We start from the raw sequence: 55,890 nt of genomic DNA on the forward strand, positions 1-55,890 counted from the left end.
TCGGGAACCAGAAGGCGAAGCCCGCTACGTAACCGAATACCGCGCCGCCGATGATCACGTTGTGGAAGTGCGCGATCACGAACAGGCTGTTGTGCAGCACGAAGTCAGCACCTGGAACGGCCAGCAGTACGCCGGTCATGCCACCGATGGAGAAGGTGACCATGAAGCCCAGGGTCCAGAGGACTGGCGCGGTGAAGCGCAGACGGCCCTGGTAGATGGTGAACAGCCAGTTGAACAGTTTGACGCCGGTCGGGATCGAAATCAGCATCGTCGCCAGACCGAAGAAGGTGTTGACGCTGGCGCCGGAGCCCATGGTGAAGAAGTGGTGCAGCCATACCGCGAAGCCCAGTACCGCGATCGCGCCCGATGCGTAGATCATCGAGTGGTGACCGAACAGGCGCTTGCCGGTGAAGGTCGAGGTGACTTCCGAGAACACACCGAAGGCCGGCAGGATCAGGATGTAAACCTCAGGGTGACCCCAGGCCCAGAACAGGTTGACGTACATCATCGGGTTCCCACCAAGCTCGTTGGTGAAGATGTGGAAGTCCAGATAACGGTCAACGGTCAGCAGAGCCAGTGCAGCAGTCAGGATCGGGAACGAAGCAACGATCAGCACGTTGGCCCAGGTGCAGGTCCAGGTGAAGATCGGCATGTCCATCAGCTTCATGCCAGGTGCGCGCATTTTCAGCACGGTCACCAGGAAGTTCACGCCGGTCAACGTTGTACCCAAACCGGACAGCTGTAGCGCCCAGATGTAGTAGTCAACGCCAACGCCAGGGCTGTACTGGATACCCGACAGTGGTGGGTAGGCAACCCAGCCGGTCTTGGCGAATTCGCCGACGCCCAGGGAGATGTTGACCAGCGCAACGCCGGACACCAGCAGCCAGAAGCTCAGGGAGTTCAGGAACGGGAAGGCCACGTCACGGGCGCCGATCTGCAGCGGCAGCGCCAGGTTCATCAGGCCGGTGAAGAATGGCATCGCCATGAAGATGATCATGATCACACCGTGGGCGGTGAAGATCTGGTCATAGTGTTCAGGCGGCAGGTAGCCCTCGGAACCGCCGGTGGCGGCCGCGAGCTGGGTACGCATCATGATCGCGTCGGCGAAGCCGCGGATCAGCATCAGCATGGCGACGATGATGTACATCACGCCGATCTTCTTGTGGTCGACCGAGGTCAGCCACTCGGACCAGAGGTAGGTCCACTTCTTGAAATAGGTGATTGCCGCGAACAACGCGATACCACCGAGCGCGATCATGGCGAGGGTCACCATGACGATCGGCTCGTGATACGGGATCGCGTCCAGACTTAATTTACCGAACATCTCTTACTCCTCTGCCCCGGCAGCTGAATGCATACTCACGTCCATCCCTTCGGTACCCTTGGTGGCCGCTGCTTCTTTGTGCTCGGCCTTCTCGTGTACCACCGGCTTGCCGCGGTTCATGCCTTCGTACTTGTCGACGATGGTCTGGAACTGGTCGGCCGGCGCCACGCTGTACAGCGCGACTGGATTGTTTTCGCTCGGTTTGGCCAAGGCTGCGTATTCAGCTTCGTCCAGCTGTTTTGGCGATTGCTTGACTTCGTTCACCCACGCCTCGAAATCGGCCTGGGAGGTGGCGACTGCCTTGAACTTCATGCCGGTGAAGCCAGCACCGCTGTAGTTCGCCGAGATACCGTCGAACTCGCCGTTTTCATTGGCGATCAGGTGCAGCTTGGTGGTCATGCCGGCCATCGCGTAGATCTGGCCGCCCAGCGCCGGGATGAAGAACGAGTTCATCACTGCATCGGAGGTCACGCGGAAGTTCACCGGGGTGTTGGCCGGGAAGACGATCTTGTTGACGGTGGCGATGCCTTGTTCCGGGTAGATGAACAGCCATTTCCAGTCCAGGGCGACCACGTCGATCTGCACCGGCTTCACGTCGGAAACCAGCGGACGATACGGGTCCAGCTCATGGGTGGTTTTGTAGGTGACGACGCCCAGGGCGATGATGATCAGGACCGGGATGGTCCAGACCGCCACTTCGATCTTGGTCGAGTGCGACCAGTCCGGGGTGTACTTGGCAGCCTTGTTGGAAGCACGGTACTTCCAGGCGAACGCCAGGGTCATGCAGATGACCGGGACGACCACCAGCAGCATGAGGCCGAAGGCGATCAGGATAAGGTTCTTTTGCTCAATGCCGACCTGGCCCTTCGGGTCGAGCAGGGTCCAGTTGCACCCACTGAGTAAAAGCATGCCTAAAAAGGGCAGAATGCCAAACAGTCTGGGGTAACGCTTTTTACTCATCTCACGACCTCTAGATCAGCTTGCTTCAATGCAATTTGTGTTTTGGTCGCCAACACCTCTTCCTGCCTGGTGTCAGCATTTACGGGCGAATAAGGTCATACCTTGAGGAGCGACGCTGCTCGGCATAAACCTTGGGTGGTACGTGGTTATTGTTCTGACTTCGTGGGCAACAGGCCTGTATTTCAGACCAAGTCCATTTGGTGCGGAAAATCACGGAGGGGAGTCAGCCCGGCATCGCCGCGGGCGATGCTCGTCGAAGTCAGCAAAAAAGGCCTCGGGGCCTTTGAAACTGCGACTTAGCAAGCAGTGCCGAACGGAAATTGGGGGCGATTGTAGATAGGTAGCCCCCCCTTGACTATGACTTATTGAGCAACAGTCTTTTACAGGAAGTGTAATAATCCAGGGCAAAAAATCAGTTTCGCGACAGTTTGTCGCACCCGCCCTAATAGCTCTGAAACGCCCGTCCCACAAGGGCTCGGGGTTGACGCAAGTCAATTGCCCTGTGGGCATTGTGGGAAATCTCGCCGCACAAGGGACTTGCGTCAAAACAGGACTTTTGTCTAACCCTGGCGACGGTTGCGCCAGATGCCCAGCGGCACCAGCACGACGGTCAGGACGAAGGCTACAAGTGCCCATTGTGCAAGGGAAAGTCCCAATACAGGTGGGTATGGGGTGGAGCAGAAACCGTCGACCTGGAACACCAGGGGCAGGACCGAGGCCAGCGGTAGTCCGTCGACGATCGGTTGCAGGGTATCGATGCCGCAACTGACAGAAGGATTGGCGAGGATGTAGACGTGGTTGCCCGCCGCAGCGACGCCACCCAGGGCACTGAGCACCACCAGCGCCTCGAAGATGGTCAGGCTGCGCTTGCCAGGCATGGCCGCTCCGATGAAGGCGAACAGGGCGATGAGCAGCAGGGCGTAGCGTTGCAGGATGCACAGCGGGCAAGGCGCCTCGCCGAGGACGATCTGCATGTACAACGCGCCGCCGATCAGCGCCAGGCAGATGACACCCAAAAGGACCAGGAAGCGCCGTTCGCGATTCAGGCGCTGCGATTGCTCGTTCATTGGCATTCCCTTCACTCAGTGGTTCGGCCGCGCGGAATTCGCGGGGCGCACAAGATGACCGCGCGCAGGCCGAAAGTCTACAGGCAGACCATGAAACAGAAGTGAAGTCCGCGTGAAAAGGGGCAGGCGCGGGAAGGAAGTGAAGCGGAGGGAGATTAAAGGGGGATTAATCGACTGATTCTGCGCGGATGTTGTAGCTGGCTTGCCTGCGAAGGACCGCAAAGCGGTCCTTCGCAGGCAAGCCAGCCCACGGTGGTGGTTACTCCAGAGCCGCAGCCGGCCCGAAGAACTCATAGCGACTCTGCCCTTCAGGCACCCGCAGCGCTTTGAGATGGCGCTTGATTGCCGCCATGAAGCCCTTGGGCCCGAGGAAGTAGGCGTCCAGGTCCCGCTCCTGCGGCAACCACTGCTCCAACTGCGCCTGGCTCAGTTGCCCCAGCGCATCCGCTGGCATACTCACGCCGTCATCCACCTCATAGCAATAGAAACGCTTCAGTTGCGGATGACGCGCCGCCAGGGCGTCCACATGCTCACGGAACGCATGTACCCCACCGTTGCGCGCACAGTGGATGAAGTGGATCTGCCGTCCGCTCTCCAGCGCGGCATCCAGCATCGCCAGGGTCGGAGTGATGCCGACGCCGCCACTGATCAGCACCAGCGGCTTGTCATTGGCGGCCAGGGTGAAGTCACCCGCCGGCGGGAACAGGTTGATGCTGTCGCCGACCTTGAACTGGTCGTGCAGGTAGTTGGACACCTTGCCTTCGGCCTCGCGCTTGACGCTAATGCGGTACAGGCGACCATCGCCCAGGGTCGACAGCGAATAGTTGCGACGCTGCTCGACGCCATCGATCACCAGTTGCAGGCCGATGTACTGACCCGGCTCGGCTACAAGCACCGGCTTGCCATCCACAGGGGCAAACCAGAAGGAGACGATCTCGGCACTCTCCTCCACTCGCTCCACCAGGGTGAAGACCCGCGCACCACGCCAACCGCCGTTGGCCTGCTCCTTGGCCTGGTACAGGCCTTCCTCGGCACCGATAAGGATATCGGCCAACTGTCCATAAGCCGCGCCCCAGGCCTTCAGCACCTCGGGGGTGGCGATCTCGCTGCCGAGCACTTCCTCGATGGCGCGCAGCAGGCAGCTACCGACGATCGGGTAATGTTCCGGCAGGATCTGCAAGGCCACATGCTTGTTGACGATCTGCCCGACCAGGCCTCCCAATTGCTCCAACTGGTCGATATGCCGGGCGTACATCAGCACGCCGTTAGCCAGGGCTCGCGGCTGGTCGCCGCTGGCCTGGTGGGCCTGGTTGAAGAGCGGACGCACCTCGGGGTACTCGCTGAGCATCATCTTGTAGAAATGAGTGGTCAGGGCTTCACCCCCGCTTTCCAGCAGCGGGACGGTGGCCTTGATGATTGCACGGTCTTCGGCGGTCAACATGAAACGACTCCTGAGCCTGTTGGCTTCTGTTTAAACACTGCTGTCGTCACTTCATGATCCGTGCCAATGTTTAAACCCAATAAAATCAGGCAGTTGAAACCATAAAGAGTCAATTTGACACATAAGCTGCTAGAGTCATAAAGACTCACAGGAGTCATTATGACCGCAAAACCCCTGCTTACCGCCCTGCTGCCCCTGGTCAGCGACCTGTCCCGCGAGTTGCCCGAGCACGAACGCTATCGCCGCCTGCTCGAAGCCATGCGCACCCTGCTGCCCTGCGATGCTGCCGCCTTGTTGCGCCTGGAGGGCGAGTGGCTGGTGCCGCTGGCGGTGGACGGACTCAGCGCCGACACCCTGGGCCGGCGCTTCCGGGTCAGCGAACACCCGCGCTTCGCCGCCCTGCTCAGCCGCAGCGAACCAACCCGCTTCGCCAGTGACAGCGAGCTGCCGGATCCCTACGACGGCCTGGTCGAGGGGCTGCACCAACACCTGGAAGTCCACGACTGCATGGGTTGCCCGCTATTCGTCGACGAGCGCCCGTGGGGGCTGATCACCCTCGACGCGCTGACCCCGGGCAGTTTCCAGCAGGTCGAGCTGGACTCCCTGCAAGCCTTCGCCAGCCTTGCCGCCGCCACAGTCAACGTGGCCCAGCGGATCGAGGGCCTGGCCTTGCGCGCCGAGGTCTATCGCCAAGCCAGCGACCAGCAGCACAAAGAACTGATCGGACAGAGCAAGGCGCACAAGCGTCTGCTGGAAGAAATCCGCCTGGTCGGCGGCAGCGACCTGACGGTACTGATCACCGGGGAAACCGGGGTCGGCAAGGAACTGGTGGCCCAGGCCATCCACCAGGCCTCGGCACGGGCCGACAAGCCGCTGATCAGCCTCAACTGCGCGGCCCTGCCCGACACCCTGGTGGAGAGCGAACTGTTCGGCCATGTACGCGGCGCCTTCACCGGCGCGGTGGGCGAACGCCGCGGCAAGTTCGAGCTGGCCAACGGCGGCACGCTGTTTCTCGACGAAGTCGGCGAGCTGTCCCTGATGGTCCAGGCCAAGCTGCTGCGGGTGCTGCAGAGCGGCCAGTTGCAACGCCTTGGCTCGGACCAGGAGCACCGCGTCGACGTGCGCCTGATCGCCGCGACCAACCGCGACCTGGCCGAGGAGGTCCGCGCCGGCCGCTACCGCGCCGACTTCTATCATCGTCTCAGCGTCTACCCGCTGCCAGTGCCGGCCCTGCGCGAGCGGGGCCGCGACGTATTGCTGCTGGCCGGCTACTTCCTCGAACAGAACCGCTCGCGCATGGGCCTCAACAGCCTGCGCCTGAGCCCCGAGGCCCAGGCCGCGCTGCTGGCGTACAACTGGCCGGGCAATGTCCGCGAACTGGAGCACCTGATCGGCCGCTCGGCGCTCAAGGCCCTCGGCCAACACCAGGACCGCCCGCGGATTCTCACCCTCGATGGCAGCGACCTCGACCTGCCCGGCGTCACCAGCCTGGCGCCCGCCACTACCGTCACGCCCTCCGCGACGCAAACCGGCGGCGACCTGCGCCAGGCCGTCGACCACTACCAACGCCAACTGATCGGCCAATGCCTGGAACGCCACCAGGGCAACTGGGCCAGCGCCGCCCGCGAACTGGGCCTGGACCGCGCCAACCTTGCGCGTCTGGCACGCCGACTTGGCCTGCGCTGATTTACGGATATGCTAAAGCGCTGAGCGGTCGGGTCGATAACCCGGCACCAGCCCCTGAAATTCATCATCACGAAGGTTTCTATGTTCTCGCAAAAAGCCCGCGCGGACTCGCTGTCGCTGCTGCTGTTCACCCTGCGCAGCGGCAAGCTGATGGCGATCAACCTGCTCAAGGTCAGCGAGATCATTGCCTGCCCGCCCCTGACCCGCCTGCCCGAGGCTCATCCCCACGTCAAAGGCGTGGCGACCCTGCGCGGCCAGTCACTGCCGGTGATCGACCTGTCCCGCGCGATCGGCGAGCGGCCGCTGGCCGATCCCAACGGCGGCTGCCTGATCGTCACCGATATCAGCCGCTCCAAGCAGGGCCTGCATGTCCAGGCAGTGAGCCGCATCGTCCACTGCCTGAGCACCGATATCCGTCCGCCACCCTATGGTTCGGGGGATAAATCCTTTATCACCGGCGTGACCCGTATCGATGACAACCTGGTGCAGGTACTGGATATCGAGAAGGTCATCCACACCATCGCCCCGGTCCATCACCACGATTCTCCGGCCCAGCTCAGTGACGAAGACGCTGCGATCCTGGCAGCGACCAACATACTGGTGGTGGATGACAGCCAGGTGGCATTGCAGCAGTCGATCTATACCCTGCGAAGCCTGGGCCTGGAGTGCCACACGGCGCGCAGTGCCAAGGACGCCATCGGCGTGCTGCTGGAGTTGCAGGGCACCGACCAGGAGATCGACGTGGTGGTCTCAGACATCGAGATGTCCGAGATGGATGGCTATGCCTTTACCCGGACCCTGCGCGAGACGCCGGACTTCCAGCATCTTTATGTGCTGCTGCACACCTCGCTGGACAGCGCGATGAACAGCGAGAAGGCCAAGGCGGCGGGGGCGAATGCGGTGCTGACCAAGTTTTCCTCGCCGGAGCTGACCGACTGTTTGATCGTCGCGGCACGAACGGTAGCCTTTACCGAGAGATAATGGATTGCTACTGAGGGCCTCATCGCTGCCAGCGATGAGGCCCGAAACAACACAAGGAAGATCAGGCATACTCCGGCACTCAGCCCCAGAGGAGCCACTTCCCTCATGAAAGCGCCCATCCTCAGCCTGCTTCTGCTCGCCCCCCTCGCCCACGCGTCCAGCGACCAGGCCTGGGCCGAGCACGACAAGCAGTTGCTCAAGGCCTGCACCGCCGCCAGCCAGCTCAAGGACATCCGCGCCCTGGGCAAGAGCGCCGAGTTCGACGACCGCAGCGGCTACTCCGCCCTGCTCCTGCAAGGCCGCTACCCGCAAAAGCACATGAACAACCGCAAGGGCAGCGAGCTGTGCCTCTACGACCGCCGCCACAAGACGGCCTACGTCACCGAATGGACCCCGGGCAAACCGTGAACGACACCGCCGAGACAATCCATTTCAACTGCACCGGCTGCGGCAAGTGCTGCACCGGCCACCATGTCCCGCTGACCCTGAGTGAGGCCCGCCAGTGGGTCGACGACGGCGGCCAGGTCATCGTCCTGGTCGAGGCCTTTCTCGGCAACGGCCTGGGCCTGCCCGTCGCCCAGCAGGAACACGCCCTCCGCCGCTCCTGCGCAGTCCCCTGCGGCAGTACCGAAGCCTTTGTCGCCATCACCTTCGCCGCCTTCAACCCGGGCCCGTGCCGCAACCTCGATGCCGAACTGCGCTGCATGATCTACGAGCGGCGCCCGCTGGTGTGCCGTATCTATCCGATGGAAATCAACCCGCATATCCCGCTGCGCCCGGAAACCAAGGACTGCCCGCCGGAAGCCTGGGACAGTGGTGACGCCCTGATCCATCGCGAGCACGTGGTAGATCCGCAACTGATGGAAATGATCGAGCGCTCACGCCAGGCCGACCGCGACGACATCCGCGACAAGGCCCTGATCTGCCAGCGCCTGGGCATCGACACCAGCGCCCTGAAGGGCAACGGCTTCACGGCGTACCTGCCGGACACGACGGCACTGCGGCAGGCCATGCTGGAAACGGCTGCCGATCCTTCGGCGAAGCTCGCCGCGTGGGTTCTTCATGTGGAGGATGGCGACCTTGCCGGAAAACTGGGCTCGGCAGGGGCCAGGGTCACCGGCACGAGCGCCGGGCACTACAGTTTCATCGGGTTCTGATCCGGCACGCTATTGGCGCCGGCACCAGAACTCTTCAGCCAGGCGGCGCAGGTCTTCGGCCAGGCCGGCCACGTCACTGGCCGTGGAGTGACCGCGCTGGCCGGCGCTGACGCTCTGCTCGCTGGCCTCGCGGATGCTGATGATGTTGCGGTTGATGTCCTCGCTGACCAGACTCTGCTGCTCCACAGCGGCGGCGATCTGCATGCTCATCTCGCTGATCTGGTTAACCCGCTGGCTGATGCCGTGCAACGCCTGGGTCGCGTGCTGGGCCTGCTCGACACTTTGCCCGGCGTGATCGCTGCTCTGCTGCATCGCCACCACCGCATCCCGCGCGCCGCTCTGCAACACCGTGATCATGCGCTGGATCTCACCGGTGGATTGCGCCGTGCGCTGGGCCAGGCCACGCACCTCGTCCGCCACCACCGCGAAGCCACGCCCATGATCCCCCGCCCGGGCCGCCTCGATCGCCGCGTTGAGGGCCAGCAGATTGGTCTGCTCGGCGATGCTGTGGATAACTTCCAGCACACCGGAGATTTCCTCGCTGTGGTTTTCCAGGGTATGCACGACCTCGGTGGCTTCGGCCAGGGCATTGGCCAGTTGCAGGATGGTGCTGCGGCTCTGATCCACCAGTTGATGCCCGACCTGGGTCTCGCCTTCGGCCTGATCTGCCGCCTTCGAAGCCTGCTGGGCGCTGCTGGCCACTTCAGCGACCCGCGCAGCCATGCGGTGGATGGCATCAGCGACCTGATCGGCATCGCCCTGCTGGCCCACCGTGGTGGTGTGGCTGTGCTGCAGGTGGCTGGCGAGGTCGGCGGTATGTCCGGCCAGGCGCTTGGACGTGTCGCCGATACGCCCGACCACTGCGCCGATCTGCGCTTCGAGCATCTGCAGAGCGAACTCGATCTGCCCCACGGTATCACCGCGACCGGTATATAGGCGCTGGCTCAGAGGGTTGTCGGCAATGTCGCGAGCGCGACGACCGAGCCGCTCTAGCGGACTCAGAGCATGGCGCACAAGCAACGTGCCGACTCCGGCGAACACCAGCCACTCAAGTGCGCCCTGGTACGGGATTTCCGGCAGGAGCAAGCGACTGCCACCCATCACCACGGCCAGCAAGCCACCCAGCCCCAGGCTCAAGCGCGCCCCCAGGCCCAGGCGTGGCAGGCGTTCACCCAGGGTTCGCTTGCCGCTGCGCATGTCGGCGTACAGGCGCTCGGCCGCCTCGACCTGCGCCCGCGTCGGCTTGGTCCGCACCGACTGGAACTCCACGGTCTGGCCCTGGCTGGTGATCGGCGAGACGAAGGCACTGACCCAGTAATGATCGCCGTTCTTGCAACGGTTCTTCACCAGCCCCATCCACGAACGCCCCTTTTTCAGGGTCTGCCACATGTGCTCGAAGGCCGCCGACGGCATGTCTGGATGACGCACGATATGGTGCGCGCTGCCGATCAGCTCATCACGGGAAAACCCGCTGATCTTGATGAACTCGTCGTTGGCGTAGGTGATGGCACTCGTCAGGTCCGTGGTGGAGAGGATGTTCGCATCCACGGGGTAATCCACATTTCGACCGGTAACAGGCAGATTGCTCTTCATCGAGAGGCGCTCGTCGTTCGGGGTGGGGGTAGAAAGCAGGGCGCAGATACTACGTTCGAGCCTTGGATCCAACCTTGACCCAGAGCAGCATAAAGGCCTATTGCCAGCACCGTTGATCGGTGCTAAAGCCACCTGACAGCCGTGACAGGTAGCCGTCACGTTCCTGACCGTGTCTGTCCTCTATAAGTGATAAAAGCCCTTCCTCCTTTCTGCCGGCACTCCTGACGCATGCGAATCTCCAGCCCCCGAACGCTGCTTGTCCTGCTCGCCCTTGTCCTCCTGGCCACAGCCGCCTGGTTCGTCGGCCAGCGCCCCCAGGCCGCCCGTCCTGTACAGTCGAATGCCGTGCCGGTCAGCGTGATCGCCGTGCAGCGCCAGGACGTGCCGCGCTTTCTCAGCGCCATCGGCACCGTGCAATCCCTGCACAGCGTGGTGATCCGCCCGCAAGTGGAAGGCGTGCTGACCCGCATCGCCGTGCAGGAAGGCCAGACCGTAAACAAGGGCGACCTGCTGGCAACCCTCGACGACCGTGCCATCCGCGCCAGCCTCGACCAGGCCCGCGCCCAGCTCGGGCAGAGCCAGGCGCAGTTGCAGGTGGCGCAGACCGACCTCAAGCGCTATCGCCTGCTCAGCGAAGACAACGGCATTTCGCGGCAGACCCTCGACCAGCAACAAGCGTTGGTCAACCAGTTGCAAGCGACGATGCTAGGCAACCAGGCGAACATCGCCGCCGCCGAGGTGCAGTTGTCCTATACCCGGATCCTCTCGCCGGTCAGCGGCCGGGTCGGCATCCGCAATGTCGACGAAGGCAACCTGGTGCGCACCACCGACACCCAGGGCCTGTTCAGCGTGACCCGCCTCGACCCGATCAACGTGGAATTCTCCGTGCCGCAGCAATGGCTGCCGACCCTGCAACAACTCACCGCCAGTACAGAACAGGCGCCCATCCAGGCTTACCTCGAAGGCGATGGCGATACCGGCGGCACGCTGCTCGGCGAAGGCCGCCTGAGCCTCATCGACAACCAGATCGCCGCCGGCACCGGTACCCTGCGGGCCAAGGCCACCTTCAACAACCCGGACGCACGCCTGTGGCCCGGGCAACTGGTGACCCTGCGCGTGCAGACCGGCATCGAGCGCAATGCCCTGGTGGTCCCGCCCGGCGTGGTGCGCCAGGGCGTCGACAAACACTTCGTCTACCGCATCGCCGGGGACAAGGCCGAGGCCGTGCCGGTCAAGGTGATCTACCAGGACAGCAAGGTGAACGTGATCACCGGTATCGAGGCCAACGACCGCCTGGTCGCCGATGGTCAATCACGCCTCAAGCCGGGCTCCAAGGTGGAGATCCTCGACTCCGCACCGGCCAGCGCTGAAGACGTCGCCGCGAGCGTGCAGCCATGAACGCCGCCCTGCCCGAGGGGCGCAAAGGCCTGTTCGGCTGGTGCATCGATCGTCCCGTCGCCACCCTGCTGCTGACCTTCGCCCTGGTCCTGCTCGGCGTGGTCGCCTTCCCGCGGTTGCCGGTGGCGCCGCTGCCAGAAGCCGACTTCCCCACCATCCAGGTCACCGCCAACCTGCCCGGGGCCAGCCCGGAAACCATGGCCTCGTCGGTGGCAACGCCCTTGGAAGTGCAGTTCAGCGCCATCCCTGGCATGACCCAGATGACCTCCAGCAGTGCCCTGGGCTCCACCAGCCTGATCCTGCAGTTCACCCTCGACAAGAACATCGACACCGCTGCCCAGGAAGTCCAGGCCGCGATCAACACCGCCACCGCGCGCCTGCCCCAGGACATGCCCAGCCCGCCGACCTGGCGCAAGGTCAACCCGGCCGACAGCCCGGTGCTGATCCTCACCGTCAGTTCCGAGCACATGCCGGCCAACGAACTCAGCGACTACGCGGAAACCCTGCTGGCCCGCCAACTGAGCCAGATCGACGGGGTCGGCCTGGTCAACATCACCGGCCAGCAGCGCCCGGCGATCCGCGTCCAGGCCCAGCCGGACAAGCTCGCCGCCATCGGCCTGACCCTGGCCGACCTGCGCGTGGCGATCCAGCAGACCAGCCTCAACCTGGCCAAGGGCGCGCTGTACGGCGACAGCAGCGTGTCGACCCTGGCCACCAACGACCAGCTTTTCCATCCCGAGCAGTACGCGCAACTGATCGTGTCCTACCGCGACGGTGCACCGGTGCAGCTCAAAGATGTGGCCAAGGTCATCAGCGGCTCGGAGAACGCCTACGTCAAGGCCTGGTCCGGTGACCAGCAAGGCCTCAACCTGGTGATCTTCCGCCAGCCGGGAGCGAACATCGTCGACACCGTGGACCGGGTCAATGCCGAGCTGCCGCGCCTGGAAGAGATGCTCCCGGCCACGGTCAACGTCTCGGTACTGCAGGACCGCACCCAGACCATCCGCGCCTCCCTGCACGAAGTGGAACTGACCCTGGCCATCGCCGTGCTGCTGGTGATCGCGGTGATGGCGCTGTTCCTGCGCCAGCTGTCGGCGACCCTGATCGTCTCGGCGGTGCTCGGCGTGTCGCTGGTTGCCAGCTTCGCCCTGATGTACGTGATGGGCTTCAGCCTGAACAACCTGACCCTGGTGGCCATCGTCATCGCCGTGGGCTTCGTGGTGGACGACGCCATCGTCGTAGTGGAGAACATCCACCGTCACCTGGAGGCAGGCGACAGCCGTCGCGAAGCCGCACTCAAGGGCGCGCGGGAGATCGGCTTCACCGTGGTCTCCATCAGCTTCTCGCTGGTAGCGGCCTTTATTCCGCTGCTGTTCATGGGCGGTGTGGTCGGTCGCCTGTTCAAGGAATTCGCCCTGACCGCCACCTCGACCATCCTGATTTCCGTTCTGGTGTCCCTGACCCTGGCGCCCACCCTCTGCGCCTTGTTCATGAACGCCCCAGCCCACGACAAGCAACGCAAGCCGGGCTTCGGCGAGCGTCTGCTCGGCTGGTATGAACGCGCCCTGGACAAGGCTCTGGCTCACCAGCGCCTTATGCTCGGGGTGTTCTTCCTCAGCACCGCCCTGGCGGTGGTCGGCTACGTGCTGATCCCCAAGGGCTTTTTCCCGGTGCAGGACACCGGTTTCGTGCTCGGCACCAGCGAGGCGGCGGCTGACGTGTCCTACCCGGACATGGTGGCCAAGCACCAGGCCCTGGCCGAGATCATCGGCGCCGATCCGGCAGTGCGCGCCTTCTCCCATGCGGTGGGGGTCACCGGCAGCAACCAGACCATCGCCAACGGCCGCTTCTGGATCTCGCTCAAGGACCGTGGTGACCGGGATGTCTCTGCCAGCGAGTTCATCGACCGCCTGCGGCCCAAGCTGGCCAAGGTCCCCGGCGTGGTCCTGTACCTGCGTGCCGGGCAGGACATCAACCTCAGTTCCGGACCGAGCCGCAGCCAGTATCAATATGTGCTCAAGAGCAACGACGGCCCGGCGCTGAACCTGTGGACCGAGCGCCTGACCGAACGGCTCAAGGCCAACCCGGCGTTCCGCGACCTGTCCAACGACCTGCAACTGGGTGCCAGCGTCACCCGCATCGAAATCGACCGCCAGGCCGCGGCACGCTTCGGCCTGACCACCACCGACGTCGACCAGGCCTTGTACGACGCCTTCGGCCAGCGCCAGATCAGCGAGTTCCAGACCGAGACCAACCAGTACAAGGTGATCCTCGAACTGGACGCCCGCCAACGCGGCCGCGCCGAAAGCCTCAACTACTTCTACCTGCGCTCGCCCCTGACCGGCGAGATGGTGCCGCTGGCCGCCGTGGCCAAGGTCGAGGCACCGAGCACCGGACCGCTCTCCATCGCCCACGACGGCCTGTTCCCTGCCGCCAACCTGTCGTTCAACCTCGCCCCCGGCGTGGCCCTCGGCGATGCTGTGAGCATCCTCGAACGGACCCAGCGCGAACTGGGCATGCCGGCGTCCATCAGCGGTACTTTCCAGGGCGCGGCCCAGGCCTTCCAGAGTTCGCTGTCGAGCCAGCCGTGGCTGATCCTCGCCGCGCTGGTGGCGGTGTACATCATTCTCGGCGTGCTCTACGAGAGCTTCGTCCACCCGCTGACCATCATCTCCACCCTGCCCCCGGCCGGTCTCGGCGCCTTGGCACTGCTCTGGCTGTGGGGCCAGGACTTCACCATCATGGGCCTGATCGGCGTGGTGCTGCTGATCGGCATCGTCAAGAAGAACGGCATCCTGCTCATCGACTTTGCCCTCGACGCCCAGCGCAACCAGGGCATGAGCCCCGAGGAAGCGATCCACAAGGCCTGCCTGACCCGCTTCCGGCCGATCATCATGACCACCCTGGCCGCTCTGCTCGGCGCCGTGCCACTGATGCTTGGCGCCGGGGCCGGTGCCGAGCTGCGCCAGCCGCTGGGCATCGCCGTGGTCGGCGGACTGCTGGTGAGCCAGGCCCTGACACTGTTCACCACCCCGGTCATATACTTGGCCCTGGAGCGCCTGTTCCACCGGCGCCAGCGCGCTGCCCAGGCGCCCCGGCCAATCGCGAACTGAGAGCCGACCATGCGCGTGCTGATTATCGAAGACGAAGAAAAAACCGCCGACTACCTGCACCGCGGCCTGACCGAACAGGGTTTCACCGTGGACCTGGCGCGGGACGGCATCGAGGGACTGCACCTGGGCCTTGAAGGCGATTACTCGGTGATCGTCCTCGACGTCATGCTCCCCGGCCTGGACGGCTACGGCGTGCTGCGGGCCCTGCGCGCGCGCAAGCAGACTCCGGTGATCATGCTCACCGCCCGCGAGCGCGTGGAAGACCGCATCCACGGCCTGCGCGAAGGCGCCGACGACTACCTCGGCAAGCCGTTCTCCTTCCTCGAACTGGTCGCCCGTCTGCAGGCCCTGACCCGCCGCAGCGGCGGCCACGAGCCGGTGCAGATCCAGGTCGCCGATCTCTGGGTCGACCTGATCAGCCGCAAGGCCAGCCGCAATGGCCAGCGCCTCGACCTGACCGCCAAGGAGTTCTCGCTGCTCAGCGTCCTGGCCCGGCGCCAGGGCGAAATCCTGTCCAAGACCGCCATCGCCGAACTGGTGTGGGACATCAACTTCGACAGCGACGCCAATGTCGTCGAAGTGGCGATCAAACGCCTGCGGGCCAAGCTCGACGGGCCGTTCGAAAGCAAGCTGCTGCACACCATTCGAGGCATGGGCTATGTCCTGGAAAACCGTGCGCACTAATTCCCTGGCCCTGCGCCTCAGCGCCCTGTTCACCCTGGTAGCGCTGGTGGTGTTCCTGCTGATCGGTTGGGCCCTGTACAAGCAGGTCGACCGCAGCCTCGACCTGTTGCCCTCGGCGGAACTGGATGCGCGCTACTCGGTGCTGGAGTCGTCGCTGATGCGCTTCGGCAACCAGGAACACTGGGGCAAGATCACCCGCAAGCTCGACCTGCTCGGCGAAGAAGACCGGCGCATCCGTTTCTGGGTGGTGAGCGGCGACAGCCGCTACGAATACGGCCATCCCGACGCAGTCATCCGCCACCTCGCCGAAGGCCGGCCAGGCATGCGCGACGTGTACCTGGCAGACAGTCCCTACCCGTTCAAGATCATGCTCAGCGAACTGCCGGCGCTGGAAGAGCGCCCGCCGCTACGCTTCCTTATCGGCATCGACACCGACAGTTTCTGGAATGCCCAGCGCACCTTGCTGATTGCCCTGGTCAGCCTGTCGGTGGTCGGCATCCTGCTGGCCTCGGTGCTCGGCTACTGGGTCGCGCGGATCGGCCTGAGGCCGCTGCACCAGCTCTCCGACGAAGCCCAGCAACTGGCGCCACCGCGCCTTAGCGGGCGCCTGCGGGTGTCGGCGCTGCCGCCGGAGCTGGAACAGTTCGCCCAAGCCTTCAATGCCACCCTGGAGCGGGTCGACCAGGCCTACTCGCGGCTGGAAGCCTTCAATGCCGACGTCGCCCACGAACTGCGCTCGCCGCTGACCAACCTGATCGGCCAGACCCAGGTCGCCCTGACCCGCGGGCGCAGCGCCGAACACTACTTCGAGGTGCTGCAGTCCAACCTGGAAGAGCTGGAGCGCCTGCGCAGCATCGTCAACGACATGCTCTTCCTCGCCAGCGCCGACCAGGGCAGCAAGGCCACGGCGCTGATCAGCAGCTCGCTGGCCGAGGAAGTGGCGACCACCCTCGACTACCTCGACTACATCCTCGAAGACGCCCAGGTGCGAGTCGAGGTCAGTGGTGACGCCCAGGCGCGGATCGAGAAGGCCCACCTGCGCCGCGCGCTGATCAACCTGATCAACAACGCCGTGCAGCACACCGGACCGCAACAGGTGATCCGGGTCAGCATCGAACGCCAGGACGGGCAGGTGCGCATCGCCGTGAGCAATCCCGGGCCGGCGATTGCCGACGAGCACCTGGCACGGTTGTTCGAGCGCTTCTACCGGGTCGATGCGGCGCGCAGCAATAGCGGCGGCAGCAACCATGGATTGGGGCTGGCGATCGTCAAGGCGATTGCGGTGATGCACGGTGGCAGCGTGTTCGTGCGTAGCCAGGCCGGCGCCAATACCTTCGGCATTCTCCTGCCCGCTTGAGGGCCTCATCGCTGGCAAGCCAGCGATAGGGCCCTCACTATCACCAAAACCCTCTAATCCGGCCCTTCCAGCTGACTATTACTTAATCAGCAACAGTCCATCTCCAAAACCGATCTTTTTCGTTCGCTTGCTAACCATTAATTTGGACACACCAAACAGATACCTGCCCCGCAGGAAGGTTGTTCCAAATGTCCAACAGCATGGGTATTGCCAGCGTTTTCGTTCTGTCCTCCGTACTGCTTTCGCCTCTGGCGATGGCCGAAGAGTCTCAGGCTTTCGTAGCCCAGACCGCCCGCCACCAGGCTGCCCTCGAGCAGTCCCGCGAGGCCTTCGCCAAGCAGCAGCAAGACGCCGTCAAAGGCTCGGAGCAGACCGCATCCAAGGCAAGCCTGAATGACGCCAGCGATAGCTGATCGTCAGCACCGCCCCTTTGTCTTTCCCTCGACTTTCGCCCTGGTGACTTTTGCCCCGGTGCGTCTGTCATTGAAGCCGCTGCCCGTCAGCGGCTTTTTTTTGCCTGGTGAAAAGTACCGGAATACGGCCGGACCCCGATAAGAAAAATACCTGCATCCAAAATAAAAACTGCCGCCAAAACCACCTAAAAGGAGTTCATCAAGGTGATCAAGACCCCACGTTTTACACCGCTATTTCTTGCACTCGCTGCAACGATGCCGCTGCATGCCCTGGCTGAGGAAGAGGCCGCCGAAGGTTTCGTCGAAGGTGCCCACCTCGATGTGCTCGCGCGCAACTACTACCTGAACCGCAACCAACTGCTGCCAGGCGTGCGTGACAACCGCGAATGGGGCCAGGGCTTCATCGGCAAGTTCGAATCGGGCTTCACCCAGGGCACCGTCGGCTTCGGTCTCGACGCCTACGCCATGCTTGGCCTGAAACTGGATGGCGGTGGCGGCACGGCCGGCTCCAGCATCCTGCCGATCAACAGCCCGAGCAAGGACGGCTACGACTACGGCAAGGCGCCGGATGACTTCTCCAGCGCCGGTGCCTCGATCAAGGTCCGCGCCTTCGACACTGTGCTGCGTGCCGGTGACCTGTTCCTCACCAACCCGGTGATCGCCGGCGGCGAAAGCCGCATGCTGCCGCAGACCTTCCGCGGCGTGAGCCTGACCAACACCAGCTTCGACCACCTGATGCTCGAAGGCGGCCAGGCCAGCTTCACCAAGCCGTACAACCAGAGCGGCCACCGGCGCATCGACACCTTCTACGGCAGCCTGCCGGACAACCGCGAAAGCCGTCACCTGAACTGGGCCGGCGCCGCCTGGACACCGATCGAGGGCCTGAGCAGCAACCTGTACGCCGCCGAGCTGAAGGACATCTGGAACCAGTACTACTTCGACCTCGACTACACCTGGCAGCTCAACGACCTGGTCAGCCTGAACCCGGGCCTGCACTACTACCACACCCAGGACACCGGCGATCGCCTGCTCGGGCATATCGACAACAACACCTACAGCCTGCACTTCGCGGTGAATGTCGGCTTCCACTCGATGACCGCGGTATACCAGCGGGTCAACGGCAACACGCCGTTCGACTACATCAACCAGGGCGACAGCATCTACCTGGACAACTCGCAGATCTACTCGGACTTCAACGGGCCCAACGAGCGCTCGTGGAAGCTCAAGTACGCCTATGACTTCGCCGGCGTCGGCGTGCCGGGGCTGACCACGGCGGTGTCGTACTCGCGCGGTGAGCTGGACCTGACCAAGGTCGATCCAGCCAGTACCGGCTATGGCCACTGGTACAGCGAGGACGGCAAGAACGCCCAACACTGGGAACGCGACTTCGACCTGGCCTACACCTTCCAGGAAAACCAGCTCAAGGACCTGACCGTGCGCCTGCGCTGGGCGGCGCATCGCGGCAGCCAGGGGTATTCGGCGGTGGACAACGATGTGGATGAGTACCGGGTGATCGTCGAGTATCCGGTGAACGTGTTCTGACCTGACGGTTTACACAATTTGGCGTGGGAGCGGATTCATCCGGGATTGGCCGCGATGCGGCCATAAAACCTGAGTCCCCGGTGTGTCAGAAAGCCTCGGGATTCCGGTTTTACGACGGCTTCGCCGCCGATCACGGATGAATCCGCTCCACACCGACGGTGGTGCCCGTTCGACCGCACATCCGCCCTTCTCAGACACATCTTGTCCTACAATCCACCCCCACCTAAAATATCCGCCGCCGCACGGGCCCCTTCGCGCGCGGCGTGACACTGGAATTCCACGACCCGCACCGCTCCCGGAACAGTCAAACCTGCCGCCGGCGGACGGTTTCATCCGTTTCCCGGCCCAGCCGACGCCCAGGCAAACCGCGACCATGAACGCGCCCACCCCGCCCCCGCGCTCCAGCCTGTACCGGAGACACCCGGAGCTGATCCTCAACCTGGGCAGTTGCCTGGCCGTGGCGGCGATCATTTCCATCGTCACCTTCCTGCTGATGCGCGAACGGATGAACGTGGAACAGACCGCGGTACGTTCGGCGAACAATATCGTCAAGCTCATCGAGACCGACATCATCCGCAATGTCGAACTCTACGATCTGTCCCTGCAGAGCCTGATCTGGGCGGTGCAACACCCGGAACTGCTGGGCATCCCCGCCCATATGCGCCAGCAGGTGCTGTTCAACCAGGCCTTCAGCAGCCCGGTGCGCGGCGACATTCTCTGGCTCGACCGCAACGGTGACGTGGTCGCCGACTCCGCCAGCACCACGCCGCGCACGGCCAACTTCGCCGACAGCAAGATCTTCCAGGAACACAAGCGCAACCCCGATCTGGGCATGGTCATCAGCCCGCCTTTCAAGGCGCGCCTGGGCGACCTGGACTGGTGCATCAGCTTCAGCCGGCGCATCGACGACGCCGACGGCAACTTCGCTGGGGTCGCCGGTGGCGCCCTGCGCCTGTCGCACTTCAACGACATGTTCAAACGCCTTGATGTCGGTCTCGACAGTGCCATCAACCTGATGAACACCGATGGCCAATTGCTCGCCCGCCATGCCACCGGCAGCAGCGTCAGACGCAACGAGCAGGTGGGGGACAGCTTTGCCAGTCGTCCCAACTTCCAGCGCCTGCTGACCGAGGGCGCTGGCAGTTTCACCAGCGAGTCCGGGGATGACGGTGAATTGCGCCTGTACACCTTCGCTCGCGTTGAAAAACTCCCGCTGGTGCTGGTGGTGACGCAATCGGTGAACGAGGTCTACGGCGCCTGGAAGCGCACCGCAATCCTGGTCAGTACAGCCACCGCCATACTGTGCGTCGGCATTCTGTGGCTGTCGCTGATGCTTGGCCGCGAACTGCAGCGCCGCCACAGCGCCGAGCGTAGCCTGGCGGAGCTTGCAGCCACCGACAGCCTCACCGGCCTGCCCAACCGGCGCCAGTTGGACCAGGTGCTGCGCCGCGAATGGGCGCGGGCCCAGCGCACCCAGCGGCCGATTGCCGTATTGATGATCGATGTGGATCACTTCCGCGGCTTCAACGAACGCCATGGCCATCAAGGGGGCGACGAAGCCTTGCGCCGGGTGGCCGACGCCATCGCCGACAGCCTGCTACGCCCCACCGATCTGGCGGCGCGTTATGGCGGCGAGGAGTTCGTCGCGGTGCTGCCGGACACCGACCTGGCCGGAGCGTTGACCCTGGCCGAGCGGGTCCGGCAAGGCGTCGAGGCGCTGCCGCCGTATGGCGGTGACGAGCGGTCGGTGAGTGTGAGCATCGGGATCGGGGTTTATGAGCCGGGGACTGCGCAGACCCTGGCGGACTTGATAGCGCGGGCCGACGAAGCGCTGTACCGGGCCAAACGCGATGGCCGCAACCGGGTCGAGGCACCGCAGCCCGCGTGAAGTAACACGCTAGCGCGCTCTTTATAGGAGATAGGAACTCACGCTCCTAGGGGAGAGAGGGCCGCAAGGCGGCCCTCATTGGATCAGGACTGAGCGCGAGCGCTGTTACGCAGCACCTTCACCTGGTCATGATTGCGCTGCACCCCATGGTACTGACGCTCCACCAGGGTGTAAGACGTCGAAGCCGGGGCGATCTTCGCCAGTTTCTCCAGCGCTTCCTTGTATGCCTTCAGGGCATGGTCCTCGCCGCGCTCGGCCTCGTTGAGCACCGCTTCGTCGTCCTTGCCGGTGACCATGGCCTTCAGGTCCACCCAGCGACGGTGCAGGTCGCCACTCAGGCTGGTGGAGGTTTCCGGATCGCCGCCCAGGCTGCGCACATGCTGCTGGAGCTCGGCAGCAGCAGCGGCGCAGTCGCCGGAGCGCTGCAGGAAATAGGATTTGAGGTCGGCACGCTTGACGTCTTCGGCGCAGGTGGCGAAGCCCTTTTCACCGTCCTTGCTGAATTCGATCAGGTCATTGAGTACGGAAATGACTTCTTTGTTGGTATCGGTCATGACACAGCTCCTTTTGCATGAGGGATGATGCATGACTTGTCGCAGGCTTCATGCCAGCTCGATCAAAATAAAAATATTCTTATTTATCAGTAAGTTATAAAAAATCCTGAAAACTGTATGCTCGCTTTCTGCATGAACTGTCCTTTGGCCTTCGTGCAGATTGCCTGTATCGTCCTTGCCAATCGTCAGTCTTTCCCACCGCGTACCCATGAATCCCGAAGCCCTCGAGCTGCTGGTCACCCGTGAAATGCCCTACGGCAAGTACAAGGGCCGCCTGATCGCCGACCTGCCCGGCCACTACCTCAACTGGTTCGCCCGCCAGGGCTTTCCCAAGGGCGAGCTGGGCGGGCTGCTGGCACTGATGCACGAGGTCGACCACAACGGCCTGTCGGACCTGCTCGAACCGCTGCGCAAGAAGCATCCCCGCCCCCGTCCCTGAAAAAGCGAGAACCCGCATGACTCAGTTGCCTTCGTCCCAGACCTCCCTCCTGGCCCGCGATGAGGGCTACTGGCAGCGCATCGCTGCGCAGTACGATGTCGAGCCCGGCCCGGTCAACCTGGAACACGGCTATTTCGGGCGCATGACCCGGGCCGTCACCCACGCCTACCACCAGCACATCGACACCATCAACCGCCTGAACTCGCTGCCGGTGCGCCAGCACTTCGAGCAGATCGGCAGCGTGGAAATCCGCGATGCCGTGGCCGGGCTGATCGGGGCGGCGCCGCAGTCCGTAGCCATCACCCACAGCGCCTCCGGCGCGCTGCAATCGATCCTGCGCAACTACAACCGTCTGCAGGCGGGCGACGAACTGCTGGTCAGCGACCTGGAATACGACAGCGTGCAGAACGCCATGGGCTGGCTGGCCCGTGACCGTGGCCTGGAGCTGATCACCCTGCGCCTGCCGCACCCGGCGACCTTCGAGAACATCGTGGACAGCTACCGCGACGCCTTCGTGCGCAACCCACGCATCCGCCTGATGGCACTGACCTGGGTGAACCACCGCACCGGGCTGGTGATGCCGGTGGAGGCCATCGCCCGCTGTGCGCGCGAACATGGCGTTGAGGTGGTGCTCGACGGCGCCCATGCACTGGGCCAGATCGAGGTCGACCTGGAACAGCTGGGTATCGAGCTGGCGGGCTTCAACCTGCAGAAATGGATCGGCGCGCCGTTGAGCCTGGGGGTCATCTACATTGCCCCGGGCAAGCTCGACGCGGTGGACGCGGACATGGGCGAGGTGCGTTATCCACAGGACGACATCCGCTCGCGGGCGCCCTATGGCACGCCAAACATCCCGGCGTGGATGACCTTGCCAACGGTGATCGAGGAGCACCGGGCCATGGGCGGGTCAGTGTTGAAGGGGGCGCGGCTGAATTATCTGCGCGATCTGTGGGTAAAGCCTGCGCGGGAGATCGCCGGCATCGAGGTGCTGACCCCGGATGATCCGCGGCTGTATTGCGGGATTACCTCGTTCCGCTTCACGCGGCATGCCGATCAGGTGGCGATGGCCAGGCGGTTGCTCGAGGAATTCAACCTGTTCACCGTGGCCCGGGATGGTTCGGCATGCGGGCCGTGCATTCGGGTGACGCCGGGGTTCGTGACGACGCCGGAAGAGGTCGGGTTGCTGGTGAAGGCTCTGGAGAAACTGGCCTGATTGTGTCGCTCTTCCGGGCCTCATCGCGGGCAACGCCCGCTCCCACAAGGACCGTGTACACCGCCGAAACCTGTGGGAGCGGGCGTTGCCCGCGATGAGGCCCCGGAGGTCTACCCCTTCACCGGCTGCACCACCAACTCCACCACCTCGCTCTTCTTGACCAGCGCATACACCACCCCGGTCAACAGGCTCCCGGCGACAATCGCCAGCAGATACAGCAAGGCATGGTTGATCGCATTCGGGATCAGCATGACGAACAGCCCGCCATGGGGCGCCATCAGCTTGCAGCCGAAGTACATCGACAGCGCCCCGGTCAGCGCGCCACCGGCAATGCTGGCCGGAATCACCCGCAGCGGGTCCTTGGCCGCGAACGGAATCGCGCCCTCGGAAATGAAGCACAACCCCAGCACCAACGCCGCCTTGCCCGCCTCACGCTCGCTCTGGGCGAACTTGCGCCGGGCCAGGAAGCTGGCGATGCCCAGGCCGATTGGCGGCACCATCCCGGCGGCCATGGTCGCGGCCATCGGCGCGTAGCTCTGCGAAGCCAGCAGGCCCACGGAAAACGCATAGGCCGCCTTGTTCACCGGCCCGCCAAGGTCGACGCACATCATCGCGCCAAGGACGATACCCAGCAGGATCGCGTTGGTGGTGCCCATGCTGTCGAGGAACTGGGTCAGCCCGGCCAGCAACCCCGCCACCGGCTTGCCCACCACGTAGATCATCACCAGTCCGGTGAACAGGCTGGCGAACAACGGAATCAGCAGGATCGGTTTCAGCGCCTCCAGGCTGGTCGGCAACTTCAGCCAGCGACTGATGGCCCTGGCGCTGTAGCCTGCGAGAAAGCCGGCGATGATGCCGCCGATGAAACCCGCGCCCAGGGTGCTGGCCAGCAAGCCGCCGATCATCCCCGGCGCCAACCCCGGCCGGTCAGCGATGGACCAGGCGATGTAACCCGCGAGCAACGGCACCATGAGCTTGAACGCCGCCTCGCCGCCGATCTGCATCAGCGCCGCAGGCAAGGTGCCCGGTTCCTTGAAGGCCTCGATACCGAAGACGAAGGACAAGGCGATCAGCAGACCGCCTGCCACCACCATCGGCAACATGAACGACACGCCGGTGAGCAGGTGCTTGTACACCCCGGTCTTCTCGCTGCGCGCCGCAGGCGCCTGGTCTGAGACGGACTGGCTTTCCTCGCGAGCCTCTGCAAGCGCCTTGGTCAGGGTCGCCTTGGCCTGCTTCAACGCCACGCCAGTGCCGCAGCGGTAGATGCGCTTGCCGGCGAAGCGCTCGGTGGGCACCTCGATATCGGCGGCCAACAACACCACGTCGGCCTCGGCGATGGCCGCGGTACTCAGCGGGTTGCGCGCGCCCACCGAACCCTGTGTTTCCACGCTGAGTTGCAGACCCATCTGCTGTGCTGCCACTTGCAAGGCTTCAGCAGCCATGAAGGTGTGGGCCACGCCGGTCGGGCAGGCGGTGACAGCGACGATCTTCTGCCCCACCGCCGCCACGCTGGGGGGGCGCGCCGCGTCCGGCTGGTACACCTCCGCGCACTTGGCCGCCTCCCGCAGGAAGTTATCCACATCCCCCAGCGCCTGGGCCGGGGTGCTCTGCAGCAGACGTTTGCCGGCAAAGCGCTGCAGGTCCAGCGGCACGCTACTGACCAGCAGTACCCAGTCCGCCTCGGCCAACGCCGCTGGCGACAACTGGCGCTCCGGGTGCGCCGGGTCATGCTGCTCGACGCAGGTGCTCCAGCCCAGGCGCTGCGCTGCGGCATCCAGCAGGCGCGCACTGATCACGCTGGACACCTGCCCGTTAGGGCAGGCGGTGATGATCGCGAGTTTCATTGGGCACCCTCTTGTTCTGCGTCGGGGTTGTGGATAAGTACGCCGGCTTCGAGCTGCGCCAGTTGCGCGCGGTCGTTGATACCGAAACCGATCTGGCTGACCGCCTGGGCGGCGATGGCTGTCGCGCGGCGCAGGGTCTGCGGCGCCGGCTCGGCGGCGAGCAGGCCGTGAAGCATGCCGGCCAACAACGAGTCGCCGGCGCCTACGGTGCTGGCGACGGTCACCTGCGGCGGCACACCTTGCAACAGGCCCGCGGCGCTGAACCAGTTGACGCCCTTCTCGCCCTGAGACACCACCACATGGGCAATGCCTTGGTCGAGCAGGCGTTGCGCCGCCTGACGCTGTTCGGCCAGGTCGAGCAGCGGCCGACCCACGGCTTCGCCCAGCTCCTCGGTGTTTGGCTTGATCAGCCACGGCGTGGCGCGCAAGCCGGCATCCAGGGCCGCGCCGCTGCTGTCGAAGGCGACCTTCAGGCCCAGTCCTTTCAGGCGTACAAGCAACTGTTCCAGCCATTCGGGCGTGATCCCGCGAGGCAGGCTGCCGGCCACCACCACCGCGTCATGTCCCGGCGCCAACTGGTCCAGGCGTTGCAGCAGCGCGTCGCGCGCCGCCTCGTCCACCTGCGGGCCCGGGCCATTGATATCGGTGACCTGGCCACCCGCCTCCACCAGCTTGATATTGCTGCGGGTCTCGCCGGGCACGCGGACAAAGCCGTCGACGAAGCCGCGCTGGCTGATCAACGCCTCGAACGGGCCGAGGTTATCCACACCCAGGAAACCGCTGACGCTAAGCTCGTGACCGAGATCGGCCAGCACCTGGGCCACGTTCAGGCCCTTGCCGGCAGCATGGCTGTGCTGCGCCGAAGCGCGGTTGACCGCGCCGGGACGCAGGGCGTCGAGGCTCACGGTGACGTCCAGCGCCGGGTTGAGGGTCAAGGTCAGGATCTTCGCCATCAGTGCATCTCCACCAGTGCCCGCACCTCGGCGGCACTGCCCAGGGCCAGCGCCTGTCGCGCCAGGCCACGGGCCTGTTCAATACTCAGCGCGCGCACCTGTGCCTTCACTTCGGCAATGCTGCGCGCCGCCACGCTCAACTCATCCACGTCCAGCCCGACCAGCAGCGGCACCGCCTGCGCATCCGCAGCCAGCTCGCCGCACACACCGACCCACTTGCCATGGGCATGGGCAGCACGCACGGTCATGTCGATCAGGCTTAGCACCGCCGGGTGCAGGCCGTCGGCCTGGGCCGAGAGGCTCGGGTGGCCACGGTCGATGGCCAGGGTGTACTGGGTCAGGTCGTTGGTGCCGACGCTGAAGAAGTCCACTTCCGCCGCCAATACCGGGGCCAGCAGGGCCGCCGAAGGGACTTCGATCATGATCCCCACCTGCAGATCGGCGACCGGGATTTCCTCCAGCAGCCGGTTGATCATGCGCCGCGCCTCGCGCCATTCCTCGACCTGGCCGACCATCGGGAACATGATCCGCAACGGCCTGTCCCCTGCCGCACGCAGCAAGGCGCGCAACTGGCTTTCCATGACCTTGGGCCGCTGCAGGGTCAGGCGGATGCCGCGCACGCCGAGGAAGGGGTTTTCTTCCTTGGCGATCGGCCAGTAAGGCAGGGGCTTGTCGCCGCCGACATCAAGAGTGCGCACCACCAGCGGCCGCCCGGCGAGCCCGTCGAGCACGCGGCGATACTCCGCTTCCTGGACGGCTTCGTCCGGCAATTGCGGGTGGGCCATGAAGATCAGTTCGGTGCGCAGCAGGCCGACGCCTTCGGCGCCCTGCGCCACCACCCTGTCGATCCCGGCGCTTTCGCCGATATTGGCGAACACTTCGACAGCGTGGCCATCGGTGGTGATGGCCGGTTCCAGGCGCCGGGCATCAGCGGCGCGCTGGCGTTCTACCCGCTGCTCGCGTTCGGCCAGGGCGTGGGCCAGGACCTCAATGGTCGGGTCGACGGTGATCCGGCCGCGCTGACCGTCGAGCAGCAGCGGCGTGCCAGAGGCGATCAGCAGCACGCCGTCGCCAGCACCGACTACGGCGGGAATGCCCAGCGCCCGCGCGACAATGGCACTGTGGGCGGTGGCGCCACCACGGGCGGTAAGAATGCCGGCCACTCGCGCCGGATCGAGGCGAGCCACGTCGGAGGGACCGACTTCAGCCATCACCAGTACGTAGGGTTGTGTCGGCTCAGGCGTCTCGCTGAGGCCACACAGTTGCATCAGCACGCGGCGACCGACATCCCTCAGGTCGGCGGCGCGCTCGGCGAGCAGGGTGTCTTGCAGCGATTCCTGCTGGCGCGCGGCGCTGTCGATCACCGCCAGCCAGGCCGCGGGAGCGCTTTCGCCCTGGCGCAGGCGCAACTCGACTTCCTCGGCCAGACCAGGGTCGGCGAGCATTTCCTGGTGGGTGATGAAGATCTCTCGGATCGCGCTGACGTCGCTACGCCGGATCAGTTCGTCGATATCGGCGCGGACCTGGTCCAGCGCCGTGCGCAGGCGCTGGCGCTCCACCGCGGGCGATTCACCGCGCAGCGGGTAGTCGAAGGTCTGCAGCAATTGCACATGGGCCGGGCCGCTGGCGATACCGGAAGCGGCCGCTACGCCCTGGATGATCGCGCCGGCCACCGGCTTCACCGGGATGATATCGGCCTCAGCCAGTTCCTCCGGCATCGGTGCCAATGGCGCGAGTGTCTCGACCTCCTCGCCGAGCCCGCCCTCCACCGCCCTGAGCAGCAGTGGCAGGGCTTCGGCGATCGCCGGCTCGACGCTGAATTCCAGCACCTGGCCGCGCCGCGCACCGAGGCTCAGCAGCTTGCTCAGGCTCTTCACCGAAACAGGCGTGCCGACGCTGTCGGCCAGACGCACACGCACCTCGCCGTCGAATTCCTTGGCCAGTTGCGCAAGGACCTTCGCCGGCCGCGCATGCAGGCCATGGGGGTTGCCCAGGGCGATGCGGGCGCTGGGCCAGTCGTCCGGCACCGCGCCGCCGAGCAGGGCGAGCACGCCATTCACCCCGGTGGCGCGCAGCAGTTCCTGGCCGCGACCTTCGATCAGCAGGGTGCACAGCCGATCCAGCAGAGCGTGCTGGGCATCGCCGTGGCTGGCCAGGCAGAACAGGCCGTTGAGCGGCTGACCGAGGTGGCGCAGCGGCTGCTGCGGGGTGACGAAGGCCAGGCCCGGCGCGCGGACCGACTGGTCGCAGGACAGCAGCCACAGGCCCTCGCCCAGCAGCAGCGGTTCGATCTGTTGCAGGCGTGCGCTGAAGCTGGCGTCCACGCATTCGGCACGGCGCAGCAGACGTGCGCCTTGCCAGAGCAGGTCGTCGTAATCGTCGGCGGAGACGCCCAGGCCGATGCTGCGCTCATCCAGCAGGATTTCCCGCGAGGCGCCTTGCAGCAGTTGCAACACCGCCTCGGCACTCTCGGCGCCACGCAGGGCGTCGGCCAGGTCCGCTTCGCCGAGGGCGCGGGTCAGTTGCTGGAGCAGGCGCAGGTGTTCGTCGGAGCGGGCGGCGATGGCAATCGCCAGGTAGACGATCTGTCCGTCACCCCAATCCACCCCGGCGGGGAACTGCATCAGGCGCACGCCGGTGGCGAACACCTGGTCGCGGGTCTGCGGCGTGCCATGGGGAATGGCGATGCCCTGGCCGAGGTAGGTCGAACCTTGGGCTTCCCGCGCCTGCAGGCCGGCCAGGTAACCCTCGGCCACCAGGCCATCCTCGACCAGCCGGGCTGCCAACAGGCCCAGGGCGGCGGTTTTATCCACAGCCACCTGACCCAGGGCAATTTGCGCCGTGGTGAATTCGAGCATCGTCCTCTCCTTTTGCAACGCCGGGGCGGCGCCGAGGTATTGTTGTGTGGTTACAAGCATAGGGCCAGTACTTGTCTGATCCTTTGGCACGCCCAAGCTGCGGCAGAAAAATAGCGTGCTGAAACGATTAATCTGAAAATGAAGAGCACGTTACTCGATAACCTGTGAACAAAGAAGTCCTTTCGTGTCGGACAATTGCGACAATGGTCGCCTGCGCCCCCGGCACAGGATCGGCGACAATGACCGGTCAGGCTTCGCGCCCGCCCTGGCATATAACAAGGAAAATCTGGTGAAACTCAGCGATATAGCCCGTCTGGCCGGTGTCTCCGTGACCACCGCCAGCTACGTCATCAACGGCAAGGCCGAGCAGCAACGCATCAGCAATGCGACTGTGGAGCGTGTCCGCGCTGTGGTCGAAGCCCATGGCTTCACCCCCAACCCGCAGGCAGCCGGCCTGCGCAGCCGGCACACCCGGACGCTCGGCTTCATTCTTCCCGACCTGGAAAACCCCAGCTACGCGCGCATCGCCAAGCAGCTCGAACAGGGTGCACGGGCTCGTGGCTACCAGTTGCTGATCGCCAGCAGCGACGACCAGCCGGACAGCGAGCGCCAGTTGCAGCAGCTGTTCCGCGCACGGCGCTGCGATGCGCTGTTCGTCGCCAGTTGTCTGCCTCCGAACGATGACAGCTACCGCGAGTTGCAAGCCAAGGGCCTGCCGATCATCGCCATCGACCGCACCATGGACTCGAAGGTGTTCTGCTCGGTGGTCAGCGATGACCAGCCGGCCAGCCTGGAGCTGACCCGCAGCCTGCTGGAACTGCAGCCGGCGAACATCGCCCTGATCGGCGCCCGTCCGGAACTGAGCGTCAGCCAGGCCCGTGCCAGCGGATTCGACCAAGCCCTGCATGCGTTCAACGGCAAGGTCAGCCAGTACCAGGGCGACGCCTTCAGCCGTGAATGCGGGCGCCAGTTGATGAGCGAGCTGCTGGCCGAGCAGGGACGCCTGCCGGATGCCCTGGTGACCACCTCCTATGTGCTGCTGCAAGGTGTGTTCGACGTACTCTCGACCCGTCCGGCGGACTCGCGCGCGCTGCACCTGGGCACCTTCGGTGATACCCAACTGCTCGACTTCCTGCCGCTGCCGGTCAACGCCATGGCCCAGCAACACGGCCTGATCGCCGAGACCGCGCTGGAACTCGCCCTCGCCGCCGTGGAACAAAAGCAGTACCAGCCGGGCATCCATGCCGTGGCGCGAACCTTCAAGCAGCGGATCTTCAAGGGCTGACATGCGCCTGATCGACACCCACACCCACCTCGACTTCCCCGACTTCGACGCCGACCGCCGCGAACTGCTGGCGGCGGCGCGGGCCGGTGGAGTGGAGAAGATGGTGGTGTTGGGGGTGTACGAGGCCAACTGGCAGCGGGTCTGGGATCTGGTCAAAGCCGAACCGGGGTTGTACGCGGCGTTCGGGCTGCATCCGGTGTATCTCGACGATCATCAGCCAAGGCATATTGATGCGCTGGGTGACTGGTTGTCGCGCTGCCACGGCGATCCGCAGTTGTGCGCGGTGGGTGAGTTCGGCCTGGATTACTATCTGGAAGCGCTCGATCGCGAACGGCAGCAGGCGCTGTTCGAGGCACAGTTGCGGTTGGCGAAGGACTTCGCCTTGCCGGCGCTGCTGCACGTGCGGCGCAGTCATGCGGCGGTGATCGCCACCCTGAAGCGCTTCAAGCTGGAGCGTGGCGGGATCATCCATGCCTTTGCCGGCAGCTACGAGGAAGCGCGGGAGTACATCAAGCTGGGCTTCCGCCTGGGGCTGGGCGGTGCCGCCACCTGGCCGCAGGCGCTGCGCCTGCACAAGGTGCTGCCGCGCTTGCCGCTGGACAGCGTGGTGCTGGAGACCGATGCGCCGGACATGGCACCGGCGATGTATCCGGGGGTGAGGAACAGCCCGGTGCATTTGCCGGAGATTGCCGGGGCGTTGGCGGGGATCATGGGGATCAGCGTTGAAACACTGACCGAAGCCAGTACCCGCAATGCCTGTGGATTGTTTGGTTGGAAGTAGCGAGACGAAACAAACCTTGTGGGAGCGAGCTGGCTCGCGAATGGGCGCGAAGCGGCCATAAAACCTGCGTCCTCGGTGTGCCAGTCAAACCCGGAACGCCCCGATCAACTGCTTCAGTTCCATCACCTGCGAACTCAGTTGCCGGCTGGCATCCTCGGTCTGGTGCGCTCCTTGGGTGGTGTGCTCCGCCGCGCGATTGATCTGCACGATGTTCTGATCGATGTCATGGGCCACCGCCGTCTGCTGTTCCACCGCCGCAGCGATCTGCTGGTTCTGGTCGACGATCATGCCGATGGCCCCGAGAATGTTTTCCAGCGCCTGCTGCACCTGCTGCGACTGGTTCACCGTGCCCGCCGCCATCTGGTGACTGCTGTCCATCGCCCGCACCGCCGCGCCAACCCCGTTCTGCAGGCGCGAGATCATCTCGTCGATTTCCCCGGTGGACTGCTGGGTGCGCTTGGCCAGGGTGCGCACTTCGTCCGCCACCACCGCGAAGCCGCGGCCCTGCTCGCCGGCCCGGGCCGCCTCGATGGCGGCGTTGAGTGCCAGCAGGTTGGTCTGCTCGGCGATGCTCTTGATCACTTCCAGCACCCGGCTGATGGCCTGGCTGTCACTGACCAGTTGGTTGATGACCGCCACCGACTGATCGATCTCCTTGGCCAGCCCGGCGATGCTGCCCTGTTGCGATTCCACCAGGCCACGCCCGGTAACCGTCTCCTGATTGACGCTATGAGCGCTGCTCACCGCCGCCGCCGCGCTGCGCGCCACTTCCTGGGCGGTGGCGGACATCTGATTCATCGCCGTAGCGACCTGCTCGATCTGCCCGCGCTGACCGCTCACGGCCTGGTTGCTGCGCGACGAGACCTGGTGCACCTGGTCGGCCTGGCGCTCCACTTCGCTGACGGTCTGGCCGACCTTCTCGATCAGGTCATGGATGCGCTGCACCGTACCATTGAACATCTGCCCCAGCTCGCCCAGTTCGTCGCGGCTCTGCACCTGGTAGCTGACGGTCATGTCCCCCCCCGCCACCTTGTCCATCACCTCGCCGAGGCTGTTGAGAGTGTTGCGGGTCGAAGCGTAGAAGCCGCTGTACAGGTAGACCACGAGGAAGAACACGCTGGCCAGCGCCACCACCAGCAGGATCATATGGCTGCGATATTCGCCGAGGCGCCCTTGCAGTTGCTGGTCGAGGAAGGCCACGGTGTCTTCGTTGAGGGTGTAGGTACGCGCCATCAGATCGCTGGTCTGCTTGTAGAAAGTCGCCCACGGCGCATCAAGGGTTTCCGCCACCACCACCTGGCTTTCGAACAGCTCGGCTGCCTGTTTCAGCGACGCCTGGCTGGCGGCAGCCTGGCTGCCCAAGCGGACTTCGGCCTGGCGATCACCGGCCAGGGCTTCCTGGATTTTCAAGGCATAGTCGGCGGAGAGCTTGTCCAGCTTCAGCAGCAGGTCTTCGAAACGGGTGCTGGCGGTGGAATTGATAAAGCCCTGGCCGAGGGAATAGGCGCCCATGGCGCGGCCTTCGCCGAGCGTCTGGGTGACTTGCGGGGTGACGGTGGTGACCAGGTCGGTCAGTTGGCGCATGGCACCGTCGACATCCTGGTTCAGGCCGGACTGACTGGCCACCAGCCGTGGCAGGTTCTGCGCCGGGGTTTGCAGCTTGTCGAACAGCGCCACCTGGGCCAGCAGCGACGATTCGCCCAGCGCCGCGCGCAGAGCGTTGAGCAGTTCATCGCGCTTGTCGGTGAAGGCCTTGGCCAGTGCCTCGTCGTCGTGCACCGGTTGCAGTGCGGAAAGTTTCGCCTGCACCTGCTGGCCGAGGCTGGCGATACGTGCCTCGACATCCTCGGCCTTGCCCGACTGACCGAGCACGGCGTTGATCTGCACCAGATTGCCGAGGGTTTCCAGATCGCCACGCACGCCCAAGGCACCGCGCAGCAGATCAAGGCTCTGCAGCTCGATGCGGGTGGCGTTGAACTTGGCGTAGGAATCACGGACCAGATAGAAGTTGGTCACCAGCATGGGCAGGAAGAACAGGACGCTGATCAGGCTGAACTTCATGCCGAAACTCAGGCGGTTCATCAGCGCAATGGCCGGACGCAACAGGCTCTTCACTGGTCGTCTCCTTCGATTTCTTATTGTTGTCCGGCGCAATGGCAGTTAGCCATTGGCGACGCTCCTGCACTTGTATAGCGCATATCGAAGGAGGGCTTTGTAACTTAAGGTAAATGACTTGGTGGTCATTTGTTGGGCCCTGTGAACCTGCTCCCACAGGGCCCTGCCAGGTCAATGATTCAACCCAACACGGTCCAAAGGGCAAAGAACGCATACCACAGCACCGCCGAGCGCAGCAGCAGTTCCCAGAGCTTGTCCAGCCCCGCCAAGCCTTCTTCACCCGCCGGCGCTGTCGCCGGCAACTCCGCCGCCGCATGCCCGGCAATATTGATCAGCCGCGGCGCCGCGATATGCCAGTTGAGCAGCTCATGCAGCATCACCCGGCTGACCGCGACAAAATTGCCGACCAACGCGAAACTCGCCGCCAGCACCCGCACCGGCGCCCAGTCGAAGGCATGCCGCAGTTGCCGGGCGCGTTCCTGCACCGCCGGGTTGCGCGCGTTGTCAGCAGCCAGCGCCAGCAGGCGATAGGCCAGCGCGGCCGCGGGCCCCAACAGCACATACCAGAAGATCACCACGAAGAAACTCTGGCACGCATCCCACAGCAGGTGACCCTGAACCTTGTGCAACAGGCTCTGCTCGTCATCGGCGATCACCTTCAGGTCGCGCTCGGCCACATGCACCGCGGCCTGCTCGTCGCCACGCCGCCAGGCATCGCGGAACGGCCCAAGGGTGGCTTTCACGTCGCCGCGACCGAGACTGTAGATCAGCACCAGCAAATGCACCGGCAAGGCCAGCAACCCGTAGGCCACCGGGTCCAGCACATGCAGGAGCAGGGCCAGTAGCGCCACCGGGGCCAGCACCACGACCGCCAGGACCCACCACGGCCCGGTCTTGCCCGTGCGCTCAAGGCGCGCCAGTTCAGCAAGGAAAAAACCATCACGCTGCAGGCGTACGCGCAGGGCAGAGAATTTCTCCACCCAGAGCACCAGCAGCAACACCAGAAAAGTCATCGATCAATTCTCCTTGTCCCGCAGGGTGGCGCGGTAACGGGCCCAGTCGAACGCGGGCCCTGGATCGGTCTTGCGCCCTGGGGCGATATCGCTGTGGCCGCAGATGCGCTCGCCCTCGAGGGCCGGCCACGCCGCGCGCAACTGCCGGGTCAGGCACTCCAGTGCCTGGTACTGGGCATCGCTGTAGGGCAGGTCGTCGGTGCCTTCCAGCTCGATCCCGAGGGAAAAATCGTTGCACGCCTCGCGCTCGCCAAAACGCGACACGCCGGCATGCCAGGCACGATCGAGGCAGGAGACGAACTGGGTGACCTTGCCGTCGCGCTCGATCAGGAAATGAGCGGACACCCGCAGGTCCTTGATGGTCTCGAAGAAGGGGTGTTCGGCCGGGTCGAGGCGGTTCTGGAAGAACGCCTGGACCTTGCCGGTGGCGAACTGCGCGGGCGGCAGGCTGATGTTATGGATCACCAGCAGGGCGATCGCTTCGCCTTCCGGGCGCGCGTTGAAATTGGGGGACGGGCAATGGGTGACGCCAGAAAACCAGCCAGTGGTGCGATCCAGCTGCATAGAAAGTCCTGAAACACGGGGGACACCGCACCAGTATGCCCCGAGCCGACCGGCGCTGTATCGTTAAAAAGTGTGAGATCAGCCGCGTTCACGGCGCAGTTGGCTGACCACGGAGTCAAGCGCACGGTCGAACAGCAGGCTGTCATCGAGCAGACTCACATCACCGCGCTGCAGCGCCACTGCCAGGCCCATGGCAGTCCATTCGCGCACTTTCATGCCGTTACGGTTGACGAAGACATAGCGATCGCTGTCGTCGAACAGGGCGATCAGCTTGCAGCGCAGCGGTTCATCGTCCTCGTGCAGCTCGATCCAGTTGCCGGCCTGGAGGCCTCGCACGCTGAGCAGTTCCGGGGCATCCTCGGCCAGGTGCCGGTCGCTGTCATTGGCGGGACAGTCTTCCGGGCCGCGCAGGATGATTTCATCACGCACCAACACCCGCTCGATGCCCGCCTGCACCTCACCCCGCGCCCCCGCTGGCTCGAAGGCACCAAGGTGCAACGCCTCCAGGGCGGAGAAGAACTCACTGGTAGCGAAGGGATCGAATACCGCACCGCCCAACCCGTCACGCAAGGCCTTGAGCAACGCCGGCACCTGCTCCAGCAGGCGCTGACGCTCCTCCGGCCGCTCCAGCGGACCGACGCTCCACAGCAGCTCATCCATCGTCAGCAGGGCGTCACGCCATGCCGTTGAGGTTTCACCGTGCTTGAGCCAGGCCAGCAACAGCACCTGGCTCCAGGCATCTTCCAGCACCCGCACGACGATACGCGGCAGTTGCTTGCCCTGCAGGCGCCGGTTGAGTTCGTGCTGGACCCGGCCCCGAGCGTGCTCGGTGCGGGCGCGGCCTTCCTCGGCGTCGCGGGTGCGCTGCTCGAGCAACTCGGCGCGGCGGCGCTCGTCGTTGTTGAAGGCAAGGAAGTCGTTGAGCAGTTCGCTGAAGATCGCCGGGTCGTCGCTGAAGTCGTCGAGCAGGCGTTGCACCAGGGTGTCGACATGCTGATAGAGGCTGTCGCGCTGCTGGTCATCGCGCTTGTCCCAGCCCATCGCAGCCGCAGCCACCTCGTTGAGCAGGCGTCGCGCCGGATGGGTGGCGCGGCTGAAGAAGCGCTTGTCCAGCAACGCCACCTTGAGCATGGGGATCTGCAGGCGACCAATCAGTACCCGCAGGGAATGGGGCAGGTTGCGGTCGTCGAGGATGAAATCGAAGAGCATGGTGATCAGGTTGATCACGTCCTCGTCGCTGGCATCGATGCGCCGGCCGCTGCCACTTTGCACACTGAGACGGGTCAGCAGTTGTTCGAGGTGGTGGCGCAGGTCGAAGTCTTCGTGCTCAAGCCCCGCAGGCACGTACTGTTGCAGGTGGGTCAGCAGGCGCAGCAGGTCGCGGCTGCTGATCGGCCGCAGCGGGGCGCTGCCAAGGCGCGGGTTGAGGCGCCCGCGCACCGGGCGCAGCAGCGATTGCAGGGAAGAGAACACCGCCTGTGTATTGGCATCCACTTCCGGGCTGGCGCTGCTGTCGTCGGTCTCGTTGGCGGGCACCCGGGTTTCCAGGACCGCACGGTCCTGGGACCGGCGCAGCGGCAAGGCCTTGAGCTCGGGGAGAATACCCGTGGCGGCCAACAACTGGTTGGCTTCGCCATACAGCTGGTCGGCCTCGCGCAGGACGTAGCGCTCGAACAGCTTGAGCAGGATCAGCTTGACCTTGATGCCCACACCCAGGCTGCGCCCGGCACGCAGGAAGTATTCGCAAAGCAGGGTCGGCCCCAGAGGGTTGTTCTGGTCGCTCAGATGCTGTTGCAGCAGGCTGTTCAAGCGCTGTGTCAGTTGGCCGAGGGCGAAACCGTCGCGAGCCAGGACCCGGGCGACCATGCCATCCACCGCCACGGTGCGCTCCAGCTCGTCGCTGGCCACCAGACTCAGGGTGTCATGGGCCGGGGTGCGGGCCGGCAGGGCGGCCAGCGGATCGCCGTGTCCAACTTCCATGAAGGCCGCGTAGAAACTGTCGAGAAAGCCACGCTCGATGCTCTTGCGCTTGTGCCGCAGGTCGCGCATGGCTTCGAACAGCAGGTTCTGTTCCTTGCTGGTGGCGGCCTTGTCGGCCATTTCGAAAAGGGTGTCGTCGGCGTTGTCGAACAGCACCTGGAGCGCCTGGCGCAACTGCAACGCGGCTTTGTCACGCACATGCAGCAAGGCGACCGGCAGACGAGCGAGGGGCGTCAACGACGCCTGGCTGGCGACGCTGCGAAAGGGCAGCACCTTCCCGTCGTTATGCATCCCGGTCTCCTTGCAGGGGGGTCATCTCAAACTCGTCAAAACCATGACGTCAAATAGTGGTCGCGCATTATCTTGAAATTATTTCCTGTTCGCCAGAGGGGCAATGCGCGGAACGCCAGCGCTGGGTAGACCCCGTTCCGAGCAAAACGCTCAACTTTCCCGACCAAAGGCGCGCAATAGACGCAGCGCCCGCCGGCTACTGCGCGCACGCCCCTGCCTGCCCTATAATCCCGGCCACTTAGCTTGTGGAGCTTGTCATGCCGAACCTACGCCTCGCCGATCTGACCGCCGAAATCGAAGCCAACGTGCGCCGTGCGTTGCTGGAAGATGTCGGCAGCGGCGACATCACCGCGCAACTGATCCCCGCCGAACGCCTGGCCAAGGCCACCATCATTACCCGCGAGGACTGCGTCATCGCCGGGACGGCGTGGGTCGACGCGGTCTTCCGCCAGCTCGATCCGCGGGTGGCGGTGCACTGGCAGGTCCAGGACGGCGACCGCGCCGTCGCCAACCAGGCGCTGTTCCACCTGGAAGGCCCGGCCCGTTCGCTGCTGACCGGCGAGCGCAGTGCGCTGAACTTCCTGCAACTGCTGTCCGGCGTGGCCACCCGCGCGCAATTCCTTGCCGATCAGGTCGCCGATACCCAGGTGCGCCTGCTCGACACCCGCAAGACCTTGCCCGGCCTGCGCCTGGCACAGAAATACGCGGTCACCTGCGGTAGCTGCCATAACCACCGCATCGGCCTGTTCGATGCTTTCCTGATCAAGGAAAACCATATAGCGGCCTGCGGCGGCATCGCCGAAGCCATCGCTGCCGCGCGGCGCATCGCCCCGGGCAAGCCGGTGGAGGTCGAGGTGGAAAGCCTGGACGAGCTGCAGCAGGCGCTCAATGGTGGGGCAGACATCATCATGCTCGACGAGTTGAGCCTGGATGAGATGCGTGAAGCGGTACGCCTGACCGCCGGCCGCGCCAAGCTGGAAGCCAGTGGCGGGATCAATGAAAGTACGCTGCGGGTGATCGCCGGGACCGGGGTGGACTACATCTCGATCGGGGCGATGACCAAGGATGTGAAGGCAGTGGACCTGTCGATGCGCCTGAGCCTCTGATAAATCTCAAAATCGACGCGAACCCTGTGGGAGCGGGTTCACCCGCGATTGCGATAGTGAATTCACCACCGTAATCGCGGGTGAGCCCGCTCCCACAAGGGCCGCGTTGCGCTTTGGAATGTCGTAATCCGACAGCCCCAAGCCGCAATCGCATCAATTCCCCCGCCTCCCCTCGCGTTAAGGTAGCCCCGCCGGCCCGCCTGAGCCGGCCCATGAGCACACGCGTAGAGGCACGTAACCTTGAAGCGGCCCTGATTTCCCCGTCGCTGCTTCGTCTCTGCCTTCAATGGACCGAACAACAAGAGCAGAGACATATGTCGAGCCTGAACGAACCCGGCAGCGGCCAGCTGTCCAACGGTTTCAAACCCCGTCACGTCACCATGCTGTCCATCGCCGGGATCATCGGCGCCGGACTCTTCGTCGGGAGCGGCCACGCCATCGCCGCCGCCGGCCCCGCCGTGATCCTCGCCTACCTCGTCGCCGGTACCCTGGTGGTGCTGGTGATGCGCATGCTCGGAGAAATGGCCGTAGCCAACCCCGACACCGGCTCCTTCTCCACCTATGCGGAGAAAGCCATCGGCCCCTGGGCCGGCTTCACCATCGGCTGGCTGTACTGGTGGTTCTGGGTGCTGGTGGTGCCCATCGAGGCGCTGGCGGCCGGGCATATCCTCAACCAGTGGTTTCCCTTGATCGACAGCTGGATCTTTGCCCTGGCCTCGGTCGTCCTGTTGAGCATCACCAACCTGTTTGGCGTGTCGAAGTATGGCGAGTTCGAGTTCTGGTTCGCCTTGCTCAAGGTAACCGCCATCATCCTGTTCATCGGCTTCGGCGCTGCCGCCCTCACCGGCTGGGTGCCGAACCACGAAGGCAGCGGCCTGTTCAACCTGATGGAGCAACACGGCGGCTTCGCCCCCAACGGCATGACCGCCGTGGTCGGCGCCTTTATCACCATCATGTTCAGCTTCATCGGCACCGAGTCGGTGACCATCGCCGCTGCCGAATCCGGCGAGCCCTCGCGCAACATTGCCAAGGCCACCCGCTCGGTGATCTGGCGCATCGGCGTGTTCTACCTGCTGTCGATCATGGTGGTGATTTCCGTGGTGCCGTGGAGCGACCCGCAACTGGCAACGGTCGGCTCCTACCAGCGCGCCCTGGAACTGCTGCAGGTGCCCCACGCCAAGCTGATCGTCGACCTGGTGGTGCTGGTGGCGGTGACCAGTTGCATGAACTCGTCGATCTACATCGCCTCGCGCATGCTCTACTCCCTGTCCCGTCGCGGCGATGCACCGACGGCGACCGCGCGCACCTCGGGTAACGGCGTGCCGCGCAATGCCGTGCTGGTCACGGCTTTCGTCGGTGCCTTCATTTCCGCCCTCAACCACTTCGCCCCGGCGAGCCTGTTCGACTTCCTGCTCTCCAGTTCCGGCGCCATCGCTCTTTTGGTGTACCTGGCCATCGCCATTTCCCAACTGCGCATGCGCCGCCGCCATGGCGAAGCCCTGGCCCTGAAGATGTGGCTGTTCCCGTGGCTGACCTACGGCGTGATCCTGTTCATTTCCGCAGCGTTGGCGGTACTGCTGTTCACCCCGGACCATCGCGCCGAGGCAACCAGCACGCTGATGCTGGCGATGGGCGTGTCGCTGGTAGGGATCGTGATCTGTCGCAAGCGCGGCAAGGAAGGACTGGCGGGGCTGAAACGCGCGTACTGAAGACCCGCGAGAAAAGAAAAACCGCGAAGAGCCAACAAGGCCCTTCGCGGTTTTTTCGGTCAGAACGAAGCGTTCGCCAGACCGTCGAGGTAACGCTCGGTGTCCAGTGCGGCCATGCAGCCGGCACCGGCCGAGGTGATCGCCTGGCGGTAGACGTGGTCGGCCACGTCGCCAGCGGCGAACACGCCTTCGATGTTGGTGGCGGTGGCGTTGCCTTCACGGCCGCCCGCTACAACCATGTAGCCGTCCTTCAACTCCAGTTGGCCTTCGAACAGCGAGGTGTTCGGGGTGTGCCCGATGGCGATGAACACGCCGTCGACCTTGATCTCGTCGAAGCTGCCGTCATTGTTCTTCAGGCGCGCACCGGTGACACCCATGTTGTCGCCCAGGACTTCATCCAGGGTGGCGTTGAGCTTGAGCTCGATCTTGCCTTCGGCAACCCGGGCATGCAGCTTGTCGATCAGGATCTTCTCGGCGCGGAAGGTATCGCGGCGGTGGATCAGGGTCACCTTGCTGGCGATGTTGGCCAGGTACAGCGCTTCTTCAACAGCAGTGTTGCCACCACCGACCACGGCGACCGGCTTGTTGCGATAGAAGAAACCGTCGCAGGTGGCGCAGGCGGACACGCCCTTGCCCATGAACGCTTCTTCCGAAGGCAGGCCCAGGTAACGGGCGCTGGCGCCGGTGGCGATGATCAATGCGTCGCAGGTGTAAGTGCCGCTGTCGCCCTTGAGGGTGAACGGCTTCTGCTGCAGCGCGACTTCATTGATGTGGTCGAAGACGATTTCGGTCTCGAAACGCTCGGCGTGTTCCTGCATGCGCTGCATCAGCGCCGGGCCGGTCAGGCCATGGGGATCGCCCGGCCAGTTGTCGACTTCGGTGGTGGTGGTCAGCTGGCCGCCAGCCTGCATGCCGGTGATCAGCAGCGGCTTGAGGTTGGCACGGGCAGCATAGACCGCTGCGCTGTAACCGGCAGGGCCGGAACCGAGGATGATGACGCGAGAATGACGTACTTCGGACATGACACGCTCCTGTCGGGCTGGCGCTTGCTGTCCAGCCCGGTGACACCGGGATCGCCGGTGAAATTAAAAAAGAACCCGCAAGGCCTTGGGGAAGGCCTGTGGCTGCGGGTTCTGAAAACCGTTGCAGCGAGGCCTTACAGGCGCTTGGCATTTTCCGCCAGGTAATCAGCGACGCCCTGAGCGTTCGCCTTCATGCTTTGCTGGCCTGGTCGCCAGCCGGCGCGGCAGACTTCGCCATGTTGCTCGTTAAATTGCAAGGCCGCATCGAACTCCAGGGCGGGCTCGCTGACCAGAATGCTCATGGGAACTCCTTGAGAACCGTGGATTCGAAGCCGTTGAAACAGGATGGGCGCACTTTAACCAGCGGCCAAAGATTAAGGAAATATCCTTAAACAATCTACCTTATAGACTGGCTCTATACAGGCCTACCTGGTGCCGGGGTTTTCCTATGAGCGTCCTGTTTCAAGATTTGTTACACCCCGTTTCGCCGCCCCCGCGCGGCTTTAATCGTGCCGGCAAACTCGGTAAGGTCGGCGCGTTTTCCCTCCCTCGGAGCCCTCTATGCAAGCCCCTGTTCTATCCGGCCCGCAATACCTGCGCGAAGGCCTGAAGCTGGTCCTCAGTCCCGGGCTGCGCCTGTTCGTGCTGTTACCCCTGGCAATCAACCTGCTGCTGTTCGTCGGCCTGGTGTACCTGGCCGGACATCAGTTCGCTCTATGGGTCGACGCGCTGATGCCGACCCTGCCCAGCTGGCTGAGCTTCCTCACCTGGATCCTCTGGCCGCTGTTCGTGGCGCTGGTGGCGCTGATGGTGTTCTTCACCTTCACCATGCTGGCAAACATCATCGCCGCGCCGTTCAACGGCTTCCTTTCGGAGAAGGTGGAAGTGGTGGTGCGCGGCAAGGACGACTTCCCGCCCTTCAGCTGGGGCGAACTGGTGGCGATGGTGCCGCGCACCTTCGGCCGCGAGATGCGCAAGCTCGGCTACTTCGCGCCGCGGGCGCTGGGGTTGTTCATCCTGTCGTTCGTCCCGGTGGTCAACGTCGTCGCCGCGCCGCTGTGGCTGCTGTTCGGTATCTGGATGATGGCGATCCAGTACATCGACTACCCGGCGGACAACAACAAGATGAGCTGGCAGGACATGCTCGCCTGGCTGCGCCAGAAGCGCTGGCAATCGCTGGGCTTTGGCGGCATCACCTACCTGGCGTTGCTGATTCCCTTCGTCAATATCCTGATGATGCCGGCGGCGGTGGCCGGGGCCACGTTGTTCTGGGTGCGAGAGCGCGACGGGCGCTGATCACCAGCGCAGCAGGCGCGGCCCCAGGGCCGCGCCGACCAGGGTCGGCACCAACATCCCCAGCAGGTACCAGATGCCCCAGAACGGCACGCCCATCTCCGGGCAGTGCAGGCAATAGGCGAGGGTCGCTGTCGCCCCTGCCAGCAAGCCGCCCGCTGCACCCGCCTGGCGCAGGCGGGTCGGTGCCAGGCCGCGCAGGGCCCAGAACACCGCAACGAACACCGGCAACGAGAGCAGCGCGATGTTGAACGCGCAGGTACGCCAGGTACGACCGAAGATCAGGTCCGCGCGAGCGTCCGGCGCGGCACCGGCCAGGCTCAGCAGCGCGCCCAGCCAGACCAGCAAAAGCGGCAGGCCCAGCAAGGCCCACGCCGCCCCGCCCTTCACCCCCGGCCGCGACAGGCGTCGATTCAACCAGATCGCCAGCAGCGCCAGACTCCCCGGCAAGGCCACCTTGGCCCAGAACAATGGCGTGCGCGACACTTCGGCGATATCGGGACGCACGCCGTAAAGCACCATGGTCAGTAGCAAGGCCGCGAGACCGCCGCCAAGCAAGGCGATGCCCATGCGCCGCAGCAGCACATGACGGTCCACCGGTCCTTCGCCGCTGGCCAGCAGGTCGATCAGTTCATCGGTCTTCATCGTTACCCTTACCTCGAATCAAGCCCGCCAGCGCCTTCAGCCCGCGGTGGATGCCAACCTTGACCGCCGAGCTGGACAGCCCGGTGAGCTGCGCCGTTTCCTCCACCGACAGGCCCTCGACCTTGACGTGGACGATGGGCAGGCGCTGCTTGTCGGGCAACTGCTGAAGCAGCTTGCCCAGATCACGACTGGCCGACATCGCTTCCTCGTCGCCCTCATCGAACAGTTCGCTGTCGTCGTCCAGCGGCTCGTGCAACGCGCCGCGGCGGGCATGCCCGCGGAAATGATCGGCCAGCTTGTAGCGGGCGATGGCCTGTACCCAGACGGTCAGAGGCTGTTCCGCATGGTAGGTGTGGCGGGCATTGTGCACCGCCAGCAGCACCTCCTGCAGCAGGTCCTCGATGGCGTCCGGGCGCTGCGCCAGACGACGGCGCAGAAAGCCGCGCAAGTGGTTCGTCAGCGCACCGAGGAATTCGCGGTAAGCCGCCGCGTCGCCGTCCATGCCGCGTAGCAGCAAGGCTTGCAGTTGCGCCTCGCGCTCGCTCAGTACGTCCTGTGAAGTAGTTCGCTGCATCGGCCGCCCGGGTTACACCCATGATGAAATTTCCTTCGCGGCATTACCTTAGGAGGCTGGCGAAAAAACCTCAAAAAATTTTCTCCGGGCTGTAACCGTTCGCCGCACGCCGGCGAACTACTCCACGAGCCACCGGTAAACCGCCATGGCCACCCCCTCTCGTGGAGACTGCATCATGAAAAACCTGACCCTCGCTACCGCCGCACTGGCTCTTGCCGCACTGGCTGGCCATGTCATGGCTGACGACATGAAAACCCCGGCAGACCAGGGCGCCGCCATGGAGAAATGCTACGGCGTGGCCATGGCCGGCAAGAACGACTGCAAGGCTGGCGCCGGTACCACCTGCGCCGGCACGGCGAAGAAGGACTATCAGGGCAATGCCTGGAAGAACGTACCCGCCGGTACCTGCACCTCGATCAAGACGCCCACCGGCATGGGCTCGCTGACCCCGCTGAAGTCCTGATCCGGAGCACCGGCCATGAACAGGTACGACCGATTGGGCGCCGGTCTCGGGTTGAAGGCGGAACACTACGCCGAGGCCTGGGATTGCAACGCCGAGGGCCTGTGGTTCGAGGTCCATCCGGAGAACTACATGGTCGGCGGCCCGCGGCGGGCCTGGCTGCAGCGGATCGGCGAACGCCATCCGCTGTCGCTGCACGGCGTTTCGCTGTCGCTGGCGGCGGATTCCAGGCCAGACCTCGAACACCTGCGCCGCCTGCGCGAGCTGGTGGACCTGGTCAACCCGGCGCTGGTGTCCGAGCACCTGGCCTGGTCGGCCTGGCGCGGCAGCTATCACCCGGACCTGCTGCCCTTTCCACGAACCGACGAGGCGCTGTCGCGCATCGTCGACAACATCCAGCGCACCCAGGAGGCTCTGGGTAGACGTATCGCCGTGGAAAACCCGAGCCACTACCTGCGTCTGGACGGGCATACCTGGGACGAGATCGATTTTCTCGTCGAACTCACCCGGCGTACCGGCTGCGCGCTGCTGCTGGACGTCAACAACGTACATGTCAGCGCCCACAACCTCGGCTATGACGCCAGCGAATGGCTGCGGCGGATGCCTGCCGCGACCATTGCCGAGATCCACCTGGCGGGCTTCAGTCCCGACGAGGCCGGCAGCCTGCTGATCGACTCCCATGCCGCGGCCGTCGCCGAGCCGGTGTGGGAGCTGTACCGGCAACTGATCGAGCGCATCGGTCCGCGTCCCACACTGATCGAGCGCGACGACGCCATTCCGGCGTTCGCCGAACTGCTGGCCGAACGCGATATCGCCCAGCACATCCTCGCGGAGAATCAGCCATGAACCTCGGTCAATTCCAGGACGCCTTCGTCGAAGCGCTCTATCAACGCCCTGCCCCGGCCCTGGCCGATCTGAGCGCGCAACCGGCCTTCGCCGTGTACCGCAACACCGTGCTCAAGGGCTGCGTTGACGCCCTGTGCGCCAACTTTCCCGCAGTCGAGCGGCTGGCCGGCACGCCCTGGCTGCGCGCGGCAGCCAGCGACTACGCACTGCGCTCGCCACCCGCCGACGCACGCCTAGTCCATTACGGCGCGGCCTTCCCGGCGTTCCTCGACGAGCTGGAGAACCTCGATGAATGGCCGTGGCTGGCGGACGTCGCGCGGCTGGATCACGACTGGCTGATGGCCTTCTGCGCGCCGGACGAAGCGGTCCTGACCCTGGCTGCATTGGCGGGCTCGACCGCCAGCGACCTGGGCAACCGCTGCCTTGTCCCACGGTGCGGCGCGCGCTGGCGCTGGTTCGAGACGCATCCGGTGTACAGCCTCTGGCAGCACGGCCGCGACAGTCTGGAGTGGAGCGACGACATCCCCTGGCACGGCGAAGGCGCGCTGCTGGTCGGCGGTCCCGCGGGTGTCAGTCACCAGCCGCTGGAACAAGGTGGTTGTGCGTTTCTCGAAGCCTGCGCCGGCGGTCACAACCTCGACCACGCCTCGAAACTGGCCCTGCAAGTGCAGGCCAATCTCGACTTCACCGACCTGCTCGGCCGCCTGTTGCGCGCCGGCGTCTTTCTCGCCCTCGAATGAAGGAGCCTGTCATGGATATCGCCCGTTCGCCGTCACGTTCGCTGTACAACCCACTGGTCGACGCCGTGCAGCGCCTGCTGGGCGAATCCCTGTTGTGCCTGGTGGCACGCCTGGGGATCGCCGCGGTGTTCTTCATGTCCGGGCGGACCAAGGTCGAAGGGTTCCTGACCCTGACACCAAGTACGTTCGAGCTGTTTCGCACCGAGTATGTGTTGCCGCTGATTCCACCGCACATCGCGGCCTACCTGGCGACCTATGCCGAGCATCTGTTTCCGCTGTTGCTGGTGCTCGGGCTGTTTACCCGGGGCGCGGCGCTGGCGCTGCTGGGGATGACCCTGGTGATCGAGATCTTCGTGTATCCGGATGCGTGGCCGACGCATCTGTCGTGGGCGGGGTTGCTGTTGCTGCTGGTGGCGCGGGGTGGCGGGGCATGGTCGCTGGATCGGGTGCTGGGGATCCGCTGAATCAAGGTTGCTCCGACTGACGCCATCGCGGGCAACGCCCGCTCCCACAAGGTTCGGCGGTGCACACGAGACCTGTGGGAGCGGACGTTGCCCGCGATGACGTCAGCAGGGGCAACCCTTCACTTCAGTTGGTTGGAAAACTGCCCAACCGCATTCACCACCTTCTGCGCCCCGTCCTGGATCTCGATGATCACCGTCCCGGTCTGCCCGGCCAGCGCCAGCCCTTGCTCGGCCTGGCGCTTGCTGCTGTCGATGATGTCCACCGCGGCCTTGGCCAGTTGCTCGTTCTGCTGCACCACCCGGGCAATTTCCTCGGTGGCGGTGCTGGTGCGCGAGGCCAGCTGGCGCACTTCGTCGGCGACCACGGCGAAACCACGGCCCTGCTCACCGGCACGGGCGGCCTCGATGGCGGCGTTGAGCGCCAGCAGGTTGGTCTGCCCGGCGATGTCGCTGATGGTCTTGATGATCGAGCCGATCACCTGGGACTGTTTGTCCAGCGCCTGGATGCCTTCCGCCGCATCCTGCATGTAGGTTTCCAGGCCGCGCATCACGTCCACGGTCTGGGTCACCACCTCGGTGGCGCGACGTGCACTGGTGTCGGTGGCCAGGGAGTTGCTGTAGGCGATATCGGCAGCCTGGGCGACAGCGTTCTCCTGGTTCACCTGGTCGGTGATCACGGTGGCGAACTTGACCACTTTGTAGAGCACGTCGTGGGCATCGATGATCGGGTTGTACGAGGCTTCCAGCCACACGGTCCGACCATGGGCGTCGACACGCTTGAAGCGCTCGGCGATGAACTCGCCACGCCGCAGCTTTTCCCAGAACGCCTGATAAACGGCGGAGTTGTATTCCTCCGGCTCGCAGAACATGCGGTGGTGTTTGCCACGAACCTGATCGAGGGTGTAGCCCATGGTGCGCAGGAAACGGTCGTTGGCGGTCAGCACTTCACCATTGAGGTTGAACTCGATCACCGCGGTGGAACGCATCAGCGCATTGATGAGGCTTTCGTTCTCGCGGGAAGTCTCGATGGTGCGGGTCAGGTCGCTGGAGTGCATCGTGAAGTACTTGATGCGCCCGTTGCCATCCTTGACCGGCTGCAGGATCGAGCGCAACCAGGCTTCCTCGCCGTTGCCGCGCAGCAGGCGGAAGGCGCCATTGAGGTGCTCGCCGCGAGCGATGGCCTGCTTCATGCGCTGGTAGAACTCCAGCGGCTTCACATGGGCGGGGACGATCTCTTCGATGTGCCGGCCATGGAGCTGGGAACTGCTGTAGAGCATTTCCTTTTCAAAATTGATATTCGCCGATTCGATGCGACCACTCGGGTCCAACTGCAGCACGAGCATCTCGCTGTCGAGGCTGTCCTTGACCTGCTCGAGACTCAGCAGTTTTTCACGCAACTCGTCGTTTTCTTTTTTCAGTTTGCTGTTGAACATCACCGCTCTCCTGGAGCGCTATCGTCATCGGGAATGCATCTGCATCGGCTGGCGGGGGGCCATTCTTGAGCTATAAAACGTGATTATTTGCGGGCGCAGAAATGCCAAGGATCGAGCGTCATGTATATGTCACATGAGCGTCATCCGAGCGCAAACAGGGCGCCGGAAACTGGCCATTATGACGACGCTCCCGCTGCACATCACGCTCATCAGTGAAACCTTCCCACCGGAAATCAACGGCGTGGCCAATACCCTTGGCCGCCTCAGCGACGGTCTGCGCCAGCGCGGCCACCGAGTGGAACTGGTGCGCCCGCGCCAGAGTGACGACCCGCCCGGCCAGACCGACGCAGACCAGTTGCTCTGCCGCGGCTGGCCGCTGCCCGGCTACCCGGGCCTGCAATGGGGCCAGGTGTCGATGCACAAGCTGCTGCGGCGCTGGCGACGTGACCGGCCGGACGTGCTCTATATCGCCACCGAAGGACCGCTCGGCCTCAGCGCCCTGCGCGCCGCCCGGCGTCTGGGCATCGCCGTGGTCAGCGGTTTCCACACCAATTTCCAGCAGTATTCCAACCAGTACGGCCTTGGCCTGCTGGCGCGGGCGCTGACCAACTACCTGCGCTGGTTCCACCACCGCACCCACAGCACCCTGGTGCCCAGCCCGAGCCAGCGCCTGTCCCTGGAGCGCCGTGGTTTCGAGCGCCTGGCCCTGCTCTCCCGCGGGGTCGATGGCAGCCTGTTCAGCCCGGCGCGACGCAATCCCGCGCTACGTGAACAGTGGGGCCTGGGCAACGATGACATCGCCCTGCTGTACGTCGGTCGCCTGGCTGCGGAGAAGAACCTGGGCATGCTCGCTCGCACCCTGGAAGAACTGCAGCGCCGGCACCCGAAGCGGCGTATTCGCCTGGTGATCGTCGGCGACGGTCCGCAATGGGCGGCATTGCAGGAACAACTGCCGGACGCCATCTTCTGCGGCCCGCAGCGCGGCGAGCAGCTGGCCGAGCACTACGCCAGTGGCGACATCTTCCTGTTTCCGAGCCTGACCGAGACCTTCGGTAACGTGGTCCTGGAAGCCCTGGCCTCGGGCCTGGGCGTGGTCGCCTATGACGAAGCCGCGGCGGCCCAACATATACGCCACGGCCACAACGGCGCGCTGGCCATGCCCGGCGATGCCCCGGCGTTCATCGATGCCGCCTGCTGGCTGCTGGAAGACAGCGAAACCCTGCGCCGGGTGCGCCTCAATGCGCGGCAGCACGCCAGTCGCCAGGGCTGGCCAGCGATCATCGAGCAGTTCGAGGCGCATCTGCGCAACGCCTGCGAACCCCTGCGAGAGGGCCAGGCACCGCACAGCGGGCCCGGCCTGCTGGTCAAACCAGGCTCGTCAGCGCCTCACGGCTGAACGGCAGGATCTCTTCCTCACGCCCATCGCGGACCTTGGCCGCCCACTGCGGATCGACCAGCAGCGCGCGCCCTACCGCCACCAGATCGAACTCCTCGGCGTTCAGGCGTTGCAGGAGGTTTTCCAGGCTAGCCGGCTGCGCCACCTTGTCGGTGTCCACCATGAACTGCAGGAATTCGCCGTCCAGGCCGACGCTGCCCACGGTAATGGTCGGCTTGCCGGTGAGCTGGCGGGTCCAGCCGGCGAGGTTGAGCGGCGAGCCATCGAACTCCGGCTCCCAGAAGCGTCGGGTCGAGCAGTGGAAGATATCCACGCCGGCGTCGGACAGCGGCTTGAGGAAATCACCCAGCGCTTCGGGCGTGGTGACCAGGCGCGCGGTGTAGTCCTGCTGCTTCCACTGCGAGAAGCGGAAGATGATCGGGAAGTCCGGACCGACCGCGGCGCGCACGGCCTGGATCAGCTCGATGGCGAAGCGCGAGCGGCCGGCCAGGTCGCCGCCGTACTCGTCATCGCGGCGGTTGCTCGTCTCCCAGAAGAACTGGTCGATCAGGTAGCCGTGGGCACCGTGGATTTCCACGCCGTCCATGCCGATGGCCTGGGCGTCCTTCGCGGCCTGGGCGAAGGCGGTGATGACGTCCTGGATGTCCTCGCGGGTCATGCCGTGGACCACCACCTGGCCGTCCTTGAGCTTCTCGCTCGGGCCGTAGCCGGGAACGCTGGCGTCCGGCTCGGTGCCCAGGCGACGTACCGCGCCGACGTGCCAGAGTTGCGGGACGATGCGTCCACCTTCGGCGTGCACCGCATCGACCACTGTCTTCCAGCCGGCCAGGGCGTCTTCACCGTGGAAGCGCGGCACGTTCGGGTAGCCGTTGGCCGCCACATGGCCGACCGTGGTGCCCTCGGTGATGATCAGGCCGACACCGGCGGCGGCGCGGCGGCGGTAGTACTCGACCACCTTGGCGTGGGGCACGCCGCCGGGGCAGAAGGTACGGGTCATCGGCGCCATGACCACGCGGGTTGGCAGCTTCAGGGCGCCCAGTTGGAAAGGGGTGAACAGTGCGGTGACGGACATGTGGCGCTCCTCGGGATGAAAGGCGCCTGAGCATAGGATGGGGGGTGTGGCGGAACGAGTACTATTGATCTGGGTGATTTGAGGGCATGGGCCTTGTGGTGTTCATTCGGGCCTCATCGCGGGCAACGCCCGCACCCACAGGTTCCGTGGTCGCCGCGTACCCTGTGGGAGCGAGCGTTGCCCGCGATGAGGCCCTCAAGGGCGACACATCAGGCCAGGGCCTTCTCGATCGCCTGCACCACCGTCGGATCATCCGGCGCCGTCCGCGGCGAGAACCGTGCCAGCACCCGCCCGTCCTTGCCGACGAGGAACTTCTCGAAGTTCCAGGTAATGTCCCCCGGAAACTCCGCGCCCTCGCCCGCCAGCAGGCGATACAGCGGATGCCGGTGCGCACCGTTGACCTCCAGCTTGCTCCCCAGCGGGAAGCTCACCCCGTAGTTGAGGCTGCAGAACTCGGCGATCTCCGCCTCGCTGCCCGGCTCCTGCCCGGCGAACTGGTTGCACGGCAGGCCCAGCACGCTGAAACCCTTGCCCTTGAACTGCTGATATAGATTTTCCAGCGCCGCGTACTGCGGCGTCAGGCCACATTTGGAGGCGACATTGACCACCAGCACCACCTGGCCCTTGAACGGCGCCAACGGCAGGTCCTGGCCGTCCAGCGCTTGCAACTTCAGGTCGTGAAATGCACTCATGACGTACTCCCCTCTACGACGGATCCCCGGTCATCCCGGTGGCCGGACAGAAACGCGGCCCACTAAAAAGGCGCCTGGCCTGCCGCATGCACCCTCGGGGGCTGCACAACGGAAGGACAAGGCGCCTTCGCGACTCTCTGAGCTTAGCGCAGAAAATCAGTGGTGATGGCCACCTTCGCCATGGACGTGACCATGAGCGATTTCTTCTTCGCTGGCGTCACGGATGTTGACGACCTTGACCTTGAAGTTCAGGCGCTGGCCAGCCAGCGGGTGGTTGCCGTCGACGGTGACGTCGTCGCCGTCCAGGTCGCGGATGGTGACGATCTGCATCTGGCCGTCCGGCGCCGAAGCGTGGAACTGCATGCCGACTTCCAGTTGGTCGACACCTTCGAACATGCTGCGGTTCAGGGTGCTGACCAGCTCGGCCAGGTATTCGCCGTAGGCGTCTTCCGGCTCGATGGTGACGTTCAGTTCTTCACCGGCGCCCTTGCCTTCCAGAGCCTTTTCCAGACCCGGGATGATGTTGCCGGCACCGTGCAGGTAGACCAGCGGTGCACCGCCGGCGGAGCTGTCGATGACCTCGCCAGCGTCGTTGGTCAGGGTATAGTCGATGGAGACAGCCTTGTTGGCGGCGATCAGCATGGGGGCAAGACCTTTTGCATAAGAAGTATGAAGGGCCAAGTGTAACCAACGCCTCGCCCGAAAGCGAACGCAACCCGGACAAACGGGTCAGCCATATCGAGGGTTTCCATCAGGACGAGAACGGCCATTGGGTAGTCGATCTGTCCTGCGGCCACACCCAGCACCTGCGCCACCAGCCACCTTGGCAATCAAGGGCCTGGGTGCTCGACGCCGGGGAGCGTCAGCGGCGCATCGGTGAGGCTTTTGCCTGTGGCTGGTGCGCGCAGGGGCGCGATAGCGATACCCTTGGCAATTGATTCTTTTGCACCGCTCATTTCGAGAAGCTCGCATGCAGACTTTTTTCATCGCGCCGACCGACTTCGGTGTCGGCCTGACCTCCATCAGCCTGGGCCTGGTCCGCACCCTGGAACGAGCCGGCCTGAAGGTCGGTTTCTTCAAGCCGATCGCCCAGCCGCACCCCGGTGACACCGGGCCGGAACGTTCCACCGAACTGGTCTCGCGCACCCACGGCCTGAAGCCGCCGAAACCGCTGAGCCTGGGCCATGTCGAGCGCATGCTCGGCGAAGGCCAGCTGGATGAACTGCTGGAAGAAATCATCACCCTGTACCAGCAGGCCTGCGTCGACAAGGACGTGCTGGTGGTCGAGGGCATGGTCCCGACCCGGCACGCCAGCTACGCCGCGCGGGTCAACCAGCACCTGGCCAAGAGCCTCGACGCCGAGGTGATCCTCGTTTCGGCACCGGAGAACGATGTGCTCGCCGAGCTTTCCGGCCGCGTCGAGCTGCAGGCGCAACTGTTCGGCGGCCCGAAGGACCCCAAGGTCCTCGGCGTGATCCTCAACAAGGTGCGCAGCGACGACGGCATGGCCGCGTTCGCCCAGCGCCTGCGCGACCATTCGCCGCTGCTGCGCAGTGGTGATTTCCGCCTGCTCGGCTGCATTCCGTTCCAGGCCGGACTCAACGACCCGCGCACTCGCGACGTCGCCGACCTGCTCGGCGCCCAGGTGCTCAACGCCGGTGACTACGAGACCCGGCGCATGAACAAGATCATCCTCTGCGCCCGCACCGTGGCCAATACCGTGCCGCTGCTCAAGCCGGGCACGCTGGTGGTGACCCCGGGCGACCGCGACGACATCATCCTCGCCGTGAGCCTGGCGGCTATCAACGGCGTCCCCCTGGCGGGCCTGCTGCTCACCAGCGACAGCAAGCCCGATCCGCGCATCCTCGAACTGTGCCAGGGCGCCCTGCTCGCCGGCCTGCCGATCCTCTCGGTGAGCACCGGCTCGTACGACACCGCCAACCAGCTCAACCAGTTGAACAAGGAAATCCCGGTGGACGACCGCGAGCGCGCGGAGATCATCACCGACTTCGTCGCCAGCCACCTCGACGCCGACTGGCTCAACCAGCGCTGCGGCACCCCGCGGGAGATGCGCCTGTCGCCGGCGGTGTTCCGCTACCGCCTGATCCAGCAGGCCCAGGCGGCGAACAAGCGCATCGTCCTGCCCGAAGGCGCCGAGCCGATGACCGTGCAGGCCGCGGCCATCTGCCAGGAACGCGGCATCGCCCGCTGCGTGCTGCTGGCCCGCCCGGACGACGTCCAGGCCGTGGCCCGCGCCCAGGGCATCAGCCTGCCGGAAGGCCTGGAGATCCTCGACCCGGACCTGATCCGCGAGCGCTATGTCGAGCCCATGGTCAGCCTGCGCAAGAGCAAGAGCCTCAACGCGCCAATGGCCGAGCAGCAGCTTGAAGACCCGGTGGTGATCGGCACCATGATGCTGGCCCTGGACGAGGTCGACGGCCTGGTCTCCGGCCTGGTCCACTCCACTGCCAACACCATCCGTCCTGCGCTGCAGTTGATCAAGACCGCGCCGGGCTGCAGCCTGGTGTCCTCGGTATTCTTCATGCTGTTCCCGGAGGAAGTGCTGGTGTACGGCGACTGCGTGATGAACCCGCACCCCAGCGCCGCGGAGCTGGCGGAAATCGCCCTGCAGAGCGCCGACTCGGCGCAGGCCTTCGGCATCGCCCCACGGGTGGCGATGCTCAGCTATTCCAGCGGCGACTCGGCCAGTGGCGAGGAAGTGGAAAAGGTCCGCGAAGCCACCCTGCTGGCCCAGGAGACGCAACGCAGCCTGCTGATCGACGGCCCGTTGCAGTACGACACCGCAGCCAACCAGGACATCGCCCGGCAACTGGCGCCGGACAGCCAGGTGGCCGGCCGCGCCACGGTGTTCGTCTTCCCCGACCTCAACACCGGCAACACAACGCATAAGGCGGTGCAGCGCAGCGCCGACTGCGTCAGCCTCGGGCCGATGCTGCAAGGTCTGCGCAAACCGGTGAACGACCTGCCGCGCGGGGCCCAGGTGGACGACATCGTCTACACCATCGCCCTGACCGCGATCCAGGCCAGCCGCGCAGCGGAATATTGAGCCATGGCCGAGAACCTGCGCGGCGCCCTCGCCGCCTTGCTGCTGGGGCTCAACACAGTGCTGTGTTGCACGCCCCTGTTCATCGTCAGCCTGGTCAAGCTGTGCCTGCCCTTCGCGGCAGCGCAGCGGGTCACCGACGAACTGATGCGCCATATCCACGAAGCCTGGATCAGCAACAACAAGGGCTGGATGAAACTGCTCGGGCGCACTCGCTGGCAGGTCTCGGGGCTGGAAGGCTTCGACTACCAGCACAGCTACCTGATCACCAGCAACCACCAGAGCTGGGTCGATATCCTGGTGCTGCAGTACGTGCTGAACCGGCGCATCCGCCCGCTGAAATTCTTCCTCAAGCAGGTGCTGATCTGGGTCCCGGTGATCGGCCTGGCCTGGTGGGCACTGGGTTTTCCGTTCATGAAGCGCTACAGCAAGGCGTACCTGGACAAGCACCCGGAAAAGCGCGGCAAGGACCTGGAAACCACCCGTCGCACCTGCGCGAAATTCCGCGGCAAGCCGACAGCGATCTTCAATTTCGCCGAAGGCACGCGCTTCACCGTGGCCAAGCATCGCCAGCAGAACTCGCCGTTCCGTCACCTGCTCAAGCCCAAGGCCGGCGGCATTGCCTTCGTGCTGGATGCGATGGGGGAGCAACTGGAGTCGATCATCGATGTGACCATCCACTATCCCGAAGGGGCGCCAGGGTTCTGGGACCTGCTGTGCGGGCGGGTACGGCGGATCGTCGTGCAGTTCGAGGAACTGGCGATTCCGGAGGCGTTTCTCGGGAAGAGTTATGACCAGGACGAGGAATACCGGGCGGCGTTCCAGCAGTGGATCAACCGGTTGTGGGAGCGGAAGGATCAGCGGTTGGAGCAGTTGAATCGTTGAAACCTTGAGGGCCCCATCGCTGGCAAGCCAGCGATGGGGCCCTCAAAGATTACTGCTGGTAGTTCTGCCCAGGAATCGGCTTCAGGTTCACCTCTACCCGACGGTTCTGCGCCCGCCCGTTGGCATCGGCGTTGCTCGCGATCGGCTGGTCCGGCCCCATGCCGCGCACGCTCACCCGCGAAGGATCGACACCCTGCGAGGTCAGGTAGGTGCTCACCGCCTGAGCACGACGCTGCGACAGGTCCATGTTGTGCTGGCGGCTGCCGGTACTGTCGGTGAAACCGACCACTTCGATGGTGTTCTGGTTGAACTGCTTGAACGAGCCCGCCAGGTTGTTCAGCGGCGCGTAGAAGCTCGGAGAGATGTTCGCCGAATCGGTGGCGAAGGTGATGTTGCCCGGCATGATCAGCTTGATCTGATCGCCTTCACGCTGCACTTCGACGCCAGTGTTGGCCATTTTCGCCCGCAGCTCGGCTTCTTGCTTGTCGGCGTAGTAGCCATAACCTGCGGCCGCGGCACCGACTGCTGCTGCGCCGATCAGCGCGCCCTTGCCACGGTTGTTGTGGTCGATGGCGGCACCGGCGATGGCGCCGGCCAGTGCGCCCAGGCCGCCGTACTTGGCGGTCTTGCTCATCCCTGAGGAGTCCTGTGCCTGGCCACCCTGGCTGTCATAGGGGTTCTGGTTGGCACAACCGGACATCAGGGCGGCGGCGGTAGCGACGATAATCAAACGACGCATGGTGAACATGGATAGCTCCTGCGGTAATTCGTGTAGATGGCAAACTGCTTTTGGTTTGCCACCAGCCTTGGATCACGGCGGCGCGGAAAAATTCCCTGCGGTCTGTTCACGCCCGTACGAACGGGTTCTCACGCATTTCCTCGCCCAAGCGGGTGTCGGGACCATGCCCGGCGACCACGGTGGCCTCCTCGTCGAGGCTGTAAAGCCGCTGCTTGATCGAACGAACGATAGTCGCCTGATCGCCACCCCACAAATCAGTGCGCCCCACACCGCGACGGAACAGGGTGTCACCGGCGATCAGCAGCTTGGCGTCGGCGAACCAGAAACTCATCGAACCCGGAGTGTGCCCGGGGGTGTGCAGGGCCACGCCACAACCGCAGGCCAGTTCTTCGTCGTCCTGCAGCCAGCGGTCCGGCGACGGCACCGGCACATAAGGCACGCCGAACATGCGGCACTGCATTTCCAGGTTATCCCAGAGGAACTGGTCGTCCTTGTGCAGGTGCAGGGTGGCTCCGGTCTTTTCCTTGAGCTGGCCGGAAGCGAGGAAGTGATCCAGATGGGCATGGGTATGGATGATGCTGACCACCTTCAGGCCGTGGGCATCGAGTTTCTGCATGATCAGGTCGGGGTTGCCGCCCGGGTCGACGACAATGGCCTTTTTCGTCAGCGGATCACCGATGATCGTGCAGTTGCACTGCAAAGGGCCGACGGGGAAGGTTTCGCGGATAAGGGTAGGAGCGGTGACGGTCATATAAGCCTTTTGAACTCGGGTCGTTACGTTCCGGGTGGAAAGCCATGATCTGGATGCGTTCGAAAAATTGGTCGAGGAATTCTTTGAGAAAATCCTCAAAGCGGAAATTATCACGCGAACGCATCGTGGCGCGGACAACCTTCTGGACCTGAAGGTCGGGCTGGACGGAAAAACCGCCCTCTTCAGTTGCAAGCATCAGGCACATACCGACTCCGCGGTGTCCCGAGAAACCAGTGCACTCGCAGCATTGATCACCAACGAGTGCGATCTGTTCATTGGTTTCTACTCCACGGCGCCCAGCGCGGGGCTCAATGTAGTCGGCTGGCTTTTTGCCTCGCACTACTTCCGATTTCGCTTCCCCGATATCCCTGTTTGTCTGAAAAGACTCATCCTGAGACGGGAAGCAGTATCGCCTGCTCAGAGCCACGGCAACAGACTGCTCACCGCCAACGGCAACGCCACCGCCGCCAGCAACGTCTGCCCGGCGATGATCCCCGCCATC

At 64.6% G+C, this 55,890-nt stretch carries 47 protein-coding genes and 7 pseudogenes (2 of these 54 only partly in view); 26 read left to right on the top strand and 28 right to left on the bottom strand.

The genetic code is table 11. The annotated features are described in order from the left end of the window. The 4 genes from cyoB to hmpA form a co-directional block, all read right to left on the bottom strand. Positions 1-1,324, bottom strand: partial view of a cytochrome o ubiquinol oxidase subunit I gene (gene cyoB / locus AC5QPF_RS27120; RefSeq protein WP_494960715.1) — the 5' portion only. 695 nt of this gene lie to the left of the window's left edge; 1,324 of the gene's 2,019 nt are visible here — the first part of the coding sequence; it begins with the start codon at positions 1,322-1,324; its stop codon lies beyond the left edge, outside the window. Positions 1,325-1,327: 3 nt separating this feature from the next. Beyond that, positions 1,328-2,284, bottom strand: coding sequence for a ubiquinol oxidase subunit II (cyoA, locus tag AC5QPF_RS27125; RefSeq protein ID WP_330077945.1), 957 nt, complete (start codon positions 2,282-2,284; stop codon positions 1,328-1,330). Positions 2,285-2,844: 560 nt separating this feature from the next. After that, positions 2,845-3,351: a disulfide bond formation protein B gene (locus tag AC5QPF_RS27130; protein ID WP_494960716.1), complete on the bottom strand. Its 507-nt coding sequence runs from the start codon at positions 3,349-3,351 to the stop codon at positions 2,845-2,847. 259 nt (positions 3,352-3,610) lie between these two features. Further along, positions 3,611-4,792: an NO-inducible flavohemoprotein gene (hmpA, locus tag AC5QPF_RS27135; protein WP_494960717.1), complete on the bottom strand. Its 1,182-nt coding sequence runs from the start codon at positions 4,790-4,792 to the stop codon at positions 3,611-3,613. A gap of 159 nt (positions 4,793-4,951) precedes the next feature. Here hmpA and norR point away from each other — a divergent pair, with 159 nt between their 5' ends. The 4 genes from norR to AC5QPF_RS27155 all read left to right on the top strand — a co-directional run bounded on the left by norR (position 4,952) and on the right by AC5QPF_RS27155 (position 8,616). After that, positions 4,952-6,478, top strand: coding sequence for a nitric oxide reductase transcriptional regulator NorR (norR, locus tag AC5QPF_RS27140; RefSeq protein WP_494960718.1), 1,527 nt, complete (start codon positions 4,952-4,954; stop codon positions 6,476-6,478). A gap of 81 nt (positions 6,479-6,559) precedes the next feature. Then, positions 6,560-7,459, top strand: coding sequence for a chemotaxis protein CheW (locus tag AC5QPF_RS27145; RefSeq protein ID WP_494960719.1), 900 nt, complete (start codon positions 6,560-6,562; stop codon positions 7,457-7,459). A gap of 105 nt (positions 7,460-7,564) precedes the next feature. Then, positions 7,565-7,867, top strand: coding sequence for a hypothetical protein (locus AC5QPF_RS27150; protein ID WP_494960720.1), 303 nt, complete (start codon positions 7,565-7,567; stop codon positions 7,865-7,867). Beyond that, positions 7,846-8,616: a YkgJ family cysteine cluster protein gene (locus tag AC5QPF_RS27155; RefSeq protein WP_494960721.1), complete on the top strand. Its 771-nt coding sequence runs from the start codon at positions 7,846-7,848 to the stop codon at positions 8,614-8,616. Before AC5QPF_RS27150 ends, AC5QPF_RS27155 begins: the two co-directional genes overlap by 22 nt. 9 nt (positions 8,617-8,625) lie before the next feature. On the opposite strand, the pseudogene AC5QPF_RS27160 reads toward AC5QPF_RS27155, so the two are convergent. Then, positions 8,626-9,618: pseudogene (locus AC5QPF_RS27160) on the bottom strand (methyl-accepting chemotaxis protein); the annotation flags it as partial. 309 nt (positions 9,619-9,927) lie between these two features. Then, positions 9,928-10,209: pseudogene (locus AC5QPF_RS27165) on the bottom strand (PAS domain-containing protein); the annotation flags it as partial. Between the two features lie 228 nt (positions 10,210-10,437). Between AC5QPF_RS27165 and AC5QPF_RS27170 the strand changes: the two are divergent. The 7 genes from AC5QPF_RS27170 to AC5QPF_RS27200 all read left to right on the top strand — a co-directional run bounded on the left by AC5QPF_RS27170 (position 10,438) and on the right by AC5QPF_RS27200 (position 20,604). Next, complete coding sequence (locus AC5QPF_RS27170) at positions 10,438-11,607, top strand: efflux RND transporter periplasmic adaptor subunit (RefSeq protein ID WP_494960722.1); 1,170 nt, start codon at positions 10,438-10,440, stop codon at positions 11,605-11,607. Beyond that, positions 11,604-14,720 carry a multidrug efflux RND transporter permease subunit gene (locus AC5QPF_RS27175; protein WP_494960723.1) on the top strand — a complete coding sequence of 1,039 codons (3,117 nt, stop codon included), beginning with the start codon at positions 11,604-11,606 and terminating at the stop codon, positions 14,718-14,720. The genes AC5QPF_RS27170 and AC5QPF_RS27175 overlap by 4 nt, the downstream gene beginning before the upstream one ends. Positions 14,721-14,729: 9 nt before the next feature. Next, positions 14,730-15,404 carry a heavy metal response regulator transcription factor gene (locus AC5QPF_RS27180; RefSeq protein WP_494960724.1) on the top strand — a complete coding sequence of 225 codons (675 nt, stop codon included), beginning with the start codon at positions 14,730-14,732 and terminating at the stop codon, positions 15,402-15,404. Further along, the gene (locus AC5QPF_RS27185) at positions 15,379-16,761 is read left to right on the top strand and encodes a heavy metal sensor histidine kinase (protein WP_494960725.1); all 1,383 of its coding nucleotides are present in this window, start codon (positions 15,379-15,381) and stop codon (positions 16,759-16,761) included. Before AC5QPF_RS27180 ends, AC5QPF_RS27185 begins: the two co-directional genes overlap by 26 nt. Before the next feature lie 188 nt (positions 16,762-16,949). Continuing rightward, a complete protein-coding gene (locus AC5QPF_RS27190) occupies positions 16,950-17,174 on the top strand; it encodes a hypothetical protein (RefSeq protein ID WP_494960726.1) in 225 nt (74 codons plus the stop codon). Positions 17,175-17,429: 255 nt separating this feature from the next. Beyond that, a complete protein-coding gene (locus AC5QPF_RS27195; protein WP_494964258.1) occupies positions 17,430-18,716 on the top strand; it encodes an OprD family outer membrane porin in 1,287 nt (428 codons plus the stop codon). Positions 18,717-19,089: 373 nt separating this feature from the next. Then, a complete protein-coding gene (locus tag AC5QPF_RS27200) occupies positions 19,090-20,604 on the top strand; it encodes a diguanylate cyclase (protein ID WP_494960727.1) in 1,515 nt (504 codons plus the stop codon). Positions 20,605-20,687: 83 nt separating this feature from the next. Here the strand turns inward: AC5QPF_RS27200 and AC5QPF_RS27205 are convergent, their stop codons facing one another. Then, complete coding sequence (locus AC5QPF_RS27205; protein ID WP_494960728.1) at positions 20,688-21,158, bottom strand: PA2169 family four-helix-bundle protein; 471 nt, start codon at positions 21,156-21,158, stop codon at positions 20,688-20,690. 208 nt (positions 21,159-21,366) lie between these two features. On the opposite strand from AC5QPF_RS27205, the gene AC5QPF_RS27210 reads away from it, so the two are divergent. Both AC5QPF_RS27210 and AC5QPF_RS27215 read left to right on the top strand, forming a co-directional pair. After that, positions 21,367-21,597, top strand: coding sequence for a DUF3820 family protein (locus AC5QPF_RS27210; protein ID WP_042120920.1), 231 nt, complete (start codon positions 21,367-21,369; stop codon positions 21,595-21,597). 16 nt (positions 21,598-21,613) lie between these two features. Next, the gene (locus AC5QPF_RS27215) at positions 21,614-22,810 is read left to right on the top strand and encodes an aminotransferase class V-fold PLP-dependent enzyme (RefSeq protein ID WP_494960729.1); all 1,197 of its coding nucleotides are present in this window, start codon (positions 21,614-21,616) and stop codon (positions 22,808-22,810) included. A 110-nt stretch (positions 22,811-22,920) separates the two neighbouring features. Here the strand turns inward: AC5QPF_RS27215 and AC5QPF_RS27220 are convergent, their stop codons facing one another. The 3 genes from AC5QPF_RS27220 to ptsP are packed head-to-tail and all read right to left on the bottom strand — an operon-like array spanning position 22,921 to position 28,468. Continuing rightward, positions 22,921-24,657 carry a PTS fructose-like transporter subunit IIB gene (locus AC5QPF_RS27220; protein WP_494960730.1) on the bottom strand — a complete coding sequence of 579 codons (1,737 nt, stop codon included), beginning with the start codon at positions 24,655-24,657 and terminating at the stop codon, positions 22,921-22,923. Continuing rightward, positions 24,654-25,610 (bottom strand): 1-phosphofructokinase, encoded by a 957-nt coding sequence (pfkB, locus tag AC5QPF_RS27225; protein WP_494960731.1) that lies wholly within the window; start codon positions 25,608-25,610, stop codon positions 24,654-24,656. The genes AC5QPF_RS27220 and pfkB overlap by 4 nt, the downstream gene beginning before the upstream one ends. Beyond that, entirely contained in the window at positions 25,610-28,468 is a 2,859-nt protein-coding gene (gene ptsP, locus AC5QPF_RS27230) for a phosphoenolpyruvate--protein phosphotransferase (protein ID WP_494960732.1), read from the bottom strand. Before ptsP ends, pfkB begins: the two co-directional genes overlap by 1 nt. A gap of 289 nt (positions 28,469-28,757) precedes the next feature. On the opposite strand from ptsP, the gene cra reads away from it, so the two are divergent. Next, positions 28,758-29,753, top strand: a complete 996-nt coding sequence (gene cra / locus AC5QPF_RS27235) for a catabolite repressor/activator (RefSeq protein WP_494960733.1) — start codon at positions 28,758-28,760, stop codon at positions 29,751-29,753. Position 29,754: 1 nt separating this feature from the next. Further along, the gene (locus AC5QPF_RS27240) at positions 29,755-30,534 is read left to right on the top strand and encodes a TatD family hydrolase (protein ID WP_494960734.1); all 780 of its coding nucleotides are present in this window, start codon (positions 29,755-29,757) and stop codon (positions 30,532-30,534) included. Positions 30,535-30,618: 84 nt separating this feature from the next. Here the strand turns inward: AC5QPF_RS27240 and AC5QPF_RS27245 are convergent, their stop codons facing one another. The 5 genes and pseudogenes from AC5QPF_RS27245 to AC5QPF_RS27265 all read right to left on the bottom strand — a co-directional run bounded on the left by AC5QPF_RS27245 (position 30,619) and on the right by AC5QPF_RS27265 (position 36,497). Further along, positions 30,619-31,548 (bottom strand): methyl-accepting chemotaxis protein, encoded by a 930-nt coding sequence (locus AC5QPF_RS27245; protein WP_494964259.1) that lies wholly within the window; start codon positions 31,546-31,548, stop codon positions 30,619-30,621. Next, positions 31,522-32,616, bottom strand: a pseudogene (locus tag AC5QPF_RS27250) (methyl-accepting chemotaxis protein); the annotation flags it as partial. The gene AC5QPF_RS27245 and the pseudogene AC5QPF_RS27250, both read right to left, overlap by 27 nt. 212 nt (positions 32,617-32,828) lie before the next feature. Further along, a complete protein-coding gene (gene ampE, locus AC5QPF_RS27255; RefSeq protein ID WP_494960735.1) occupies positions 32,829-33,662 on the bottom strand; it encodes a regulatory signaling modulator protein AmpE in 834 nt (277 codons plus the stop codon). Positions 33,663-33,665: 3 nt separating this feature from the next. Further along, positions 33,666-34,226 carry a 1,6-anhydro-N-acetylmuramyl-L-alanine amidase AmpD gene (gene ampD / locus AC5QPF_RS27260; RefSeq protein WP_494960736.1) on the bottom strand — a complete coding sequence of 187 codons (561 nt, stop codon included), beginning with the start codon at positions 34,224-34,226 and terminating at the stop codon, positions 33,666-33,668. A 78-nt stretch (positions 34,227-34,304) separates the two neighbouring features. Next, positions 34,305-36,497 (bottom strand): DUF1631 family protein, encoded by a 2,193-nt coding sequence (locus AC5QPF_RS27265; RefSeq protein ID WP_494960737.1) that lies wholly within the window; start codon positions 36,495-36,497, stop codon positions 34,305-34,307. Between the two features lie 257 nt (positions 36,498-36,754). Between AC5QPF_RS27265 and nadC the strand changes: the two genes are divergently transcribed. Together nadC and AC5QPF_RS27275 are read left to right on the top strand one after the other, a co-directional pair. Beyond that, positions 36,755-37,603 (top strand): carboxylating nicotinate-nucleotide diphosphorylase, encoded by an 849-nt coding sequence (gene nadC, locus AC5QPF_RS27270; RefSeq protein WP_494960738.1) that lies wholly within the window; start codon positions 36,755-36,757, stop codon positions 37,601-37,603. A 314-nt stretch (positions 37,604-37,917) separates the two neighbouring features. Beyond that, complete coding sequence (locus AC5QPF_RS27275) at positions 37,918-39,312, top strand: amino acid permease (protein WP_494960739.1); 1,395 nt, start codon at positions 37,918-37,920, stop codon at positions 39,310-39,312. 59 nt (positions 39,313-39,371) lie between these two features. On the opposite strand, the gene trxB is transcribed toward AC5QPF_RS27275, so the two are convergent. Together trxB and AC5QPF_RS27285 are read right to left on the bottom strand one after the other, a co-directional pair. Continuing rightward, positions 39,372-40,334, bottom strand: coding sequence for a thioredoxin-disulfide reductase (gene trxB / locus AC5QPF_RS27280; RefSeq protein WP_494960740.1), 963 nt, complete (start codon positions 40,332-40,334; stop codon positions 39,372-39,374). Between the two features lie 134 nt (positions 40,335-40,468). Next, a pseudogene (locus tag AC5QPF_RS27285) lies at positions 40,469-40,594 on the bottom strand (peroxiredoxin); the annotation flags it as partial. A gap of 301 nt (positions 40,595-40,895) precedes the next feature. Here AC5QPF_RS27285 and cysZ point away from each other — a divergent pair. Beyond that, positions 40,896-41,630: a sulfate transporter CysZ gene (gene cysZ, locus AC5QPF_RS27290; protein ID WP_494960741.1), complete on the top strand. Its 735-nt coding sequence runs from the start codon at positions 40,896-40,898 to the stop codon at positions 41,628-41,630. Here the strand turns inward: cysZ and AC5QPF_RS27295 are convergent, their stop codons facing one another. Together AC5QPF_RS27295 and AC5QPF_RS27300 are read right to left on the bottom strand one after the other, a co-directional pair. Further along, positions 41,631-42,272 carry an NrsF family protein gene (locus AC5QPF_RS27295; RefSeq protein WP_494960742.1) on the bottom strand — a complete coding sequence of 214 codons (642 nt, stop codon included), beginning with the start codon at positions 42,270-42,272 and terminating at the stop codon, positions 41,631-41,633. Next, positions 42,259-42,846: a sigma-70 family RNA polymerase sigma factor gene (locus tag AC5QPF_RS27300; RefSeq protein ID WP_494960743.1), complete on the bottom strand. Its 588-nt coding sequence runs from the start codon at positions 42,844-42,846 to the stop codon at positions 42,259-42,261. Before AC5QPF_RS27300 ends, AC5QPF_RS27295 begins: the two co-directional genes overlap by 14 nt. A 175-nt stretch (positions 42,847-43,021) precedes the next feature. On the opposite strand from AC5QPF_RS27300, the gene AC5QPF_RS27305 reads away from it, so the two are divergent. The 4 genes from AC5QPF_RS27305 to AC5QPF_RS27320 are packed head-to-tail and all read left to right on the top strand — an operon-like array spanning position 43,022 to position 45,356. Next, the gene (locus AC5QPF_RS27305; RefSeq protein WP_494960744.1) at positions 43,022-43,309 is read left to right on the top strand and encodes a BufA1 family periplasmic bufferin-type metallophore; all 288 of its coding nucleotides are present in this window, start codon (positions 43,022-43,024) and stop codon (positions 43,307-43,309) included. 15 nt (positions 43,310-43,324) lie between these two features. Beyond that, positions 43,325-44,152 (top strand): MNIO family bufferin maturase, encoded by an 828-nt coding sequence (gene bufB, locus AC5QPF_RS27310; protein ID WP_494960745.1) that lies wholly within the window; start codon positions 43,325-43,327, stop codon positions 44,150-44,152. Continuing rightward, entirely contained in the window at positions 44,149-44,892 is a 744-nt protein-coding gene (locus AC5QPF_RS27315) for an HvfC/BufC family peptide modification chaperone (RefSeq protein WP_494960746.1), read from the top strand. The genes bufB and AC5QPF_RS27315 overlap by 4 nt, the downstream gene beginning before the upstream one ends. Before the next feature lie 11 nt (positions 44,893-44,903). Beyond that, positions 44,904-45,356 carry a DoxX family membrane protein gene (locus AC5QPF_RS27320; RefSeq protein WP_494960747.1) on the top strand — a complete coding sequence of 151 codons (453 nt, stop codon included), beginning with the start codon at positions 44,904-44,906 and terminating at the stop codon, positions 45,354-45,356. 119 nt (positions 45,357-45,475) lie between these two features. Here the strand turns inward: AC5QPF_RS27320 and AC5QPF_RS27325 are convergent. Together AC5QPF_RS27325 and AC5QPF_RS27330 are read right to left on the bottom strand one after the other, a co-directional pair. Continuing rightward, positions 45,476-45,841: pseudogene (locus tag AC5QPF_RS27325) on the bottom strand (methyl-accepting chemotaxis protein); the annotation flags it as partial. A 219-nt stretch (positions 45,842-46,060) separates the two neighbouring features. Further along, positions 46,061-46,789 (bottom strand): annotated as a pseudogene (locus AC5QPF_RS27330) (PAS domain-containing protein); the annotation flags it as partial. Between the two features lie 178 nt (positions 46,790-46,967). On the opposite strand from AC5QPF_RS27330, the gene AC5QPF_RS27335 reads away from it, so the two are divergent. Beyond that, a complete protein-coding gene (locus tag AC5QPF_RS27335) occupies positions 46,968-48,185 on the top strand; it encodes a glycosyltransferase (RefSeq protein WP_494960748.1) in 1,218 nt (405 codons plus the stop codon). On the opposite strand, the gene AC5QPF_RS27340 is transcribed toward AC5QPF_RS27335, so the two are convergent. The 3 genes from AC5QPF_RS27340 to AC5QPF_RS27350 form a co-directional block, all read right to left on the bottom strand. Beyond that, a complete protein-coding gene (locus tag AC5QPF_RS27340) occupies positions 48,154-49,257 on the bottom strand; it encodes an oxidoreductase (RefSeq protein ID WP_494960749.1) in 1,104 nt (367 codons plus the stop codon). The genes AC5QPF_RS27335 and AC5QPF_RS27340 overlap by 32 nt on opposite strands. Positions 49,258-49,466: 209 nt before the next feature. After that, on the bottom strand, positions 49,467-49,949 hold the full coding sequence (locus AC5QPF_RS27345; RefSeq protein WP_494960750.1) for a glutathione peroxidase: 483 nt from the start codon (positions 49,947-49,949) through the stop codon (positions 49,467-49,469). 156 nt (positions 49,950-50,105) lie between these two features. After that, complete coding sequence (locus tag AC5QPF_RS27350) at positions 50,106-50,591, bottom strand: FKBP-type peptidyl-prolyl cis-trans isomerase (RefSeq protein ID WP_330078085.1); 486 nt, start codon at positions 50,589-50,591, stop codon at positions 50,106-50,108. On the opposite strand from AC5QPF_RS27350, the pseudogene AC5QPF_RS27355 reads away from it, so the two are divergent. The 3 genes and pseudogenes from AC5QPF_RS27355 to yihG all read left to right on the top strand — a co-directional run bounded on the left by AC5QPF_RS27355 (position 50,560) and on the right by yihG (position 53,898). After that, positions 50,560-50,887 (top strand): annotated as a pseudogene (locus tag AC5QPF_RS27355) (DUF3565 domain-containing protein). The gene AC5QPF_RS27350 and the pseudogene AC5QPF_RS27355 sit on opposite strands and share 32 nt — an antisense overlap. 32 nt (positions 50,888-50,919) lie before the next feature. Beyond that, the gene (gene pta / locus AC5QPF_RS27360) at positions 50,920-53,016 is read left to right on the top strand and encodes a phosphate acetyltransferase (protein WP_330078087.1); all 2,097 of its coding nucleotides are present in this window, start codon (positions 50,920-50,922) and stop codon (positions 53,014-53,016) included. A gap of 3 nt (positions 53,017-53,019) precedes the next feature. Then, a complete protein-coding gene (yihG, locus tag AC5QPF_RS27365) occupies positions 53,020-53,898 on the top strand; it encodes a 1-acylglycerol-3-phosphate O-acyltransferase, YihG family (protein ID WP_494960751.1) in 879 nt (292 codons plus the stop codon). A gap of 49 nt (positions 53,899-53,947) precedes the next feature. On the opposite strand, the gene AC5QPF_RS27370 is transcribed toward yihG, so the two are convergent. The 4 genes from AC5QPF_RS27370 to AC5QPF_RS27385 form a co-directional block, all read right to left on the bottom strand. Then, positions 53,948-54,646 carry a YiaD family glycine zipper/OmpA-like lipoprotein gene (locus AC5QPF_RS27370; protein WP_494960752.1) on the bottom strand — a complete coding sequence of 233 codons (699 nt, stop codon included), beginning with the start codon at positions 54,644-54,646 and terminating at the stop codon, positions 53,948-53,950. Positions 54,647-54,743: 97 nt separating this feature from the next. Then, positions 54,744-55,388, bottom strand: coding sequence for an MBL fold metallo-hydrolase (locus AC5QPF_RS27375; protein ID WP_494960753.1), 645 nt, complete (start codon positions 55,386-55,388; stop codon positions 54,744-54,746). Next, on the bottom strand, positions 55,309-55,593 hold the full coding sequence (locus AC5QPF_RS27380) for a hypothetical protein (RefSeq protein WP_494960754.1): 285 nt from the start codon (positions 55,591-55,593) through the stop codon (positions 55,309-55,311). Before AC5QPF_RS27380 ends, AC5QPF_RS27375 begins: the two co-directional genes overlap by 80 nt. A gap of 212 nt (positions 55,594-55,805) precedes the next feature. Then, positions 55,806-55,890 carry the 3' portion of an AEC family transporter gene (locus AC5QPF_RS27385; RefSeq protein ID WP_494960755.1) on the bottom strand. The gene runs 842 nt beyond the window's last position, so only the last 85 of its 927 coding nucleotides appear in the window; its start codon lies beyond the right edge, outside the window — the gene reads right to left on this strand; its stop codon occupies positions 55,806-55,808.

The organism is Pseudomonas sp. Con_6, assembly GCF_059379395.1.

What these genes read in the sequence shown, in the direction of transcription:
- cyoA (WP_330077945.1), bottom strand. Translation starts at nt 2,284, where the DNA reads ATGAGTAAAAAGCGTTACCCCAGACTGTTTGGCATTCTGCCCTTTTTA.
- AC5QPF_RS27130 (WP_494960716.1), bottom strand. Translation starts at nt 3,351, where the DNA reads ATGAACGAGCAATCGCAGCGCCTGAATCGCGAACGGCGCTTCCTGGTC.
- hmpA (WP_494960717.1), bottom strand. Translation starts at nt 4,792, where the DNA reads ATGTTGACCGCCGAAGACCGTGCAATCATCAAGGCCACCGTCCCGCTG.
- norR (WP_494960718.1), top strand. Translation starts at nt 4,952, where the DNA reads ATGACCGCAAAACCCCTGCTTACCGCCCTGCTGCCCCTGGTCAGCGAC.
- AC5QPF_RS27145 (WP_494960719.1), top strand. Translation starts at nt 6,560, where the DNA reads ATGTTCTCGCAAAAAGCCCGCGCGGACTCGCTGTCGCTGCTGCTGTTC.
- AC5QPF_RS27150 (WP_494960720.1), top strand. Translation starts at nt 7,565, where the DNA reads ATGAAAGCGCCCATCCTCAGCCTGCTTCTGCTCGCCCCCCTCGCCCAC.
- AC5QPF_RS27155 (WP_494960721.1), top strand. Translation starts at nt 7,846, where the DNA reads ATGGACCCCGGGCAAACCGTGAACGACACCGCCGAGACAATCCATTTC.
- AC5QPF_RS27170 (WP_494960722.1), top strand. Translation starts at nt 10,438, where the DNA reads ATGCGAATCTCCAGCCCCCGAACGCTGCTTGTCCTGCTCGCCCTTGTC.
- AC5QPF_RS27175 (WP_494960723.1), top strand. Translation starts at nt 11,604, where the DNA reads ATGAACGCCGCCCTGCCCGAGGGGCGCAAAGGCCTGTTCGGCTGGTGC.
- AC5QPF_RS27180 (WP_494960724.1), top strand. Translation starts at nt 14,730, where the DNA reads ATGCGCGTGCTGATTATCGAAGACGAAGAAAAAACCGCCGACTACCTG.
- AC5QPF_RS27185 (WP_494960725.1), top strand. Translation starts at nt 15,379, where the DNA reads ATGTCCTGGAAAACCGTGCGCACTAATTCCCTGGCCCTGCGCCTCAGC.
- AC5QPF_RS27190 (WP_494960726.1), top strand. Translation starts at nt 16,950, where the DNA reads ATGTCCAACAGCATGGGTATTGCCAGCGTTTTCGTTCTGTCCTCCGTA.
- AC5QPF_RS27195 (WP_494964258.1), top strand. Translation starts at nt 17,430, where the DNA reads ATGCCGCTGCATGCCCTGGCTGAGGAAGAGGCCGCCGAAGGTTTCGTC.
- AC5QPF_RS27200 (WP_494960727.1), top strand. Translation starts at nt 19,090, where the DNA reads ATGAACGCGCCCACCCCGCCCCCGCGCTCCAGCCTGTACCGGAGACAC.
- AC5QPF_RS27205 (WP_494960728.1), bottom strand. Translation starts at nt 21,158, where the DNA reads ATGACCGATACCAACAAAGAAGTCATTTCCGTACTCAATGACCTGATC.
- AC5QPF_RS27210 (WP_042120920.1), top strand. Translation starts at nt 21,367, where the DNA reads ATGAATCCCGAAGCCCTCGAGCTGCTGGTCACCCGTGAAATGCCCTAC.
- AC5QPF_RS27215 (WP_494960729.1), top strand. Translation starts at nt 21,614, where the DNA reads ATGACTCAGTTGCCTTCGTCCCAGACCTCCCTCCTGGCCCGCGATGAG.
- AC5QPF_RS27220 (WP_494960730.1), bottom strand. Translation starts at nt 24,657, where the DNA reads ATGAAACTCGCGATCATCACCGCCTGCCCTAACGGGCAGGTGTCCAGC.
- pfkB (WP_494960731.1), bottom strand. Translation starts at nt 25,610, where the DNA reads ATGGCGAAGATCCTGACCTTGACCCTCAACCCGGCGCTGGACGTCACC.
- ptsP (WP_494960732.1), bottom strand. Translation starts at nt 28,468, where the DNA reads ATGCTCGAATTCACCACGGCGCAAATTGCCCTGGGTCAGGTGGCTGTG.
- AC5QPF_RS27240 (WP_494960734.1), top strand. Translation starts at nt 29,755, where the DNA reads ATGCGCCTGATCGACACCCACACCCACCTCGACTTCCCCGACTTCGAC.
- AC5QPF_RS27245 (WP_494964259.1), bottom strand. Translation starts at nt 31,548, where the DNA reads ATGACCGTCAGCTACCAGGTGCAGAGCCGCGACGAACTGGGCGAGCTG.
- ampE (WP_494960735.1), bottom strand. Translation starts at nt 33,662, where the DNA reads ATGACTTTTCTGGTGTTGCTGCTGGTGCTCTGGGTGGAGAAATTCTCT.
- ampD (WP_494960736.1), bottom strand. Translation starts at nt 34,226, where the DNA reads ATGCAGCTGGATCGCACCACTGGCTGGTTTTCTGGCGTCACCCATTGC.
- AC5QPF_RS27265 (WP_494960737.1), bottom strand. Translation starts at nt 36,497, where the DNA reads ATGCATAACGACGGGAAGGTGCTGCCCTTTCGCAGCGTCGCCAGCCAG.
- nadC (WP_494960738.1), top strand. Translation starts at nt 36,755, where the DNA reads ATGCCGAACCTACGCCTCGCCGATCTGACCGCCGAAATCGAAGCCAAC.
- AC5QPF_RS27275 (WP_494960739.1), top strand. Translation starts at nt 37,918, where the DNA reads ATGTCGAGCCTGAACGAACCCGGCAGCGGCCAGCTGTCCAACGGTTTC.
- trxB (WP_494960740.1), bottom strand. Translation starts at nt 40,334, where the DNA reads ATGTCCGAAGTACGTCATTCTCGCGTCATCATCCTCGGTTCCGGCCCT.
- cysZ (WP_494960741.1), top strand. Translation starts at nt 40,896, where the DNA reads ATGCAAGCCCCTGTTCTATCCGGCCCGCAATACCTGCGCGAAGGCCTG.
- AC5QPF_RS27295 (WP_494960742.1), bottom strand. Translation starts at nt 42,272, where the DNA reads ATGAAGACCGATGAACTGATCGACCTGCTGGCCAGCGGCGAAGGACCG.
- AC5QPF_RS27300 (WP_494960743.1), bottom strand. Translation starts at nt 42,846, where the DNA reads ATGCAGCGAACTACTTCACAGGACGTACTGAGCGAGCGCGAGGCGCAA.
- AC5QPF_RS27305 (WP_494960744.1), top strand. Translation starts at nt 43,022, where the DNA reads ATGAAAAACCTGACCCTCGCTACCGCCGCACTGGCTCTTGCCGCACTG.
- bufB (WP_494960745.1), top strand. Translation starts at nt 43,325, where the DNA reads ATGAACAGGTACGACCGATTGGGCGCCGGTCTCGGGTTGAAGGCGGAA.
- AC5QPF_RS27315 (WP_494960746.1), top strand. Translation starts at nt 44,149, where the DNA reads ATGAACCTCGGTCAATTCCAGGACGCCTTCGTCGAAGCGCTCTATCAA.
- AC5QPF_RS27320 (WP_494960747.1), top strand. Translation starts at nt 44,904, where the DNA reads ATGGATATCGCCCGTTCGCCGTCACGTTCGCTGTACAACCCACTGGTC.
- AC5QPF_RS27335 (WP_494960748.1), top strand. Translation starts at nt 46,968, where the DNA reads ATGACGACGCTCCCGCTGCACATCACGCTCATCAGTGAAACCTTCCCA.
- AC5QPF_RS27340 (WP_494960749.1), bottom strand. Translation starts at nt 49,257, where the DNA reads ATGTCCGTCACCGCACTGTTCACCCCTTTCCAACTGGGCGCCCTGAAG.
- AC5QPF_RS27345 (WP_494960750.1), bottom strand. Translation starts at nt 49,949, where the DNA reads ATGAGTGCATTTCACGACCTGAAGTTGCAAGCGCTGGACGGCCAGGAC.
- AC5QPF_RS27350 (WP_330078085.1), bottom strand. Translation starts at nt 50,591, where the DNA reads ATGCTGATCGCCGCCAACAAGGCTGTCTCCATCGACTATACCCTGACC.
- pta (WP_330078087.1), top strand. Translation starts at nt 50,920, where the DNA reads ATGCAGACTTTTTTCATCGCGCCGACCGACTTCGGTGTCGGCCTGACC.
- yihG (WP_494960751.1), top strand. Translation starts at nt 53,020, where the DNA reads ATGGCCGAGAACCTGCGCGGCGCCCTCGCCGCCTTGCTGCTGGGGCTC.
- AC5QPF_RS27370 (WP_494960752.1), bottom strand. Translation starts at nt 54,646, where the DNA reads ATGTTCACCATGCGTCGTTTGATTATCGTCGCTACCGCCGCCGCCCTG.
- AC5QPF_RS27375 (WP_494960753.1), bottom strand. Translation starts at nt 55,388, where the DNA reads ATGACCGTCACCGCTCCTACCCTTATCCGCGAAACCTTCCCCGTCGGC.
- AC5QPF_RS27380 (WP_494960754.1), bottom strand. Translation starts at nt 55,593, where the DNA reads ATGTGCCTGATGCTTGCAACTGAAGAGGGCGGTTTTTCCGTCCAGCCC.